This is a genomic window from Lentzea sp. NBRC 105346, from assembly GCF_030269605.1.
GTDB lineage: Bacteria > Actinomycetota > Actinomycetes > Mycobacteriales > Pseudonocardiaceae > Lentzea.
In genome coordinates this window covers 115,343-173,013 of the sequence record NZ_BSTQ01000009.1, presented here as the reverse complement: position 1 = coordinate 173,013, position 57,671 = coordinate 115,343, and the positions used below count along the sequence as shown (strand labels likewise).

Here is a 57,671-nt window from a genome sequence, read left to right as displayed (position 1 = left end):
CCTGCCGGACCACCGCAAGTGGGCCCAGGTCATCGCGCACTTCCTCAAGCCCGGCGGTGTCTTCCACATCGTGGAGATCCACCCGATCCTCGGTGCGCTGCACGAGGTCGACGGGGAGCTGCGCCTCCGGTCGGAGCTGTACAAGAGCGGCCCGCAGGAGAACGAGGTCAACCTGACCTACGGGGACAAGTACGCGGACGCGAAGGAGATCGACGCGTACAAGCAGTACAGCTGGCCGTGGAGCATCTCCACCGTCTTCACCGCGCTGATCGAGGCGGGACTGCGGATCGAGGCGTTCACCGAGGTGCCGATCGACTGCCGGCAGCGCCTCAGCTCCATGGTCCGCGACGAGAACGACGAGGGTTTCTGGCGCCTCCCCGGCGACCCGGTCCCCCTGACCTGGACGTGCTCCGCACGCAAGCCGGAGTGATCCGGGTGGCCGAGGCCGCGCCGGATGTGCGGGCTGTCACCAGCCCACGGCCTCGGCCACCAGCTGTTCGGCCCGCACCCCGTGCAGGATGGCCATTTCCAGCGAGTTGAGCCGTTCGCCGGCGTCGATGCCGAGCTCGTCGACGAGCAGGCGGCGCGCCGCCCGGCAGGCCGACAACGCCTGCCCGGTGCGCTCACAGCAGTACAACGCGAGCACGAGGCGGCGCTGGAAGCCCTCGTGCAGCGGGTTGGCGGCCACGAGCCCGGCCAGTTCGGCCAGTGCGTCGGCGTGGTTGCCCACGGCCAGGTCGAGATCCAGTCGCCGTTCGAAGACCATCTGCCTGCGTTCTTGCAGCCGGGCCGATTCCGACTGGGCGAACACGCCGTCCAGGCCGTCGAGTGGTGTCCCGTGCCAGAGATCGAGCGCGGCACACAGCTTTCGGTGAGCTTCGACGAGATGGCCGGCGGCTAATGCGCGTTCACTGTCGGCGACGGCCTGTTCGAAGCGCTGCAGGTCCACTTCGACGGGCGGAGCGTTCAGCACATATGCGTCGTGCCTGGTCTCCAGACATTTCCCCCCAGCGGTAATCGCAGTCAGCGCTCGGCGCAGGGCGTAAATGTGGACATGAACCTGATTACGCACGGCAACGGGTGCGTCCGTTGGCCACAGAACGCTGACGATGCGCGAGAAGGAAACGGGCCGGTTCGCCCCCAAGGCGAGCAGTGCCAGCAGAAGCCGCTGCTTGCGCCGCACGAGCGGAACTGGTATCCCGTCGGCGACTATTTCCACCTGGCCAAGAATACGGACATAATTGTCTGGAACAATGCCTGTTTCATAGGGCGTCACAACTTGAACGACACTCATATCCAGTCCCCCTTGTGTCCATGAGCCTGGTTTTCACTATACATACAGGCATACAGTTACTTTCATCGGTGATGAATGCATCAGGATAATGTCCGGTTCAACTTCTGTCGGAGAATGCATCGGTCATTTCACCGATTTGACGTTGCGCAACAGCCGGGAGTTTCGACGCGCAGTTAATTGCGCAGGTCGAGCCGCATGCCGAAACGGTCCGCCGCGGCCAGGGGCCCGCCCCGGATCGCCGCGCAGAACTCGGCGAGCCGGTCGCGGTAGTAGAAGTGGCCGCCGGGCAACGTCCGGCGCTCGAAGTCTCCGGCAGTCCAGGGCTCCCACGCCGCGAGATGATCGTCGGTCACCCACGGATCGGCCGCCCCGCCGAGCGCGAGCAGCGGCACCGCGAGCGGGCCGTGCACGGGCCGGTACCGGGCGAGCATCAGGTAGTCGGCTCGCATGACCGGAATCAGCAGGTCGGCGACTTCACTCACGTCGGCGGGCGGTACCAGCGCGCCCGCGGCGATCTCGGCGAGCCAGTCCTCGCGGCCCATCGACAGCACCCGCTCGGGGTCGAGCCGGGTGCGGTCCGGGGCGCGAGCGGCCGAGACGACCACCCACGCCGGCGGCCGGCCCATGGCCGTCAGCAGCGAGGCGAGCTCGTAACACAGAACTCCGCCCATGCTGTGCCCGGCCAGCACCAGCGGGCCGTCGGCGTGCCGGACGATGTCGCGGGCGGCCTCCTCCGCCAGCTCGGCCAGACCGGAGGCGTGCGGCTCGGTGATGCGGGGCCCGCGGCCGGGGTACTGGACCACCAGCGCGGTATCGCCCGGCCGCAGCAGCCGGGGCGGCAGGGTGGCGAGCGAGTACGCGCTGCCGCCGGCGAACGGGGCGAGCACGAACGTCACTCCCCCGGCGTCGGCGGCGTCGCCGAAGCGCCACAACAACGGGGTGAGCCGGCTGCGGCTCACCATCGGCGTTCCACCGCGCGGACCGCGATCGCCCGGCCGTCGCCGTCGCTCCACGTGCGGCCCTGGGCCTCGGCGGCGAACTCGAGTGCCACGTCGTTGCGCCCGGTGGGGTTCAGAACGAGCTCGACGACACCGCAGCCGCGGCGTCCCGCGATCTCCACGATCCGCTGCAGCACGAGCGGCTCGACACCGCGGCCCATCACCGGGCAGGACACCGAGAACACCTCGACTCCGCAGACGCCGGAGGTGAACGTCAACGCTGCCACCGCACCCATGCCGTAGTCGCCGAACCGGTCGCGCACTCCGGCGGTGAGCAGCAGCCGGTCGTCGCGGGCGGCGAAGTCCTCGGGCACCGGGCCGAGGACGAAGTCCTTGGCCCGCGCGAGCAACTCGGTCATCTTCTCCGACACCGCGCCCGGCTCGTCGAACGTGACCGAGACGTCCAGGCCGGCCACGAAGTCCTCCAGCGACAACGTCTGCCCGGACTCCACCGGCGACACGGGCTGGGCCACGCCGTCCGGTGCGGGCCGCCGGGGCAGGGGCCGGTCGAAGACACCGGCCTCCCGCAGCTGCGCGGGCCAGGTCTCGGGCGCCGGACCGAGAAGCACCGGCCGCACCCCGTCGATCGCGCCGGCCGCGTCCGCCAGCCCGGCGTCCGCGGTCAGCAGCAGGCTCGGTCCGAGTCGCGTGCCCACCTCGGGTAACGGCCCGACGCCCAGGCGCGGCGCCAGCGGAGCCCACTCGCCCGTCAGCGCTTCCAGGAACGCGTCCTCGTCGTCCGGCACGGCGACGGCAAGACGCGCTCCGGCCTCGCCGAGCCGGAGCAACGGGTCGCGGAGCACCTCCGCGGACGGCTGCGTCAGGACGTCGCCGCCGAGCACCACAGCGCGGGGAACGCCGCCGAAGCGAACGCCCACGAGCCGGGCCACGCCCAGCCCGAGCCGCCAGAACACCTCCTCGGTGTAGGGGATGCGCGCGAACGCGAAGAGCGCCGGGTGGTGGGCACGCATGGCGCCGACGTCGCGCACCGCCTCCTCCGCATCGGCCACCAGCACGTGAGGACGGCCCGCGAGCCGATCCCGCAGTCGCTGCCTGGCCGCCGTGGCGGCCGCGGTGATCCCGTCGGTGTGCCCGGCGTCGGCCACCCCGGCCTCGTGCTGCGGCAGGGCCGGCAGCACGAACACCAGGCACGTCTCCCACCGATCCGTGGCCCGCAGCGCCGCGTCCGCGAGCCGCAGGAGTTCGCCCTCCTCCTCGCCGTCCGGCATCTCCTCCCAGCGCGGAGCGACCACGAGCACGTCGGGAGCGAGCCGGGCCATCCGCCCGCGGTCGTCGAGGCACTCGGGCAGGATCTGGTTGAACGGCCCGACGACGATCTCGGGGACCAGGCCGGCGTCCACCAGCGCCACGTGCAGGTACGGCTCGATCGGATCGATCGTGTAGGAGGCCAGCAGCCCCACGGTCAAGTCGGCCGGGGCCCCGGACAAGCCCCGGCGGCGGGTCCGCACGGCGGCGGCCGCGTCGGCCAGGGCGTCCCGCTCAGCGGTCGCCGGCATCGGCACCCACCTCCGCACCCCGCACGAACGTTGCGGGCGACTCGAGCGCCACCTTGATCGCCTTGAGGAACTCCACCGCGGTGCTGCCGTTGACGAACCGATGGTCGTAGGCGAGCCCGACGACGGCCACCGATCGCGAGGTGACGGAGCCGTCGTCGGCGAACACCGCCTCCCGGCGGGTGCCGCCCAGCGCCACCGCGCACGTCTGGCCCGGGAACACGATCGGCTGGGCGAACAGGATGTCGTCGTCGTTGTTCAGCGACAGCAGGATGTTGGCACCGTTGAGGTCCTCGGTCTGGAAGGCCTCCCGCATGGCCTTGATGCGGTAGTCCATCAGCAGGCCGGAGATCTCGTCGAGCGGCTGCTCGCCCGCCCGTTTCACCACCGGCGCGAAGAGCCCGCGTCCGACGTCGACGGTGATGGCGACGTGCGCCGCCTCGGGCAGCAACAGCGTGCCTTCGGCGGTGGGAGTGCCGTAGCAGAGTGGGAACCGCTCGTGCAGGCGGCCGAGGACGGCCACGAGCAGCTCGGGGAGCCCGATGAGCGCTCCGGTCCGCTCCGACAGCTCCCTGGCGGTGGCCAGCGCGGAGTCGACGGTGACGACGGCGGCGGTGAAGGCGGCCGGAATCTCCTGGTGGGACTGGGAAACCGCCGCGGCGACCGCGCGCTGTGCCCGGTTCGGGGTGTGCGTTTTCGCCTCGCCACCACTGGATGCCTCGATCTTGGACGCCTCGCTCAGCAGCCGGCGCACGTCGGCCTCGCGGACGACCCGGAGTCCGAGCCGCGCCAGGGCGGCCGGCTCCACGCCGTGCTGTTCGGCGAGGAGCCGCGCGGGTTCGGTGAGTGTGGGCAAGCCGACGGGAATGTCCACTGTAGACGGCTTGGTGCTGCTCTGGTTCGCCAGGAACTCCTGCCGCTCCGTCTCGGACGCGAAGAGGTGGGCGATGACGTCGCCCTGACCGCAGTCGGCCGGCGTCGCGGTGACGAGCCGCTGCAGGACACCACCGTGCTCGCAGCACAGCTCCTCGGCGGCCTTCGACGTCTCGACCACGGCCACCGGATCGCCCTCCTCCAGCCGCTGCCCGTCCTCCGCGAGCCACTCGACGAGCACGTAGGTGGTGTCGTTGTTGTTGAGCTTCGGCACCTCGATGTCGATCACACCGGGCTCCCTTCGCCACGCAGGTCCGCGAGCACGGCCTCGACGATCGTGTCGGCCTGGACCAGAATCTCTCGTTCCAAGTGGACGGCCGTCGGGATGACGCTGTCGGCCGAGTGGACCAGCCGGACGGGCCGGCGCAGCCGCCCCCACAGCCGCTCGTGCAGGACGTGCGCGACCTCCGCGCCCCAGGTCCCGCCCGCCGTGCTCTCCTCGACGACGCAGACGTGCGCGGCGTGCCGTGCCGCGTCCAGCAGCGCATCGGTCTCCACCGGGTACAGCCGGGAGGGGACCACGAGCCGGCAGCTGATCTCGTGGCGCAGCAACAGATCCCGCATGGCGGCCAGGGCGCGTTCCGCCATGCCGCCCGGCGCGATGATCAGGCAGTCCACGTCACCATGGGCCTCGGTGTACACGTGCGCCGGGGCGGTGTCGCCCGCGCCGAGGAAGCCGTAGTCGAACAGGTCGTCCACCTGGCCGTCCCCGGCCATCCGGCGCGTGTAGAGCACCTTGTCCTCGATGAACACGCACGGTTCGCCGAGCCCGAGCATGTGCGCCAGCACCGCCCGGTTGTCGTGGAACGGTGACATCTCGAACAGCGACAGTCCGGGAATCCCGATGAAGTGCTTCAGCAGGGTCTGGCTGTGCGTCGGACCGTAGCCGCGGCTGCCGCCGGACGGGCAGCGCACCACCAGGCGCATGGGGTGCGGCCGCCCGTACATGGACACGGACTTGCTGGCGAAGTTGAGCAGCTGGTCGAACGCGAGGCCGGCGAAGTCGCCGAACATGATCTCGACGATCGCCGCGTCCCCGGCCATGGCCAGCCCGGCGGCCACGCCGACGATGCCGTTCTCGCTGATCGGTGTGGTGATCACCCGGTCCGGGTTGGCCTGCGACAGCCCGCGCGTCGCCTTGAACGCGCCGCCGTACGGGTCGGCGATGTCCTCGCCGAGCACGTACAGCCGGGAGTCGGCCAGCATGCTCTCGTGCAGCGCGTGGTTGAGGTTTTCCACCACCCGCACCGGCCGCCCGTTCACGCTGTGCTCCAAACCGCCGGCTGCCGCGCGGACACCTCGTCCACCAACTGGGCGACCTGGGCCGCTGCGAGAGAGTCGGCCTCCGCGAACCCCGGCGCCTCCCGGTACACCGCGTGCCAGTCGGCCGCGCGCACCCGGCGCAGTTCCGCGTCCGTCCGGGTGTCGTCGCCCTTGCTGTGCGGCCCGAGCCGGTTCGTGACGAACTCCAGCACCAGCGGAGCGCCGTGCCGCACCTTGTCGACGAGCGGCCCCGCCACGGTCCGGATCTCGGCGGGGCTGATGCTCTCGACGCGCATGTGGGCGATGCCGAACGCGGCGGCGCGGGCGCCGATGGTGCCCGCCATGTTCGCGTCGGTGGCCGTCGACTGGGCGATGCCGTTGTGCTCGACGACGACGAGGAGCGGCAGCCGCCACAGCGCCGCCATGTTGAGCGCCTCGTAGACCGCGCCCTCACCCCAGGTGCCGTCGCCGATGTAGGTGAGCGCGAGCGCTCCCGGCTCGTGCCGCTTGAGGTGCAGGGCGACCCCGGCGGCGACCGGGAGGCTCTCCCCCTGCACGCCGGTGGACAGGTAGCGGTCGCGGAAGATGTGCTGGCTACCCCCGACACCGTTGCAGACGGCACCCTCCCGGCCCATGATCTCGGCGAGCAGGCCGGCGGGGTCGCCGAACCTGGCGATGTAGTGGCCGTGGCCGCGGTGGTTGCTGAACACGTAGTCGCGCTCGCCCAGCAGCGGTGCCAGCGCGACCGGTACGTGTTCCTGTCCCAGGCACGTGTGCGTGGTGCCGTGCAGCTCGCCCCGCGCGAACAGGTCGAGCAGGGCGAGCTCGAAGTGGCGGATCAGCAACATCGTCGCCAGGTCGGCGTCCGCCGGTGGCGAACCGCTGCCGGTGCCGTCCGGCACCGTCGCGATGGTCGTCGCCAGGTCGTTGGTCACTTGCTGGTCCTCTCCCGGTGTCTGCGGCGGGCGGGCCGGTCGATTCGGTCAGACGAGCGCGTTCTTGGCTCGCAGCGTGTCCCGGATGGCCGCGACGGAGTTCATGCCGCGGATCTCGGCCTGCGACAACGAGATGCCGAAGGTGTGCTCCAGCGTCGTGACGAGCTGGACGTGCTTGAGGCTCGTCCACATGCCGGACCTGCCCGGCCCGGAGTCGTCGTCGATCAGCGCCGGGTCGGTCTGCAGGACCTCGGCGATGAGCCGGACCAGCGGCGTGGCGTCGGACCCGGCCTCGCGGACGGACCGCGGGCGCATGTCCGTCCACACCTCCTCGATGTAGGCGAGGCACTCCTGCTTGCTCGCGGTCTTCCCGGCGTCGTGCCAGCCGGGCGGGTTCTCCTTGTGGTCCGGCCAGATTGAGTACTGCTCCTCGTCGTTCACGACCACCCGGTAGGCGGGGTCGGCCGTGGCGGCGGTGTCGGTCATGGACGGCTCCTTCAGGTCAGGTGGCGGGCGCGGCGCTGGGTGTCGCCGTGGCGGGCTCGGCTTCGTCGTCGCCGCCGTCCGGCAGCAGGCTTTCCGCGTGCCGGATGGTGGGACTGAGGAAGCCGACGAGGGCGAGGACGGCCGCGGCCGCGCCGGACAGGATGAACAGGACGGCGATCCCGGCGCCCGGTCCGGTGCCGGTGATGGGACCGAAGACCGGGGCGAGCCACCCGCCCGGCCGCATGGCGGGTTCGAGGACCCGGTCGGCGAGCACGCCCGCGGCGAGATAGGCGATGGGGCTCGCGATGTTCTCGATCATCTGGACCGCGGCGAAGATGCGCCCCTGGAGGTGGGGCGGGGTCTTCTCCTGCCAGATGCTCTGGTTGTAGCCGTCGATGAACGGAAGGGCGGCCCAGCCGAAGAACAACGCGATCGACCAGATCCAGATGCCGTCGAAGCCGAAGAGCATCCGGCCCGGAACGGCCAGGACGAGGATCGCGACGAGCATGCGGAAGATCTTGTTGTTCGTGGGCTTGAGCGAGGCCAGCCAGATCGCCGCCAGCGTCCCGCCGATCGCCCCGACGACCTGGACGATGCCCACCGCGCCGGCCGAGTCGCCGGTGCGAGCGAGGACCAGCGGCGGGAACAGCACCCAGCCGAGCGCGGACAGGAAGCTGATCGAGAGCATGATCATCAGCAGCCCGCGCAGCGGTGGCCGCCGCGCGATGTAGCGGAAGGCCGCGCCGAGGTCCCGCCGGAACCCGGCCGCTCCCGCCTTCACGCGCTCGCGGACGGGGTTGGGCGGCAGCGTCACGGCGAAGACCGCGGCGATCGCCAGCAGGAACGAGGCCGAGTCGACCGCGAGCACCGGGGCGATCCCGATCGCCGACAGCAGTGGCGCGGCGATGGCGGGGGCGGCCACGTACGGTGCCGCCCGGAGCATGGTCATCATCGCGTTCGCCCGCGTGTACCCACCCTTCTCGATCATCAGGGTGATGGCGGCGCCGTACGCGGGCGCCTGGAAGGCGAGGAACGCGCCGGTCAGGAAGTTCACCAGGTACAGGTGCCAGAGGTGCGGTTCGCCGAACAGATAGCCGGCGAGCAGCCCCAGGGTCACGATCCCCGAGCCCACGTCCGAGGCGATGATGGTGGTGCGGCGGCTCCATCGGTCGACCAGCGCCCCCGCGATCGGGGAGAAGATGACGGTCGCGCCGAAGGCGATGAACGTCAGCAGGGTCACGTTGAGGGCCGAGTGCGTGTCCTCGTAGACCTGGATGGCGATGGCGAAGTTCGTCATCCGGGTGCCAACCGTCGACAGCATCTGGCCGGACCACATCACGGTGAACCCGGCGAAACCAGAAGCGCGTTTCACAGGCGACTCATGTCCTTCCCTGGTACGAGGGCGGTCTGCTCGGCGATCGTGGGATGCGCGAAGAACTGTCTTGCGGTCATGGGGACACCGGCCTCGTTCGCTCGGTGGGCGGCCTGGATGGCGAGCATCGAATCGCCGCCGAGTGCGAAGAAGTTCTCGTTGACGCCGATCAGGTCGACGTGCAGGTCCAGCAGGTCGGCCCAGATACGCGCCAGCATCCGTTCCCGATCGTCGCGGGGTTTCTCGCCCGCCGGTTCCGCCAGGGTCAGCGGCACCGCGGGCGACCAGCCGGACGTCGCCATCGGCGGGTCCAGCTCCCAGCACCTTTCCACGGCGACCCAGGGGTCGTCACCCTCCGGCAGCAGCACAACACTCTCAGTACCGTCCACTTCGGACAGTGCGGCGGCCATGTCGCCCTCGATCAGGCGGACCCCCTCGAGGTGAGCGGGCGCCTCGGTGCCGGGCGGCACGCACACGACGAGCCGGCGGCCGTGACCGTGCTGCAGCGCGGCCAGCCGGACCAGGTCGACCGGTGACCAGCCGGTCTCCGTGGTGATCACCCATTTCACCGGGCTGACGCGGAACGCCTGGTGCAGCCGCCGCACGGCCGTCTCGCCGGCCGACGCCGGCAACGGGCCGCTCAGGACCTCGATCCCACCCAGCGCGGCGAGCTCGACGTGCAGCCGGGCGTCCAGGCGTGCCTCCAGCCGGGGCTCCAGCACGCCATCGGAGGTCGGAACCAGCACCACCAGCGGGCGGCTCGACCAGGACCGGTACGCCCGGACCGCCGCCACGACGCCGGTCACCGCGTCGTCCAGGCGGCGCACGAGCGCGCCCAGCCGTGCGGGCACCGGAGCACCGATCAGATCGGCCCAGCGCAGCACGACCACGTTGATCCCCTCGGCGGCGAAGGCGCCGGCGGGATCGAGCAACGTGCCGAACACACGGGACGTGACGGCGAGACCGGGCTTGATGTCGAAGCGCGCCAGCAGCCGCTCGGCCTCGTCGCGGATCGGCCCGGCGTCACGCGTTGTGGCGACGGCCAGCCTCGGCACGACCCGCGGCCGGACTCGGACGGGCTCCGGTAGCGGTGGCCCAGGAACGGCGGCGTCGGGCGCGTCGCTCATTCGCACGACGACCGACTCGAACCGGGCGAGCAGGTCGTCCACCACGTCCGCGCCGAGCCTGGTGGTGTCGTACTCGGCGTTCGCGGACAGCACGCCGTCCCGCCAGTGCAGGTGGAAGAACAGCTCGAACCTGGTGTCCCGCTCCGGAACATCGAGCGTCCGCACGGACACGTCCGGCAGGTCGAGGCCGGCCGACGTCTCGCCCACCACGTTGAGCGCGTGCTGGAAGACGGGATGGTGCGACGGGTCGCGCGGCGGCCGGACCACCTCGACGATGCGGCTGAACGGCACGCCCTGATGGCGTTGCGCGCTCAGCACCGTCTCGTGCACGCGGCGCAGCAGCGCCCGCGACGTCGCCGCCCCCGACACGTCCAGGCGCAGCGGCATCAGGTGGGCGAAGCGGCCGATCACGTCCTGCAGCTCCGGGCGGTCCCGGCCCGCGGACGGCACGCCGAGCACGACGTCACCCCGGCCGCTCTCCTCGCCCAGCACCAGCGCGTACGCGGTGAGCAGCACGACGAACGTGCTGACGCCGCACACCCGAGCGAGCTCCTCGACGCGTGCGCCCAGGTCGTCGCCCAGCGGCCGGGTCGCCGCACCGGCGTTGCCCGCCGAGCCCGCACGGGCACGAGCCAGTTCCAGCCGTGGCGGGGCGTCGCGGAGCCTGTCGGCCCAGTAGGCCGAGTCGGTCTCGGCAACCAGCTTGTCTCGTTCCCACACCGCGTAGTCCGCGACTTGGACAGGCAGCGGGGGCAGTGGCTCGTCCTGGCCCAGCCGGGCCCGGTAGGCCGCGGACAGGTCCGACAGGAAGAGGTGCCAGGACCCGTCGTCGCAGACGATGGGGTGGATGCCGATCAGCAGGTGGTGCCGGTCGGGTCCGGCACGCAGGAGCCGTACCCGCAGCAGCGGTCCCGTCGCCAGGTCGTACGGCTGACTCGCGAATGCCTGGATCGCTGCGGCCGGGTCGCCGGTGACGTTGTCGATCCGGACCGTGTCGAGCCGGTCGTGCACGACCAGGACCGGGCGGCCCCGCTCGGTGCCGAACGTCGTGCGCAGGACCTCGTGCCGCTGTACGACGTCGTCCACGGCCCCGCACAGCGCCGCCTCGTCGAGCGGCCCGGTCAGGGTGGCCGCGAACGTGATCGCCGCCGAGTCGAGGCCGAGCTGCGCGAGCGCCCACAGCCGCCGCTGGGTCGCGGGCGGTTCGACGGGCCGGTCGCGGGACACCGGGACGATGGCCGGACCACCGGGCTCCGGGGCGGCATCGTCGCCCGCGGCACGCGCCACGTCGATCGCGTGGGCCATCGCCGTGATCACGGGGTCGGCGTAGAAGTCGTGGAACGGCACGGTGACGCCGAATTCCCGGTGCACCAGGGAAAGCATCCTGGTGGCCAGCAGCGAGTGCCCGCCCAGCGCGAAGAAGCTGCTGCGCGCGCCGACCTCGGCGCCGCCGAGCTGATCCGCCCACAGCGCCGCCAGCCGCTGCTCCGTTTCCGTGCGCGGCGGGACGTGCTCCTGCTCGACGACGGTGGGCTCCGCGGGCCGCCGCGCCGCCTTCATGATCTGCGCGGCGGTGGCGAGTTCGGTCGCGGTGTGGTCCGCGCGTTGCGGCCCCGGCGGCACCACGCGCCACGCGGCGTGCATCCGCCGCACGGCGAGCGTTCCCACTGCGGCGAAGAACTCGTCGGTGAACGGGACGTGCCCGAACGCATCGGCGGCGGCGTCGGCGACCTCCGTGACACCCAGCCCGGCGGCAAACTCCGCGGGCCAGGTCACCTCCACGCCGGGCACACCGGCCAGGCCCATGGCCAGCCTCTCGTCGGCGGCCGCGGCGTCTTCCTCCGACGGGCACACCATGATCAGCAACGGCGCGCTCGTCCGGGAGCGGAAGGCGGCGACGCCCGCGAGCAGGTCGTCGGCCACGCCGTCGAGGAAGTCCGCGGAGGAGTCGCCGGACCTGCGGCGGGACCAGTCGTCCCAGCGCAGGAGGACGATCTGTCCGTCGTTCGCGTCACCGGCGAGGAGCTGCTGGAGGACCTGGCCGTAGGGCGCGAACCGCACGTCACACGGGACGCGGGAGTAGCCGGACCAGAACCGCATCGCCTCGCCCATCGGCTCGGCCGTGAACGACGCCGCCACCCCGACCGTGCGACGGCGGACCAATTCGGCGATCGGCCGGTCCGGGTCGTCCGCGAGTCCGGTCAGCACGGTTGCCAGCCCGTCGGCGACGTGCCGGGCCGTCTCGTCCAGGTAGAGGTCGGTGCTGTACCTGAGGACACCGGTCAGCCCGGCGGCCGTGCGGCGCAGCGTCAGGAACATGTCGAAGTCGGTGGTGCCCGTGTCGACGTGCTCCGGCGTGAACGTGACGCCGCCCGCCTCGCGCGGGTCCTCCGCGCCGATCTCGCTGACGCTGAGCATGATCTGGAACAGCGGGTTGTACGCGAGCCGCCGGGCGGGCGCGAGCTCCTGCACGAGCCGGGCGAACGGCACGTCCTGGTGCGCCGCCGCGGTGGCGGCCGACCGCTGGACCCGGCGCATCAGCTCGGCGCCCGACGGACCACCGGACAGATCGACCCGCGTCACCAGCGTGTCGGCGAAGCAGCCGACGATCGGCTCGAGTTCCGTGCGCCGCCTGCGCGCGACCGGCGTGCCGAACAGCACGTCGTCCTGACCGGTGGCCTGGTGGATCAGTGCCGCGAAGGCCGCGGTGGCGACGTTGTTGAGGGTGACCCCGGCCCGCCGGGCCGTCGCCACCAGGCGGTCGGTCACCTCGGCGGCGAGTGCGAACTCCGTCTGGGCGCCCCGCCCGCTCTGCACGGGTGGGCGGGGCCGGTCCTCCGGGACGGTCGACAGGGCCGGGGCGCCGGCCAACCGCTCGCGCCAGTGGGCGAGCTGCGCCGCGAGCCGTTCGTCGGCGGCCGCCTCCCGTTCCGCCGCGGCGTGATCGGCGAAGCGCAGGCGGAGCTCGGGCAGTTCGGCGTCTCCGCCGGTGCGGCGGGCGTAGCAGGCGACCAGGTCGCCCAGGAAGACCTCGGTGGACCAGCCGTCGATGACGATGTGGTGGGCACAGACCAGCAGCAGGTGTTCTTGCGGGCCGAGCTCGAACAACGTCACGGCCACCGGAGGGGCGGCGGTCAGGTCGAACTCCGGCCGGGCCCGCTCGGCGATCTCCGGTGCCTCCGCGGTGATCACCGGCAGGGGCGGCACGAACTCGTCGAGAACGAGCTGGCGCGGGCCGTCCGGTGTCTCCCGGAACACCGTGCGCAGCGCCGACTGACGAGCGAAGACGTCCCCGATCGCCGCGTGCAGGACGGTCTGGTCCAGTGGGCCGGTCATTCGGACCGCGAACGCGACCGGCACCGATCGGCCCGGCGCGAGCCGGTCGGCCAGCCACAGCCGCTCCTGCGCGGGCGACAGGGGTAACAGCTCGTCCGCTGGTGCCGCGCTCCGCTGGGCCAGCCTGGCCTGGAGCAGCCTGCGCTGCTGCGGAGTGAGCTTGTCCAGCAGCTCGCCGAGATCCCGGCTCATCGGACCGGCCGCCCTTCGAGATCGGTGAGCGACGCCAACACCAGATCGGCCATGCGAGCGGCCCGCCCGTCGCCGGCGAGGTCCGGCCGCACCCGGACCATCAGCTCCCGTTCCTTCGCGAGTGGCCGCCGCGCGACCGTGACGGTCATCGGGAAGTCGTTGCGGTCGGAGTACCAGAACTCCAGCGGCCGGACGTGCCGGAGGCCGGCGAGCGAGTCGTAGGCGTGGAAGTCGGCGTAGTTGAACAGGACGTCGAACGGCGCCGAGCCGAGGGCGCCGCGCAGGGTGGCCACGGGGAACCTGCGCCAGGGCGCGAGCTCGCGTTCCGCGGCCCAGGCCGAGGTGATCACGTCGGGCCAGCCGCCGCTGGTGTCGACGCGCAGCGGCACGCTGTTGACGAACATGCCGATCAGGCGTTCCGCGCCGTCCGTCTCGGGGCGGCCGTTGACGGTCAGGCCGGTCACGACGTCGGCGGAGCCGGTGAGGGTGGCCAGCGCCCGCAGGTGCGCGGCGAGGAAGACGCTCTTGACGGGCACACCCAGCCGCGTGGCCGCGTCCTGCGCACCGCGCCATACCTCCGGCTCGATCAGGCGCCGGACGTCGACATCGGGATCGGCCGGCCCGTCGAAGGCGGACGTCGCCGGCGCCGGACCGCGTCCCCGCAGCATCGTCGTGAAGAACTCGGCGGCACGCGGGTCGGTCGCCGTCCGCTGTTCGAGTGCCACGAAGTCGCGGTAGGAGCCCGCGCTCTCGTGCTCGCCGCGCTCTCCCGCCAACCGGAGGTCGTAGGCGCGCACGACGTCGGTGAGGAAGACCGCGAGGCTCCATCCGTCCAGCACCGCGTGATGCACGGACAGCGCCAGAGTCCACGTGCCGTCGCCGTGGTCCAGCGCGTGACACCTGGCCAGCGGAGGCTCGGTGAGGTCGAACCACTCGTGCCACTGCGCCGTCCACCAGTCCCGGACCGACGCGTGCCCGTCCGGTGCCTCGAGCACCGTGAGCGGGAGCGGTGCCTCCTTGTGGATCCGCAGGACCGGTCCGTCCTCGTGCAGCAGGTCGAACGAGGCGCGCAGCAGGTCGTGCCGGGCCGAGACGGCGTTCAGCGCGTCGTCGAGTGCGACGGGGTCGAGCGGTCCGGAGAGGCGGACGGTGCTCAGGTCGTGGTAGAGGGTCGGGTCGTCGCGGATCTCGTACTCGTAGATGATCCCGGTCTGCAGCGTCGCGGCCGGGTAGGCGTCGGCCAGGCCCTCCGTGCCGTCGGTCAGGCGGTCCAGCGCGTCGCCTGCCGCATCTTCGACGGTGCGAACGGACGCCACCAGCTCGGCGACTGTGGGATGGGCGAAGAGGTCCGCGACCGTCATCGGCAGGGCGGCGGCACGGGCGGCCGCCACGACCTGGACGGCGAGCATGGAGTCGCCGCCCAGCACGAAAAAGTCGTCGTCCTCGGTGACCCGCTCGACGCCGAGCACGTCCGCCCAGATGCCGCACAACGTGGCGGAGGCGGACGCGTCCGGCCTCACCACCGCGGGCCGCCGCACCTCCGGGGCCGGGAGCGCGGCACGGTCGAGCTTGCCGTTCACCGTGAGCGGCAGCTCGTCGAGAACGACCAGCACCGCGGGCACCATGTGCGCGGGCAGCCGCTCGGCGAGCCGTCCGCGCAGTGCGGCGACGTCCGGTTCCGCGCCCGGTGCCGGGACGACGTAGCCGACGAGCCGTTCCACGTTCCCGTCTGCGCGCACCACCACAGCCGCCGAACGGACCTCGGGCTCGGCGAGCAGCGTCGCCTCGATCTCCCCCGGCTCGATCCGGAAGCCGCGCAGCTGCACCTGTTGGTCGGCGCGCCCGCAGAACACGAGCTCGCCGTCCGGGCGCAGGATCGCGAGGTCCCCGGTCCGGTACATCCGGCCGCCGGTGAAGGGGTCGGGCAGGAAGCGCTCCGCGGTGAGACCGGGCCGTCCGAGGTAGCCGCGGGAGACGCCCGCGCCGCTCACGTACAGCTCGCCCCGCACGCCGACCGGGACCGGTTCGAGGTCTGCGTCGAGCAATGCCAGCCCGAGGTCGGCGAGCGGGCCGCCGATGGGGCTACCTGCCGCCTCGGCGTCCGCTGCCACAACGGGCCGCAGTGTCACGTGGACGGTCGTCTCGGTGATCCCGTACATGTTGATCAGCCGCGGGGACTCCTCGCCGTAATGGGCGAACCAGTCGCGCAGCACCGCGGGTTCGAGCGCCTCCCCGCCGAACACGACGAGGCGCAGGTCCGTCGCCGGATGGCCGCGATCGGCGGCGACCGCGGCGAGCTGCCGGAACGCCGACGGCGTCTGGCTGAGCACGGTGACGCGCTCGGTGCGCAGCAGCTCCCAGAACGCCTCGGGATCCCGGCTCACGGGGTAGGAGACGATCACGACCCGGCCGCCGTGCAGCAGCGCTCCCCACAGCTCCCACACGGAGAAGTCGAAGGCGAAGGAGTGGAACAGCGACCAGGTGTCCTCGGGCCCGAACCCGAAGTCCCCGGCGGTGACGGCGAACAGCCGGGTCACGTTCGCGTGCGTCACCACCACGCCCTTCGGGCGCCCGGTCGAGCCGGAGGTGTAGATGACGTAGGCGGTGTGCTCCGGACGCGCGTCGCTGTCCGGCGGCGTGCCGGGCGCGGTGGTGTCGTACGCGTCGGCGATGTCGACGAGCTCGGCCCCCACGGCCAGATCTGCGCGTCCCACGACCATGCGGCAGCCGGAGTCCTCGATGGTCAGCGCGAGCCGGGCCGGCGGGTAGGCGGGGTCGAGCGGCACGTAGCCGGCGCCCGCCTTCAGCACGGCCAGTGCCGCGACGGCCAGGTCCGCCCCGCGGTCGAGGCAGATCCCGACGAGCGTCTCCGGTCGGGCGCCGCGGGCACGCAGCCGGTGCGCCAGCCGGTTGGACGCCAGGTCCAGTTCGCGGTAGGTGAGGCTGGTCCGGTCGTCGCTGACGGCCACCCGGTCCGGGGTGCGGGCGGCCTGGGCGGCGAAGAGCTCGTGCAGGCAACCGCCCGTGCCGGCCTTTTTGGGCGGGATCACGCTGTGTTCGGCCTCGGTGGTGAACCGCAGGACGCCCAGCTGTTCGCCGGGGGCGGCGACGGCCGCGTCCAGGAGCCGCGTGTACCAGTCCAGGAGTCGCCGGACGGTGGCGGGCTCGAAGAGGTCGGCGCTGTACTCCGCGGTGATCCGCGTTCCCTGGGGCAGCTCGTCGAGTTCGAGCGTGAGGTCGAACTTCGCGGTGCCGTTGTCGAGCGCGACCGGCTCGACGGCGAGTCCCGGCAGCGCGGCCCGCGGCCGCAGCGGTCCCTGGTAGGCGAACGCCACCTGCGCGATCGGCTGCCGGGACAGGTCGCGGTCGGGCGCGACCCGTGCCACGACGGCGTCGAGCGGCACGTACTGATGCTCGTGGGCGTCCATCGTGCGGTCCCTGGCCTGTCCGAGCAGCGAGCGGAAGGTCTGCCGGGCGTCCGGGCGCAGGCGGAGCAGCACGGTGTTGGTGAAGAAGCCGATCACGTCCTCGGTGTCCGGGCTCGGCCGCCCGGCCGTCGGCGCGGCCACCACCATGTCGTCCCCCGCGCCGACGCCGCGCAGGAGCGCGCCGAAGGCCGCCAGGTACACCGCGAACGGGGTGGCGTTCTCGGCGGCGGCGAGCGCGGCGACGGCGGCCGTCTGGTCCGCGGTCAGCGTCGTGGCCACCCGGCCGCCCCGGTGGGTCTGGACCGGCGGCCGGGGCCGGTCGGCAGGCAGTTCGATGGCGGTGGGAGCGTCACGGAGCTGCTCGCTCCAGTACGCGAGGCCGGGTTCCAGCGCGCCGGACCGGGCCAGCGCGTCGTGCCAGCGCGCGAAGTCGGCGTAGCGCAGCGCGGGCGGACTCGGGTCCCGCCCCGCCCCGGTCTCCCGCGCGTACAGCAGGGCCAGGTCGCGGTCGAAGACGTTCTGCGACCACCCGTCGGTGACCAGGTGGTGCAGGACGACGACCATCAGGTGATCGTCCGGCGCGAGCTCGTAGAGGGTGGCCCGCATCAGCGGCGCACGAGCGAGGTCGAAGGGCGACGCGGCCTCGGTCGCGGCCTGGGCCAGGACTTCCTCGGCCGGACGCCCGGTCGCGTCGACCACTTTCAGCGGAGCACTGACCTCGGCGGTCTCGGACGCGACCAGGGCGCCGTCGACCAGCTCGAAGGCCGTCCGCAGCGCGTCGTGACGGGCGACGAGTGCGGCGAGCGCCCTCTCGAGTGCGGCCGGGTCCAGTGGTCCACGCAGCCGCAACGCGTTCGGCACGGTGTAGGCCGGACCGGCGGCGGGGTTCAGGTGGGACAGGAACCAGAGCCTGCGCTGTCCCGGCGATGGGACGGTGGGCTCGTTCGACGGCGTGACCTCGGGGATCGACGCTCGTCCGTCGACCCCGGAGCGGATCAGGGCGGCGAGACCGCCCAGTGACTCGCTCTCGAGGAACTCCCGCAGGGTCGGCCGGGCGCCGAGGTCGGCGGCGATCCTGGTGAGCACGCCGGCGGCCTGCAGGGAGCTGCCGCCCAGCCGGGTGAAGCCGTCGGCCCGGCCCACGGGCCGCACGCCGAGCACGTCCTCCCAGATGGCGGCGATGGCGCGTTCGAGGTCGTCCGCCGGGTCCTCGAAGGGCACGCCGTCCGGCCTGGGGTCGAGCTCCAGCGCGCGCAGCACCGCGCGATCGACCTTGCCGCCGTGCGTCTGCATGGGCAGCGCCGCGAGCGGCACGAACAGGCTCGGAACCATCGTCGGCGGCAAGACGGCGGCGGCCTCGCGCCGCAGTCGCGCGGCCGACAGTTCGGTACCGCAGACGAACGCGACCAGCCGGGCGTCAGCGCCCTCGCCGCGGGCGACCACGGCGCACTGGCGCACGCCGGGCAGAGTGGAGATCACCCGCTCCACCTCGGCGGGTTCGATCCGGACGCCGCGGATCTTCACCTGGTCGTCGGTCCGGCCGACGAACTCGAGCTGCCCGTCGGGCAACACGCGCGCGAGGTCGCCCGTCCGGTAGAGCCGCGCACCCGGTTGCTCGGCAAAGGGATGCGGGCCGAAGCGCTCGGCGGTCATCGCCGGCTGGCCGAGGTAGCCGCGGCTCACCGTCGGGCCGCCCAGGTACAGCTCACCCACGGCTCCCGGCGTGACCGGCCAGAGGTCGGCGTCGAGGACGTACGCCTCGACACCGGGGAGCGGATGGCCGATCGGCGGCGGCCGGTCCGGCCACCGCCGATCGCTCGTGGTGACGATCAGCGTCGTCTCGGTGGGGCCGTAGGCGACGTGGAAGGCCCGGTCCCGTTCCCAGCGCTCGACGACGTCCGCGGGGACCACCTCGCCGCCGATCACCAAGGCGCGCAGGTCGGGCAACTCCGCGTCCGGCAGCACCGCGAGCACCGAGGGCGGCAGGAACGCCGTCGTGACGCACTCCCGTTCGAGCAGCCGGGCCAGTCCCGGGCCGATCAGGTCGGCTCCCGCCGGCGGAAGCACCACCGCACCGCCGTTGGTCAACGGCCCGAAGATCTCCCCGACGGTCGCGTCGAACGTGATCCCGGCGAACTGCAGGGTCCGTGTCCCCGGACCGAAGTCGACCCGGCTGCCGATCCCGGCGAGGAAGGCGGTCACGCACCGGTGCTCGACCATGACGCCCTTCGGCCGCCCGGTCGAGCCGGAGGTGTACATGACGTAGGCCAGGTCGCCCGGATGTGCGGTGGCCGGGAGATCGCCGCGCGGGGAGGGCTCGTCCACCAGCACCGCGGGGCAGGCGTCGGCGGGCAGCCGGTCGGCGAGATCGGACCGGGTCACCACGAGGCCGGCGCCGGCGTCGTCGAGCAGGACACCGAGCCGGCGGGGCGGATACGCCGGTTCCAGACCGATGTAGGCGGCACCCGACTTCAGCACCGCGAACAGCGCGACGACGAGCTCGGGCGAGCGGTCGAGCAGCACACCGACGTAACCGCCGCGGCGGGCACCGCGCTCACGCAGCCGCACCGCGAGGCGGGACGCCGCCTCGTCGAGCTCGGCGTAGGTGAGCGCGGTGTCGCCGCGGAGGACCGCGACGGCGTCCGGTGTCGCGGCGGCCTGGCGTTCGAACAGGCCGTGGACGGTGTCCGGGCCGTTCGGGTCGTGGGCGCTGGTCATGGCTGGCTGGTCCACCTCCCCGCGGCCCAGCCGTGGACCGCACGACCCACCTTCGCCTCGGGCTCTGGCGCGCCGCTGACTGCCCGCTGGTCCGCCGTCGAACCCCTCCACTCGGGGTCTGAAAGTCACGCGGGAGCCCCGCGATGCATGTCACGCATCGCGGGGCTCCCGCGTGACCGAAACGGATGCAGGTCGCAGCGAACGTGACGGATGGGGACGTAGTTGTCCCTGAACGCCACGTTCACTCCGCTGCACACCTGAATCCGCGCCCCGGCCGGCGACCACCTGACGCCCCCGGCACGGCCCGTCGCGCCAAGACGATCAACCGCCGAACCCCTCACGCCCCATCGGCCAAACCACCAGCCGGCAACCACCTGACATCCCCCGGCTCGGCCTCCAGCTCGGCCGCGACGAGCCGGACGAGCGTCGGCATCCGGTACGACCCGTCATGCCGCGCCAGCAGCAGATGCACATCGGCCAGCGTGTTGAGAGCGGCGCGCACCCGAGGAATCGTCAGCCCCGTGTGTGCGGCGAGCACGGGCGCAGCCACCCCGGTGGTGTCGACGTGCGGCCACTCCCCGAGCGTCCGGAACATCCTTCGCGCGTCCGGCGACAACAGCCGGTCGTACCCCGCCCGGATGCGGGCCCGCAGGGTCAGCCCGCCGAAGGCGAGCTCCTCCAGGCGCTGCTGCTCGTCGGCGAGCTGATCGGCCACGGCCTTGAGCGGGAGTTCCGGCCGGGCGGCCAGTCGCGCCGCGACGATGCGGATCGCGAGCGGCAGGTTCTCGCACAGGTGGACGACGGTCCGCGCGGCCATGAGCTCCGCGTCGACCCGGTCCGGCCCGGCCGTGCGGCGCAACAGCTCCAGCGCCTCCTCGTCGTCCGGGACGTGCAGGGTGAGGTGCGCGGAGTCGTCGATCATGGTGAGGGCGCGCGTCCCCGTCACCAGCGCGGCGGAGGCGCCGGCTCCCGGCAGGAGCGGGCTGACGTGGCCGATGGCGGCCGCGCCGTCCACGACGACGAGCACTCGCCGGGTCGCGAGCGCGGACCGGAACAGCGCGGCCGCCTCCTCGCCGCAGCGGGGCAGCGTGGTGACGCCCAGCATCGGCAGCCAGCGCCGGAGGATCTCCGCCGGCTCCGGCGTGGTGTCGTCGGCTCCGTGCAGGTTGGCGTACAGCTGGCCGTCGGGAAATCGTGCGGCGAGCCGGTGGGCCGCGTGCACCGCGAGGGTGGTCTTGCCGACCCCAGCCGGACCGTTGATCATTCCGATCCGCCCCGGCCCGTCCGCGGAGAACCAGTCGCAGACCTCCGCCAGCTCGCTCCGGCGACCCACGAACGTCGAGGTGTCCCGGGGCAGCTCGGCGGCCAGCCGGACCGGTCCCCCGCCGGTATGCGGGGGAACGGAAGTCGTTCCCCCGGACCAGAACGCGTCTCCCATCCGGCCCACGGGCCGCCCGGAGAGGATGTCGCGGTGCAGGTGCCGCAGCTGGGGCCCCGGCTCGATGCCCAGGTCCTCCCGCAACCGGGCACGGGCGCGCCCGTACGCCGCCAGCGCGTCGGCCTGGCGCCCGGTGCCGCAGAGCGCCACCATCAGCAGCGCCCACAGCCGTTCGCGGTACGGATGGACGGCGACCAAGGTCTCCAGCCGGGGCACCATCGTCGCCTGCCGCCCCAGCGCGAGCGCCGCCTCGGCGGCGTCCTCCGCGACCCCGATGCGCAGATCCTCCAGGCGCTGGACGTCGCCCTGGAGGGACGCGGCGGTCACGTCGGCGAGGGCGGGCCCACGCCACAGGTCCAGCGCCGCCTGCAGGGCGGCTGATCCCTCCTCCGCCCGCCCGGCCTTGATCGCCGCGCGCCCGCTCGCCGTCAGCTCCTCGAAGCGGTGCAGGTCGAGCGCGCCCTCGGGCAGCATCATCCGGTAGCCACCCGCCTCGGTCACCAGCGCGGTGTCCGAGTCGAACCGCAACACCTTGCGCAGCCGGTAAACGTAGGCCTGCAGGGTGTTCTTGGCCGTCACGGGCGGAACCCCGCCCCAGACCTGGTCCTCCAGTTCGTGCACGGGCACGGTCTGGCCCGCCCGCAGCAGCAGGACGGCCAGCACGGTCCGCTGCTTGTCCGCGTCGATCTCGATCAGCCGGTCGCCGTCCCATACCTGGAGGCAACCGAGGATTCGGAACTCCACCTTGCTCCCCCATGCCCGCTCGATCAGTGGACGCCCGTGTACTCGGTGACGAAGGCGGCGAACCGTTCGATGCCCTCGACGGCCCGCTCCCGCGTCAGGTAGCTCCACGCCAGGCGGATGACGTTCTCGCCGCCGCCGCTGGGGTGGAAGTAGCGCATGGGCGTCCAGATCACCCCGTACTGTTCGGCGGAGACGGCCAGCGCCGCTTCGTCGGCGGCGAACGGCACGTTCACCGCTAGGAAGAACCCGCCCGTGGGCCGGTTCCACGAGACGCCGTGCTCCGCCTGCCCGTCCTCCGGGAACAGCCGGTTCAGCGTGTCCAGCACCGCGATGAGGTTGGCATCGTAGGCCGCCGCCGCCACTTCATTCCGTGCCCGCAGACCGAAGTCCGACTCCAGCAGCAGCCCACCCACCACGGCCTGACTCAGGCTCGGGGTGTTGACGGTGAGCATGCTCTTGAGCTTGGCGATCTCGTCGGCCAGGCGGGTGCGCTCGCCACCGGCGTCCACGACCTCCTGGTCTGCCACCAGATAACCGAGCCGGGCGCCGGGAAAGGCGGACTTGGCGAACGATCCTATGTGGACAACGCAGCGCGCCGGGTCGAGTGCCTTCAACGGCGGAAGCGGCGGGGCGGAGCCGACCATCCGGTACGGGCTGTCCTCCAGGATGAGGACGCCGTCCCGGGCGGCGGCCTCCAGCAACTCGTGCCGTGCCCGCAGAGGCACGGTGCTGCCGGACGGGTTGGAATAGTCGGGCACGAGGTAGAACGCGCGCGGCCGGTTCCCCTTGGCGCGGACCTCCGCCACCGCGTGCTCGAAAGCCGCCGCGGTCAGCCCATCGGGCCCCTCGGGGACCTCGGCCATGGCGATGTCGAGCATGCGGGCCGCGCCGGTTATCCCTACGTAGCAAGGGCTCGCGACCAGCAGCACGTCGCGCGGCGAGGCGAACAACGCCCGCAGCGCGAGGAACATCGCCTCCTGCGCGCCGACCGTGACCACGATGTCGGCGGGATCGGCGGTGACGCCGTCGTCGGCCAGCGTCCGGGACACCAGGTCCCGGATGTGCCCGGCGGTCGCGCCGTACTGGAACAGCGTGGTGCGGATCTGTTCCCCGGACCGGCCGAGGCCCGTCAGATGGTCGATGTAGCCGCGCAGCCATCGGAAGATCTGCTCGGTCTGGAAGAAGTCCTCCAGGGGCCGGCCCGGCGCGAACGAGATCGCGCCGGGATGGCGCGTGGTGATCTCGTTGAGGAAGTTCATCGTGTCCATCACCGGCGCGGACACGCTGGAATGCAGTCCCTGCTTGGCCAGCAGCCCTCCGCCGGGGTCGGCCGGGCCCTCCACCGCCGGGGCGGCGACGGCGGGCGCCGCGCCGCCGAACAGCAGCGAGGCGTCCACATCGGACGGACTCCGCCGGCCCGTCTGCAGCAGCACGTCGGTGAGCTCGTCGGCGAGGATGCCGAGGACGCCCGCGGCGCCCTCCTCCCCGGCGGCGGCCAGCCCGTACAGGACCGGCCGCCCGACCAGCACGGCGTCCGCGCCGCGCGCGAGGGCGGCCGCGACATCACGTCCCCGCCGCACCCCGCCGTCCAGGAGGACCGGACAGCGCCCGCCGAGGGCGTCGGCGACGGCGGGCAGCGCGTCGAGCGTGGCGGGCGCCGCGTCCAGCTGGCGGCCGCCGTGGTTGGACACGATGACGCCGTCGGCACCCACCCCGGCCGCGTGCAGTGCGTCGTCGGGCGTGAGGATTCCCTTGAGCAGCAAGGGCAGTGGGCTGATCGCCCGCAACCAGTCCACAACGGACCAGTCCAGCGCCGGGTCGAGCTCCGAGCGCGCGTGGACGTCGGTCGACGAGTACGCGGCGGAGGCGGGCAGATTCACCGGCCGCACGTGCTCGGGCAGCCGGAAGGCGTTGCGGACGTCGCGGAGCCGCCGGCCCAGCCGCGGAACGTCCACGGTGAGCACCAGCCCGGTGAAGCCCGCGGCGGCGGCGCGCTCGACCAGCTCACGCGTCAGCCCGCGGTCGCGGAAGCAGTACAGCTGCAGCCACAGCGGGCCGGCGGCCGCCGCAGCGAGCTCCTCGAACGTGCGGCCAGCGAAGGTGCTGACCACGACCGGGACTCCGAAGCGCCCGGCCGCCCGGACCGTCGCCACCTCTCCTTCGGGATGGACCATCGTGTGATGAGCCATCGGAGCGACGGCGATCGGCATCGCCCACGACTGGTCGAGCAGGCGGATCGAGAGATCGACCTTGTCCACTCCGGACAGCACCCGCGGTGCGAACCGCACCGCGTCGAAGGCCGCCGTGTTGGCGGCGACCGCCCGCTCGTCGCCCGCGCCTCCGCGGATGAAGTCCCAGATCCCCGGATCGAGCGCGGCGCGGGCCAGTTCCTCGTAGTCGTCCAGATTCAACGGAGGCGTGTCGCCGTGCTCAGACGGCATCGGCACCGTCCTCGCGGCTCTGTTCCCGCTCGACCGCCTCGTAGAGGCCCTTGATGTTGCCGCTGCCGAAGGTGCGCGCGCCGCGCCGCTCGATCAGCTCCAGGAACAGGGTCCTGCGGGCGTACGGGGACCGGGTGAAGATCTGCAGCAGCAGGCCCCACTCGTCGCGGTCGGCGAGGATGCCCCGCGCGCGCAGGTCGTCGAGCTCGGCGCCGAGCTCCCCGACCCGGTCCTCCACCAGGTCGTAGTAGGCGGCGGGCGTCTTGAGGAACTCGACGCCCTGAGCGCCGATGCGCCGCACGCCCTCCCTGATGTCCCCGGTCTCGAAGGCCACGTGCTGAACGCCGGCTCCGCCGTGGGACAGCAGGAAAGTGTCGATCTGGCCGGGCTCGTGCGACGCGTCGGGCTCCAGGATGGTGAGTGTGATGCCACTGGACGGGTGGCGCACCACCTTCGAGGACATGGCCTGCTCGCCCACCTCGATGAACTCCGAGAAGACCTCGTCGAAGCCGAACGCCTCCTGGTACCGGCTCACCGTCTTGTCCAGCTCACCGGTCGGGACGCACACCGCGAAGTGGTCGATGGCCCTGAGCAGCTCACCGTCCGAAGGCGCGCCGAGCGCTCCGTCGATGGGCGAAAGAGTGGGATGTGGCAACGGTGTACCCGCTTCCACGAGCGTGTGCACGACGTCGCCGAAGCCGCGAACCGTTGCGCTCACGACAGTGCAGCCGGTGCCGGTGCGGGCCGACGGCTCCATGATCGGGTCGGCGCCGCGTTCGACCGCGGCGCGAAACGCTTGTGCCACATCGGGTACCGCGATGGCGATGTCGGCGACGCCATCGCCGTGCGCGGCCACGTAGCGGGCGACCGGGTCGGCCGCGTTTGTCGTCGATGTCAGCATGAGGCGGATGTCGCCCTGCGCCAGCAGCACCGTGTAGGGCTGCCGGGCCGCGGGCGACTCCGCGATCGGACGGAAGCCGAAAGCCTTGCGGTAGAAGTAGGCCGCCTGACAGGCGTCCCCGACATAGAGATGGACATGGCTAAGACGCGATCGATCCACGATTGCTCCCCAGTGCACCCCAGGTGGCCCCGTTCGGGCCCCTCGAAGCCATCCAAACACCGGGGTCTTTACGGCACGCTGAACGCTTTGCTGAACAAGGACTTCTCAGGTTTCCTCGCGCAGCCGGTCGTCGACCTCCTCGGGCGACATCTCCGCGATCTCCGCGATGAGCCGTGCCATCAGTTCCGGGTCCTCCAGTTCGTCCGCTGAGGACGGGGAGTCGCGTTCGACGAGCGCGACGAGCTCTCTGGGCGTCGGTGCCGTGTAAAGCGCGTCGCCGGGCAGCTCGACACCGGTCCTGTCGGACACCAAGGCGATGATTCGGGTCGCCAGCAGCGAGTGGCCGCCGAGCTCGAAGAAGTCGTCGTCGAGACCGACGTCTTCGATGCCGAGCAACTCCCGCCAGACGCGCAGCACGGTCTCGGACAGACCGCCGACCGGCTCGCTGCCGGCAGGAGGCTGTACGTCTTGCGCGCCAAGAGTTTCCGCTGCCGGGACCGCGGCGCCGAAACCGGTTCCGGCCACCGGCTCCACCCAGTGCCGCCTACGTGCGAACGGATACGTCGGCAGCGGTACGCGCGACCACTGGCCCCGGCGCCACCGGCTCCAGTCCACGGGCGCACCCGCCTCCCACAGTCGGCCGACCGTGCGGGCCAGGTAGGCACCGTCGGCTTCGCGCTCCGGGCCGGGCAGGCCGCCGAGCACGACGTGATCGTCACCGGCCTTGCCGACGAGCGCCCGAAGGGTGGCCCCCGGACCGACCTCCAGGAGCACGGAGGGCGGGCCGCTCAGCAGCCGCCCCGCCCCGTCGTGGAACCGGACCGGGGAGAGCAGATGGCGGACCCAGTACTCGGGATCGACGGCCTCCTCGGGGCGGATCCAGTCGCCGGTCAGGTTGGAGACGAACGGAATCCTCGGCGGCCGGAGCTCAACCGCGCGCAGCCGCGCCGCGAACGGTGCGGCCACGGCTTCCATCATCGGCGAGTGGAAGGCGTGGGACGTCCGCAGCCGGCGGCACGTGACCCCGGCCGCGCGCAGCCGCTCCTCCAGCGCCTCCACCGCCGGCACGGGGCCGGACACGACGCAGAGGGCGGGACCGTTCACGGCCGCGACCGCGATCTCGCCGTCGAGCAGGGGCCGTACCTCGTCCACCGGAAGGGCGACGGTGAGCATGGCGCCGGACGGCTGGTCCTGCATGAGCAATGCCCGCGCCGCGACCAGATCGAGCGCGGTCGCGAAGTCGAAGCATCCCGCGATGGTCGCCGCCACGTATTCACCGAGGCTGTGCCCGATCATCGCCCTGGGTTCGAGCCCGAGATCCAGCCACAGGCGGGCGAGGGCGTGCTCGACGGCGAAGAGCGCCGGCTGCGTGTATCGGGTGTGCGCCAACGTGTTCGCGTTCTCGGCCGGGTCACCGGCGTACAGCAGGCCGCGCAGGTCGAAGTCCAGGCGCTCGTCCGCTGCGTCGATCCAGGTGCGGAAGATCTCCTCCGTCTCGTACAGGTCCCGCCCCATGCCCACCCGCTGAGCACCCTGTCCGGGGAACATGAAGACCACGCCACGATCGCGTGCGTCCACCGTCGGTGGCCGCACGCCGGCCAGGGCGGTGACCGCCGAGTCGATGTCCGTGCACGTGACCGATGCTCTGCGGCGCTGAGGGGTGCGGCCATGCTGCAACGTGGCGGCGACGTCGGCCAGTTCGGCCTCCGGATGGGTCTCCAGGTGCTCCCGGAGCCGGGCGGCCAGTTCGAGCAGCGGCTCGTCCTCACGGGCGGACAGCGGCAGCACCTCGTGCTCGCGGCCCTTTGCAGAGCGTGGAGCCGGGGGCGGGGGCTCTTCCAGGACCATGTGCGCGTTCGTGCCGCCGATGCCGAAGGAACTGATCGCGGCCCGCCGCCGGCCGTGCTCCGGCCACGGTGTCGCCTCGGCGAGCAGCCGGAACCGGCCGGCGTCCAGGTCGATCTCCGGGTTCGGCTGGGTGAAGTGACGGCTGGGTGGCAGGACGCCGTGTTTGAGCGCGAGCACCGTTTTGATGAGACCCGCCACGCCCGCCGTGGAGGCGAGGTGGCCGATCTGCGCCTTCAGGGTGCCGAGCGTGCACGGGGGACCGTCGGTGCCGAACGCCTCGACGAGCGCTTCGAACTCGATCGGATCGCCCAGCGACGTGCCCGTCCCGTGGGTCTCCACGTAGGTGATGGTGCTGGGATCCACACCCGCGACGCGGTGGGCCGCGCGGAGGGCGGCGACCTGCCCGTCCACTCCCGGAGCGGTGAAGCCCATCCGGCGCGCGCCGTCGTTGTTCACCGCCGACCCCAGGATGACGGCGTGAACCGTGTCGTGGTCGGCGAGTGCGTCCGCCAGGGGCTTGAGCACGACCACCCCGACGCCGTTGCCGAAGACCGTCCCGTCGGCGCCGGCGTCGAACGGCAGGCAGCGCCCGGTGGAGGAGAACACCGAGCCGGCGGTGTACTGGTAGCCCTCCAACTGGGGCACGTGGACCGTCACGCCGCCGGCCAGGGCCACGTCGCACTCGCCCGCGAGCAGCGCCTGGCAGGCCATGTGCACGGCGACCAGCGACGACGAGCACGAGGACTGCACGCTCACACTCGGCCCGCGCAGGTCGAGGTGGTAGGAGACCCTGGCCGCCAGCAGGTCCTTCTCGGTGGCCATCAGCAGCTCCTGCGGGCTCAGGCTCGCCAGCACGCCAGGGGACCGCATCAGGTTGTTGAGCAGGTAGGCGTTCTGGCTGGCACCGGCGTAGACGCCCACGGGCGGGTGTTCGGCGCGAGGTGCGTACCCCGCGTCCTCCATCGCGGCCCAGGCGCATTCCAGGAAGATGCGCTGCTGCGGGTCGAGCATGGCGGCGTCGCGCGGTGTATATCCGAAAAGGACGTTGTCGAAGTACTCGACGCCGTCGAGCACGCCGTGGACGTGCCGGTAGTCGGGGTGCCGGGCCAGGTCCGGCGCCACACCGGCGGCGATGGCGTCCTCCGCGGTGAACGACGCGATCCGCTCGCCGCCGTCGACCACGTTCTCCCAGAACCGCCCGACCGAGTCCGCGCCGGGGAAGCGTCCCGCCATGCCGATGACGGCGATCTCGAGCCCGGTCGGCTCCGCCTGTTGCGCGGTCATCGCTCGTCTCCGCTCATCGCGGCGCGCCGCCGGGCACGGGCGGCCGTGGTCAGCCTGCTCCGCCCCCGGCCGTTGTCCGCCTCCAACGCGGGCGCCTCGGCCGTCTCGAGATGGCGCGCCAGCAGGCGCACGGTCGGGTTGCGGAACAGCGTGACCATTGAGATCTCCCGGTCGAGCAGTTTGATCAGCCGGACCCTGAGCCGCATCAGCAGCAGCGACGTGCCGCCGATGTCGAAGAAGTTGTCGTGCACGCCGACGTGCGCGAGCTTGAGCGTCGAGGCCCAGACCGCGGCGACCTGCTCCTCCAGCCCCGTCTGGGGTGCGACGTGGTGCTCGGTCGGCTCGACGACGGGAGCGGGCAGGGCCGCGCGGTCGATCTTGCCGTTCGAGGTCAACGGCAGGGCGTCGAGCACCACGACGGCCGAAGGCACCATGTGCTCCGGCAGCAGATCCGCCGCGAACGCGCGTACATCCGCCCCGGTGACGCCGGATCCGGTCACATAGCCCGCCAACCGCAGCTCGCCCGCGGCGCCGTACGGCACGACAATCGCCTGCCCCACGCTCGGATGGCGGGCCAGCACGGCCGCGACCTCGCTGGGTTCGACGCGGTATCCCATGACCTTGACCTGGTCGTCGACCCGGCCGGCGAACTCCAGATCCCCGCTCGGCAGCCGCCGCACGAGGTCGCCGGTCGCGTACATGCGTGCCCCGGACGGCCCGGCGGGGCACGGCGGGAAGGCGACCGCGGTCGCGGCGGGGGCGTTGAGGTAACCGCGGGCGAGGTTCCCGCCCGTGATGTGCAGCTCCCCCGTGACGCCGTCTTCGACGGGCTCCTTGTCGGGCCCGAGGACGTGCACGCGAACACCCGCGAACGGGCGGCCGAGTGGGATCGTCGCCGGCACCTCCTGCGGTACCCGGTGGGCGAGCATCGAGACCGTGGTCTCCGTTGGGCCGTAATGGTTTTCGACGGCGAGGTCCGGCCGGGCGGCCCGGACCCGGCGAACGAGGTTCGGCGTCAGCGGCTCGCCCGCACAGATCAGCAGGCGCCGCGGCAGCACTCCCGCGACGTCCTCGCCGGCCAGCGCCGCGAGGTGGCTCGGCACGAGCTTCATCGCGTCGATCCGGTGCAGCGCGAAGTAGTTTGCGAAGGCCTCCGAGTCGATCGCCTGCTCACGAGACAGCACATGCAGCCGGCCGCCGGTGGTCAGCGCGCCGAACACGTTGGTGCTGCCCAGATCCGCGGAGAACGTGGACACCAGCGCCCAGGACCACCCCGGCTCGATCCGCTCGTACAGGCCGTTCAGGTAGTGGATGTACTGCCGGTGCTCGACGGCGACGGCCTTGGGCGCGCCGGTCGAGCCCGAGGTGAAGAGCACGTAGCACAGGGCCGAGCCGGGCGTGGGCCGGCATTTCTCGCCGGGCCCCTCCTCCCCCAGCACGACGACGGGCAGCCCGGCGGTCCCGGCCCGCTCCGCGAGCTCCGGAACCGTCACCACGGCCGCCGCGCCCGCGGCCGACAGCAGGGCGTGGACGCGGGTGTCGGGATGGTCGGGGTCGAGCGGCAGGTAAGCCCCGCCCGCCCGGAGTATCCCGAGCATCCCCACGATCATCGCCGCCGATCGGGGAACCAGCAGTCCCACGGGCCGATCCACTCCCACGCCGAGCGCGGCGAGCCGGTCGGCCACCCGCTCGGCCCGGCTCTCGAGATCGCCGTAGGTGAGGTCGCCGTCGGGTCCGGTGACCGCGATCCTCGACGGGGCCACACGCGTCTGGGCAGCGATCAGTTCGTGCAGCGTGGTTTCCTGAATGGCTCCCATGAAAGGGATGGTCATGTCGCACACTGACTCAGCGCTGAACCGGCGGTGACGCGCCCCTTGTCATCGCCCGCCGTTGGTCAGCGATCTGATACCGACGACCTCGTACGCCGGAGAAGGCGTCTCGTACACCTCGAGCACCACAACCTGCGTACCTGCCGTCAGACCGGCTTCGGGTAGATCCCGGCGAACGAACGCAACGTCGTACTGCTGACGATCCATTGGCGCTGTGGTTGGGGAACCCGGTCGATCCACCTACGCCCTGGCTGACGACTCCGAGGCCCCGAAGTCCGGCACACCGGTGTAGTCGGGCAGTTCGATGCCGTTGAGCGCGCGGTCGACCAGTGCCATGAGCGCGTCCATGTCAGGCTCCGGGCTCGGCCCTGCATCCGGCTCCGGATCCGGCTGGGGGACGGCGCGGCTGTGCGCGTGCAGCCGGCCGATCTCCTGGTTGGCCTCGACGAACGACCGCATCCGCGCCTCGTAGCCGGCGAAACCGGCCTCCGGGTCCCACCCGGCGGCGGCCAGCTCTCCGGCCAGCAGGTAGGCACCGACCAGGGCCAGTCCGGTGCCCGCCCCGGACATCGGCGACGAGCAGAAGGCCGCGTCGCCGATCAGCCCCACCCGTCCGTTCGACCAGCGGTCCATCACCACCTGGGCGACCTGGTCGAGGTAGAAGTCCGGGGTATCGTCCAGGTGCGCGAGGATGCGCGGGGTCGACCAGCCCAGGCCGCCCATCCGCTCCCGCAGCAGGCGCTTCTGCTCCTCGACGTCGCGGTGGTCGACGTCGAAGTCGGCCGCGGGAAAGGCGAACATGGCCATCGCCTGCGTGGCGTCCCGGATGGGCCGCAGACCTGCGGAGCGCGCGGACTCCTTGTCCTGGTACTCGATGAACCAGCGGTCCAGCCCGAACTCGTTGGGCACGCTGTAGAAGGCCAGCACGAGCCCGAGGTGGCGGACGAACCGCTCACGCGGCCCGAACACCATCGCACGCAACGACGAGTGCAGCCCGTCGGCCCCGACCACCAGGTCGAAACGCCGCCGGACGCCGCTCACGAAGGTCACGTCGACGCCGTCCGCGTCCTGGCTGAGCTCGGCGATCCGGTCACCGAAGACGTACTCGACACCGGCACGGGTGTCGTCGTAGAGCACCTGGGACAGGTCCCCGCGCAGGATCTCGATCTCCGCGATGAACCCGTCGCCACCGTGGTCGTCGGCGCGGTAGGTCTCCAGCACGTTCCCGTCCACGTCCACGGTGTACGCGCCGGCGGTGTCGGTGCAGGCCGCGCGCACCGCCGCGTCCAGCCCCATCCGCCGGATGACCTCCTTGGCCACCCCGCGCGCGTCCACCGCCTGACCGCCGGGACGCAACCCAGGAGCCCGCTCCACCACGGTCACCTGGGCACCCCGCCGGCGCAGCCAATGGGCCAGCGCGGGTCCCGCGATGCTCGCCCCTGCCACCAACACGCTGACTTCGCTCACCACGGCCCCCAATTCCCATCCGGATGACGGTCCGGAGTGTACGGAGATCTATGACCTCCCGTAGGTGACCTGGCGATTTCGAACTCGCGGGGTGCACTCGTCTGCTCGTCAGTTCCGGGACGGCGGCCCGGCGAGCTGCGCCGCCGTGTCCACGAGCCGTGCTTGCGGAACGAACGCCGGCGCGACCAGATGTGTTGCCAGTGCGGCAGCCGCGCGCCCGAGCCGGGAGCGCGCCGGACCGTGGCGCGAACTGCCGCGACCGCTCAACGCCAGCGCGCCCTTGTCGTCCCGGGGGATCCGGCCCACGACCGGCACGCCGAGCCCGTTGGACACCTCACGAGCGGAGTATCCGTCGCCGACCAGCACGAGGCCGGGTCGACGCGTCCACCGGTCGATCGCCTGCAACTTCACCGCGACCCGTGCCAGCTCGTCGTCCTGAGGCCGCACGAGAACCAGCAGTGCGTCCACCGTCCGGATGTGCGGCAACGCCGTCAGGTTCGCGTCGATCCGGCCGAAGTCGATCACAACGTTCGTGCCCGGCTTCCGCCACGGCGTGGAGAAAGCCAGAGCCGACAACGCGGCGCGGCACTGGTCACCCTCGACCGGAGCGGGCACAACCCGCAGCCCTCCCGGAAGCACCTGCGAGTGTTGCGTCAAAACGGATGGATCGGTGCTGTGCCGAGCAGCCGCCAGACTCACCAGGCCCGGTGATTCGGGGAGGCGGAAGCGGGCGAGCAGGTCGCCGCCGGCCGGATCCGCCTCCACGACGATCGATGACCCAGGCCAGCGCGCCGCGAGCGCGAGAGCCAGGGTCGTCACTCCGGGCGAGCCCTTCAGGGAACACAACGCGACGAGCATCAGCGGCCTCCTGAATCCACCGTGGCATGTCGCCCCGTGGGTTCAACTCGCCCTTTGCAGGTGATTCAACGAGTCGACGACGCCACCCCGAGCACGGCTTCGAGATCTGCTTCGCGGCCACGGAGCACGCCGCCGGCCGCTACCGCCTGCTCGACGGTCAACATGCCGGAGGCCAGACCCAGCACGATGGCGGGCTCCCCCCGAAAGACCGTGTCGGGCTGATCGCCCCCACAGGGTTCGACCCGCGTGCCGGTCCGGTCCGCATGGACGGCGACCACCGCGTCGGCGGCGGCCAGTCCGATCGTCGTCGGCCTGGTCGTTCTCCGGTCGCGCAACAGCGCGTCGAGGGCGACCACCAGCCAACGACCGTGGAACGTGTCGCCCTGCGGGCCGGAGATCATCAGCGGGGTGCTCCACCGCACCAAGGACGCGACGGTGTCCCGGAGCTCCCTGCCCCACGGCGTGAGGACGTACACGACACCGTTGCTGCCGGTGTCGAGGGTGCGCTGGACCACCCCGGCCTCCTCCAGTTCCCGCAGCCGCGCGGCAAGCAGGTTCGTCGCGATGCCCGGCAGGCCGGCCAGCAGTTCGCCGTAGCGGGCCGGTCCGACCAGCAGCTCCCTGACGATGAGCAGGCTCCACCGCGAGCCGACGACGTCGAGCGCCCGCGCCAGGCCGCAGTACTGGCCGTAGGACCGCATTGCCACCACCACCCGCATGCTTTACTTTCGATAGCGCACTTTAAAAAACTATAGCTCAAAGAGGTGCAGACAGATGTCGCCGCAGCACACCGCAGGCACGCGGCCCTCGTGGGTGGATGCCGATCTGTTCCCCTTCGAGAGCCACTTCATCGAGCTGAACGGGCATGCCGTCCACTACGTCGATGAGGGCGAAGGGCCGGTTCTGCTGATGCTGCACGGCAATCCGACCTGGTCCTTCGTGTACCGCGACGTCATCGCCTCGCTGCGCGACCGGTTCCGGTGCATCGCTGTGGACTATCCGGGGTTCGGGCTGTCCGTCGCCGCACCCGGTTACGGCTATCAGCCCGCCGACCACGCCGGTGTGGTCGTGGAGTTCCTCGACCGCATGGACCTGTCCGAGGTGACACTCGTCGCCCACGACTGGGGCGGGCCGATCGGGCTCTTCGCGGCCGAACAGCGATCCGGCCGGTTCGAGCGGATCGTGCTGGCGAACACCTGGGCATGGCCGACGAACGGCGAACTGCGCGCCGAACTGGCTTCACGCGTGATGGGCGGGCCGATCGGACGTGAGTTGATCAGGCGGTTCAACCTGTTCGTGAACGCGCTGATCCCCGCGGGGCACCGCCGCCGCAAGGTCTCCCAGGCCGAGCTGAACCACTATCGAGACGCACTGGGAACTCCGGAACGCCGCAACGCCTGCGCGATCCTGCCGGGCGCCATCACCGGCAGCCGCGACTTCCTCTCCGGCGTCGAAGACAACCTGCCGCTGCTCGCCGGCCTGCCCGCGCTGATCGTGTGGGCCGACGGCGATGTGGCGTTCGGCGACAACGACCGGAAGCGGCTGGAGGCGAAGTTCCCGGACCACACCACGGTGATCGTCAAGGGAGCGGGACACTTCGTGCAGTCCGACGCGGCGGACGAGGTCAGCCAGGCGATCCGCGGCTGGTAGTCAGCTCGTGGCCGCCTTGGCCGCCCGCTCGACCTCCGCACGCCGGTTCTCCCAGAAATCCGGCCCCCGCCCGGCCGCATCCATCCCGGTGGAGCCGTCCAGCTGCTCGCGCAGGATGTCGGCGTGCCCGGCGTGCCGGTTGGCCTCCGTGAGGATGTGGACCAGGACGTTGAACAGCATCACGTTCGGCCGTGGCCACCAGGGCACGTAGCCGGGCGAGTCGATGGCGAGCGCGGCGATGGTGGCGTCGGAGTGTGCGCAGACGCGCCGGTAGCGGCTGGTGATCTCCTCACGGGTCTCGTGCTCGGTCGCCCACATGTCCTTACCACGCTGTTCGAGGTCGTCCCAGCGGGGGACGTACTCGGGGAACGGCCGATCGAAGACCTCGCCGAAGTACCGGGCCTCCGACACCGACAGGTGCTTGACCAGCCCGAGCAGGTTGGTGCCGGTCGAGGTCAGTGGACGCCGGATGTCGTACTCGGACAACCCGTCGAGCTTCTGGAGCATCACCTCACGGATATCTCGCAGATCGCTGTGCAGGTACTCCTTCGCGAATTCGTCGATCATGAGTACGAGCATGCACCAACAAGAGGGCTTCCCGTCCGCGGACGGGAAGCCCTGAGCCTCAGCCGGTCGCCCGGCTGGCGGCGAGCGAGCGCACGGCCTCGGCGACCGCCGGGGAGTCGTTGCGCAGGATCTTGCTGTGGTTGCTCGCGACCTTGGCGCTCACCTTGACGTTCGGGTTGGCGGCGACCACCTCGTCGAGCACCTTCCGGCCCTCCTCCATCTCGCCCGCCTCACTGCCGAGGCTGTCGCCCGTGGCCAGGACGAACCGGACCTGGCAGGTCAGGCGGTTCAGCACCGGCACGCTGTCGGCGGCGATCTGGTTGAGCTCGATGTTGACGTCGGCGTGCTGGTCCGCGCTCATGCGAGCGCCCATGCCGAACCGGGCGGCGATGGGCAGGATCAACCGATACCGGCGGAACGTCTTGCGGATCCGTTGCCGGCCGGCCTCACCGGTCAGGCCGACGGGGAAGGCGTCCACGGTCACCAGACCGGCTACGCGGTCCGGGTTCCGGTCGGCCCAGTGCCACCCCAGGACGCCGCCGTAGGACCAGCCGACCAGCAGCGGCCGATCCACTCCCCTGGCCTCGAGGACGGTGTCGAGGTCACGCAGGCACGCGTCGAACGAGTAGTCCGCCGAGCGTCCGGACTTGCCGCGGGCGCGCTCGTCGAAGGTGATGTGCCGGTAGTCGTCGCCGAGGCCGGCGATGACGCGTTTCCAGTGGGACTGGTCGGCGTAGGCGCCGTTGAGGTACACGACGGGGCGGCCGGAGCCTCCGGTGTCGCGCACGTACAGCTCGGTGTCGTCGACGGGCAGCATGCCGGTCCAGGCGGTCATGGTTTTACTCCTAAGTAGACGGTGGTTCAGGCCCAGGTGACCGGGAGTTCGTGGACGCCGTAGATGTGCATGTTGGTCCGGAGTTTCACGTCGCCGGCGGGGATGGCGAGCTCCAACCGCGGGAAGCGGCGCAGCAGGCCCTCGAAGCCGGCGCGCATCTCGATGCGTGCCAGTTGCTGGCCGAGACACTGGTGGATGCCGTGTCCGAAAGCGACCTGGCCGCGGACCTTGCGGTGCACGTCCAAAGCATCCGGGTTCTCGAAGCGCAACGGATCGCGGTTCGCCGCCAGCAGCGAGACGACGACGGTCGAGCCTGCGGGAATCAGTTCGCCGCCGAGCTCGATGTCCTCTGTGGCGTAACGGAAGAAGATGTCCGCCACGGACAGGTAGCGCATCAGCTCTTCGACGGCGTCGGGCAGCAATGACGGGTCAGCGCGCAGTTCCGCCAGCTGTGCCGGGTGTTCCAGCAGCGCGAACGTGCCCAGCGCCAGCATGTTCGCGGTGGTCTCGTGCCCGGCCAGCAACAGCAGGAACGCCATGCCGGTCAGGTCCTCGATGCCGAGCTCCTCGTCGCGGGCCAGGTCGGAGAGGATGTCGTCGACCGGATCGGCGCGCTTGGTCGTCACCAGTTCCGCCAGGTAACCGAACATCGCGCCGAACGCGGCCATCTTGTCCTCGAGCGTGATGTCCCGTTCCATGAACTTCGAGGAGTTCGACTGGAAGGTCTCGCGATCCGCGTAGGGCACGCCGAGCAGTTCGCAGATCACCAGTGACGGCACCGGAAGCGCGAACTCCTGGACCAGATCCACCGGTGGCGTCAAGGAAGCCAGGTGGTCCAGCTGCTGTTCGGCGATCGCGATGATGCCGTCTTCGAGCTGCTTCATCCGCTTGACCGTGAACGCGCCGGTGAGCTTGCGGCGCAACCGGGTGTGGTCCGGCGGGTCCATGCTGATGAACAGACCGGGCACCTGGGGCGACGGTTCGGTCGCGGCCGGCATGCCGGGAGTCTCGAACGGCACGTGGAGCACGCCGAGGTCCTGGCGCGAGCTGAACCTGGTGTCGGCCATGACCTGGCGGACCGCCTCGTACCCGGTGATCAGCCAGCCCTGGTGACCGTCGGGGAACACCATTGGGCTGACCGGGCGGGCCGCACGCAACGTGGTGATCGCGCTCGGCGGGTCGAACGGGCCCGCGTCGCGCTCCATCGGCAGGCCCTGCGGGACGGAAACCGTCATCGGATTCCCCTTCGTGGTGGTTGATGCCACGAGGTTCGCCGACCCGCCGGACACCGGGCTGACACGACGCTGACACGGCCCGAACCGGGACTGTCAGGGTGCGAGCGTGACCGCTACCAGCTCGTTCCAGTCCAACTCCGCGCCGGCCGCTTCGTCGAACGCGGCGTCGCCGAGGTGGGCGCGGGCTGCCTGCTCGATCCGGGCCACGTCCGGGTTGGAACGGTCCACCAGGCCGAGCACGCGCGCGCTCGCCCCGAGCAGCCGCGCGGCCTGTTCGTACTGCCCCTCGCGCAACGCCAGGTCCGCGACACCTGCGAGCATCTGCGCGATCACGGGTGCGTGCCCCGTTTCCGCCGCCGCCTGGCACGCCGCCGCACGGTGCTCGCGCGCCAGTTCCCCGTCGTCCGCGAAGTAGGCGCGCAGGTCGTGGGTCATCGCGCGGATGTGCGCCTGCTTGGCCTCGACGCCGAGGAACCCGGTCGCGATGCCGAGCTGGTCGAACGCCTCCTCGGCGTCGTCGTTCCAGCGTGCGAGCTCGGCCTTGGCCAGGGCCAGTGCGGCCAGCGTGCCCGGCCAGGTGACGCCCGTGGCTCGCCGACCGGCCTCGGCCATGGCGGCGGCACCGGCGTCCTTGTCGCCCATGAGCCAGTACAACCGGGCCTGTCGCGCGCGCAGGAGGATGACGTCGTCCACGGCGCCGAGCTCGGTGACGACCGCGATCGCCTGTTCGAAGTGCTCGCACGCCTCGGCGAACTCACCGCGCATGGCGATGCGATCCGCCAGTTCCGTTTGTGCGAAGGAGATCCCGAACCGTTCACCCAGCACCCGGAACTCGACCAGCGACTCCTCGAAGTACGCCTCCGCGTCACCGCCCCGGCCGAGCATGATCCACATCTTGCCGAGTTGCAGCCGGGACAACGCGCGCACCCACGGATCTTCGTTGTCCAGCAACGACTCCCACGCGGGCACGACGGCGTCCGGCTCGCGCAGCATCCGTTCCAGCGGGACGACCAGCCCCAGCGCCGGGTGGTGCCGCTGGTCCCGCCGGCTGATCTCGTACGCCTTGTGGATCCACTCCGCGGCCTCGGGCACGTCGCCCGGCCCGGAGGTGATGAACGTCGTGGTGAGGGCGTAGACCCAGGCCCGGATCCCGTCGGGGACCTCGCCGGGCGTGTCGATGGCCGCTCTGATCAGCTCCATGCCTTCGGCCTTGTGGCCGATGAGCCACCAGTACCAGCCGGCGGCCGCCGCGAGCCGCATCGCCGCGTGCGCGTCACCGGCGGCGAGCGCGCCGCGCATCGCGGAGGTGATGTTGTCGTGCTCCGCCTTGAGGGTGGCGAGCCAGTCCAGTTGTTCGGAACGGCGCAGGTGCGGTTCCGCGGTCTCGGCGAGCTCGGTGAACCAGGCGAGATGCGCCTGGCGGGCCAGGTCCGACTCCCCCGCCTCCGCGAGCCGCTGGGCGGCGTACTCCTTGATCGTGCCGAGCATCCGGTACCGCGGAGCACCCTCTCCGGCCGCGACCAGCAGGGACTTCTCGGTCAACGACGTCAGCAGATCGAGGACCTCGTACTCCTCGACGAGATCACCCGAACAGACCCGCTCGGCCGCTTCCAGGTTCGCACCTCCGGCGAACACCGAGAGCCTGCGCAGCACCACGCGTTCGGCGTCGGACAGCAGCTCCCAGCTCCAGTCGACCATCGCCCGCAAAGTCCGGTGCCGGGGCAACGCCGTGCGGCTGCCGCCGGTCAGCAGCCGGAACCGGTCGTCGAGCCGGGTCGCGAGCTGGTCGATCGACATGGTGCGCAACCGGGCCGCGGCCAGCTCGATCGCGAGCGGCATCCCGTCCAGTGCCCGGCACACGCGTGCCATGGTGGCCAACGTTCCTTCGTCGACCACCAGGTCGGTGCGGACGGCCGCGGCCCGGTCCCGCAACAGCTCGACGGCGGCCGCGTTCTCGAGCGGTGCGACCGGCCACAGCGCCTCGCCGGTGATGCCGAGCGGTTCCCGGCTCGTCGCCAGGATCCGCAACTTGCGGCACTCGCCGAGCAACCGATGGGCGAGCGCGGCCGCCGACTCGATCACGTGCTCGCAGTTGTCCAGGACCAGCACCATGTCCCGGTCGCGGATCGCGGCGATCAACCGGTCCGCGGGCTCCAGGTTCTGCGCTTCGCCGAGCAGCGCGTCCCGCAGTCCGAGCCCGGAAAGCGTTGCCTGGCCGACATCATCACCGGTGCCGATCGCCGCGAGCTCCACCAGCCACGCACCGTCCGGCATCACGCCGACCAGCGTGCGCGCGGTTTCCGTTGCCAGCCTGGTCTTTCCCGATCCGCCAGGGCCGGTCAGGGTGGTGAGCCGGTGGGCGGCGACGAGCCCGCGGACCGCGGCGACATCGACCTCCTTGCCGATGTAGCTGGTCAGCTCGGCCCGCAGGTTGGTGGCGCGGTTCTCCTCCCGCCGCCCGACCTCGCCGCGCAGCAACGCGACGTGCAACTCCGACAGTTCCGGTGACGGGTCGACGCCGAGCTCGTCGGCGAGGGCTTCCCGGACACGCTGGTAGGCGAGCAGTGCCTCGCTGTTGCGGCCGGCGGCGGCCAGAGCGCGCATCAGTGCGGCGACCAGCTTCTCCCGCACGGGATGCGCGGCCACCAGGTCGGTCAGTTCCGCGACCAGCTCCGGGCCGCGGCCGCGCTCGATCTCGGTGTCGAACCGGTCCTCGAGCGCGGCCAGCCGCAACGCCTCCAGCCTGGTGGCCGCCGCGTCGAACGCCTCGCTGTCCTGCAGACCGACGTCCTGCAACGCCGGGCCACGCCACAGATCGAGGGCCTCGGCACCGAGGCGTTCGAACCGCACGGCGTCGACCGCGTCGGACGGGACCGCCAGGCGGTACCCGTCCGTCAGCGCCTCGACGACCACGCCCGGGATTGCCTTGCGCAGCCGGGAAACCAGGCGCTGCAACGCGTTCGCCGCGTCGGCGGGCGGGTGCTCGCCCCAGATCCAGTCGATGAGCGATGCCTTCGACACCACCTGACCGGGGCTGAGTGCGAGGGCGACCACCAGCCCGCGCAGCCGTGCGCCCGGCACGTCCGCGACGGTGCCATCGTCGGCACGCACCTCGAACGGCCCCAGGATCCTGATCTGCACCCATCCGATCCTGCCAGGCGCGGGCTCACACCGTGGCGGGTTGGATGACGATGTCGTCGAGCCGCGTGCGGGCGTAGACCTGGACGGAATCGCCCGCGTTGTCCGGCACGGGAACGGAGCTGCGTACCAGACCCTTCGTGCTCTTCGCGTCGATCACGGCGGCGGTGCCGGCGCTGACGCCGATCTCGATGCCGCCGGAGGCGTTCATCAGCTCCACCTGGCCGCGCGTGACCCGGCCGATCCGGATAGGACAGTTCGCCGCCTTGGCGACGACACCGCCGTCCGCCCGGCCGATGTCGAAGCTGCCGCTCGAACCGCCGAGGTCGACGTCGGCGCGGGCGTGGCCGATCCAGACCTTGCCGGACGTGCCCTCGTACCTGACGGCGCCTTCGGCCTCACCGATCCGCACCCCGGCCGAGCCGCCCTCCAGGTCGACCTTCCCGGCGACGTGACCGACCGCGATCCCGCCCGTCCCGAGGTTGCCCCGCAGCGTGGCCACGCGGTCGAGCCGAACCTGCCCGGACCCGATGTTGACCGCGCACTCGCCGAGCACGCCGTCGGCCTGGACCTCCGTCCACGCGGTGTTCAGGTCCAGCCCGGATCCGGCCGGGAGCTCGATCGTGATGGCGACCGAACCGTTCTGGCCACCGGACTTGGTCGTCTTGACCGTCAGCACACCGCCGGAGAAATCGACCTTGGTCTTCTCGGCGACCTTCACGTCGTGAGAGCTCGCGCTGTTGACGGGCTCTACCCGGACCACCGTATCCGCGCGGTCGCTCGCGGCGATCCGCACGCGGGCGCCCGCGGTGGTCAGCGAAGCGGTGATCGGCTCTGGCGTGGTGAACGTGGACATCTCGTGTCTCCCTTGTCGGTTGTTGCGCCCACATTCGCCACCACGCCGGACACCCGGCTGTCACGGCACTGACACCGGCCGGCGAACCGGTGTCAGTGCAACCCGGTCAGGAATCGAGAAGCACGCCGGGACCTCCCGCTTCTAGCGTTGACCTCGGCAAGCCAACGACCTGGAGGGCGGGAAAGATGAGCGGCAACAAGGGAATCCGCAGGTTCCACCGCTGGACGAGCATGTTCTTCATGGCGACCGTCGTCTTCACGGCCGTCGCGCTGACCCTGAAGAGCTCGGCGGTGTGGGTGTCCTATGTGCCCCTGCTCCCGCTGTTCGTCCTCATGGGCACCGGCGTCTACATGTGGTTCCTGCCCCGCCGCCGGCGCGGCGCCGCCTAGCCGGGCCGCAGACCCGCGAGCGTGGCCGGCCTGAACCCGCGATAGGTCGAACAGTGCTGTTCGACCTATCGCGGGACGGAGTGATCAGCCGTTGTACCGGAACACGTAGAGGCCGAAGTCGCGGTCGCTGGCGAGCACGTACTTCTGCCCGGTCTCGTCACGCCAGACCTCGACGCCCCAGAAGTTGTTGCCTCCCTGGTCGATGAAGGCACCGACTTCCTGGATGCCACCCGTGCCGTACTCGACGACGCGGAAACCGCCCGCGTAGTACGAGATGTAGGCGATCCGGCTGTTGTCCGGGTCCATCGCGACCTCGTGCACCGAAAGGTCGCCGAAGCCGCGCGCGTACGCCGGGTCCTGCGCCTCGGGGATCGAGTAGGTGTCGATCTGCGAGATCGACCCCGCCCCGGTCTTCGGGACGTTCACGCCGAAGAGCCGGACGTAACCCCATCCGTCGAACACGGCCTTGATGGTCGTGGCGTTGCCGGTCGCCCCGGCGGGCGTGGCCGTCGTGCAGGCGTTGGCGTCGGTGACGCCCGCGACGCCGAGCAGCTTCAGCCCGGTGGTGCGGTTGACGAACACGAACGGGATGTTGCCGGCGGCCAGCATGGTGACCTGCCCGAGGCAGTCGCCCCGGACGTTCTGGAACACGATGCCGGACGTGTACCCGGCGGCGACGATGTTGTCGAGTTTGACCTGGAACGCGCACGTGCCGCGTTCCACCAGCGCCGTACCGGTGCCCGCGGGTAGCGCGGCGCAGGCGTCACCGACGTAGGTGGTCGGCCCGCTGATCGTCGTGTTCTCGTCGATCCGCGGGGTGTCGCTGGCCTGGGTCGCGACGTACTCGGTGCCCGCGTACGGCCCGGAGTCGATCTTCGCGGTGACCCGGAACGGGTTGAAGTCCTCGTCGGTGCCCAGCAGGAACTTCTTGTTCGGCGACAGCTCGGACTGGTGCGAGTTGCCCTCGGGCGAGATCTGCTGACCGCGCGCCAGCCGTTCCTCGTCCAGCAGCGCGTAGTCGCTCTCGGCGATCAGCGTGACCTTGCCGGGCCGCGGATCGGTGACGTCGAGCAGGACGTAGCCGCCGTCCCAGTAGTTCATGTTCATCACGTAGCGCTGACCGATCTTCGTGATCATCATGTCGTGGCTGAAGATCGACGTCAGGTTGGCCGGCGCCGGCTGGTCGACGCCGAACAGTTCACTGAGGTCCAGCTCGTCGTTGACCATCACCGGGTGGTACGGGTCGGTGATGTCCATGATGTCGACGTCGGTCAGCTCCTCGTCGTCGACCAGGACCACGTAGGTCTTCTTGTCACCGGTGTTCGTCCACATGCGCATGCTGTGGGTCTGGTTCGGCGCGGCGTCCGTGCCGCCCGCCGGGTTGGTGAAGTCACCGGTGTGCAGCGTGACCGGCTTGGGGTGGCGTGGATCGGTGACGTCCCACAGCGAGATGCCGCCGAGGTTCGGGGGTGCCGGGGTCGCGCCGGGACACGTCTCGTTCTGGTGCGCCAGGAGGTCGCCCGTGAAGAACGCGTTGTCGATGTGCTCGACCTGGATGCCCTCACCGACGTAGGAGCCATCGCTGGTCGGGATGAACGCGCTGGTGACCTCGACCGGTGCCGCCGGGTTGGAGATGTCCATGACGTGCACGCCGGTCTTCTGGCACGTCGGTTCGCGGAACGCGTTCAGGTAGGCGTAGTCGCCGAACGCGGTGACGTCGGCGACGCGGCCGGTGTTGCCGGTCCCGGCGGGGTTGGTCACCTCGCCCTTGCCAACGAGCTGGACATTGCGGTTGACCGGCGGCAGGTGGCCCTCGTCGCCGTTGTGCTGCTTGTAGATGCCGTCGGCGACACCTTCACCAGGAAAGTCCTCGCGGCCGCCTCCGTGTTCGGGATGGGCGTCCGCGATCCCCGCGGTGAGCCCGCCGAGTACCAGCACGCTCACGCCGAGTAGGGACATGCGATGTCTTCGTTGACCCCGCATAACTGCCTCCGGGAGTTGGGTGGTCCCCCAGTCGGCCGCACTTTATGTCCCGATTACACGGTTAGGAAGATGTCATACGTCCTATGACCCGTTCAGTCCAGCCAGGTGCTGGCGGCGCGCGGCGGCGTCCCGGTTGTCCAGCCACCACTGCAGGATGATCAACGGGACGGTCCAGCTCAGGAAGGCCGCCATGCTCGAGATCGTCTGCAGCATGACCTTCTCGTTGCCACCGAAGAGCGAGTCCAGCTGCGGGGTGAACACCAGCAGGAACATGATGGCCCACATCCGGTTGGTGATGGCCGCCGCCGTCAGGACGTAGCTGCGCCACATCCACCGCTGCTGCTCGTCCACCTCACCCCGCCGGCCGAGCCGGTAGCCCTTGATCGTGCAGACGAGCCACAGCGTGGCCACCAGGATGTGGCTGGTCCTGGTGATCGGGCCGAACGAGCTGACCGCGCCGATCGCGAGGGCGGAGATGCCGGAGGGAATGACCCCGGCGAAGACGTAGATTGCTTCGCTGACCCGGAAAGCCGACGGGTAGCGCCGCTTGAACCAGGGCGAGATCCGCAGGCAGGCGCAGATCACCGCGACGGTCGCCGTGAAGATGTGGAAGATGAGGACCGGGTAGTAGAGCGGGATGTCGCCCCGCAGCGGGATCCGTGACCGGCTGGGGTCGAAGGTCACGTACGGGAACAAGGCGAAGAGGATGAACGCCACGACGATCACCGCGACGGCGGTCCACGGGTGGCGCCACCACGGGCGCCTCTTGGTCGTGGCCGTAGTGGGCACGGTTGCCCGGTCAGTCGTGATAGTCATCGGCGGTTCCTGCCGTTTCGCTCGTGGCCGTCGCAGGAGATCACGGCCAGCACCCGGACTAGGGGTCGTCCCAATTGGCGGATATGACGACCGCCACACCCTGGGCGGATTTTCGATCTTCACGCTCTTGGCCTATCGACGGCACGACTGTTTGGCCGCAAAGATCGGGCCATGCGTACCATCGGAAAGGCCGCCCTCCTGGGGGCCGCGGTCACCATGCTCGCCGCTCCCGCAGCCAACGCGGGCGCCTACGCCCCCGGAGACGCATGGGACTCGCCCGGCGTCGTGGCCGGCACCAACATCAAGGCTCCGATCCACGTTCCGGTCAACGTCTGCGGCATCACCGTGAACGTCGTCGGCATCCTGAACCCCGCCTACGGCAACACCTGCATGAACGACTGAGCTCAAGGCCTACTCGACGGCGCGGAGATACCGGCTGCCGAGCACGCGAAGGTGTTCGACGAGAGCGGCCGGCTCGGTGACGCGGAAGTCGAGCCCGAGCATTCCGATGTAGACGGCGATCAGCTCCAGGCTGTCCGCCCCGGTCACGAGCACCGACGTCGTGGCGTCCACCGCCTCGACCACACCGACGGCCGGGTTGATCCGCGCCAGCACGGCCTCCGCGGGTGCGTGCACGGTGATCCGCGCGTGCACCCGCCACCCGGCCACGGCCACGTCCCGCAGCACGAAACCCGTGTAGTCCCCGCCCGGCAGCGGGTTCGGCGTGAACCGGCGACCGGTCGCCATCCGCAGCGAGATCCAGTCGACGCGGTAGGTGTGCCATGCGCCCGTCTCCGGTCCGCGCGCGACGAGGTACCAGTGCCGCTCCCAGCTCACCAGCCGGTAGGGCTCCACGAGCACCGGCCAGTCCCCGAACGGCGCGGAGGCGTCGTTGCGCTGCGGCTCGGAGCGAGCCGGTCCGGTGTAGTCGAACCGGATCAGCTCGCTGTCCCGGACCGCCGCCGCGATCGTCGCGAGCACGGTCGCGTCCACCACCGGGTCCTCGACGTTGCTGCCGGTGTTCGCCGGTCCCTCCGACGTCGCCTGGTGCAACGCGCTCACCTGGCGGCGCAGCCGGTGCGGCAGCACCTGTTCGAGTTTCGTCAACGCCCGCGCGGCGCTGTCCTCGATGCCCGCGACCCCGCGCCCGGCGCGCAGTCCGATCGCGACGGCCACGGCCTCCTCGTCGTCGAGCAGCAACGGCGGCAGCTTCGCGCCCGCACCCAGCTGGTAGTACCCGGCGGGTCCGCGCACGGCCTCCACCGGGTAGCCGAGCTCGCGCAGCCGGTCGATGTCGTTGCGGATCGTCCGCCCGCTGACGTTCAGCCGCTCGGCCAGCTCCGAGCCCGGCCACGCCGGCCGGGACTGCATCAGGGCCAGCAGCGCGAGCAGCCGAGAAGAAGTTTCGAGCACCTTGGAAGTATAGGAACCAAGTGTTCCTATAAGGCTTCTAACGTCTGTGTCATGACGAACAACGAGATCCGCCCCTTCCGCATCGACGTCCCGCAGGCCGACCTGAACGACCTGGACGAGCGCCTCGCCCGCACCCGCCTGCCGCGGCCCGCGCCCACCGACGACTGGGAGTACGGCACCCCGAACAGCTACCTCGGCGAGACCGTCGACCACTGGCGGACCAAGTTCGACTGGCGCGCCCAGGAAGCGCGGATGAACCGGTTCCCGCACTACCTCACCGAGATCGACGGCCAGACCGTCCACTTCATCCACGTGCCGTCGAAGGAAAAGAACGCGACGCCGTTGCTGCTCCTGCACAGCTACCCCGGCTCGTTCGCCGACTTCCTCGACATGATCGGCCCGCTCACCGACCCGGTCGCCCACGGCGGCGACGCGGCGGACGCGTTCTCCGTTGTCGTGCCTTCGATTCCCGGCTTCGGGTACAGCACACCGCTGGTCGGCCGCGGCTGGACGATGCGGCGGGTCGCGGAGACGTTCGACCAGCTGATGCGGCGGCTCGGGTACGACTCCTATGGCGCGCACGGCAGTGACGCCGGCGCGATGATCTCCCGCGAGCTCGGGATCCTGCAGCCGGAGGGTTTCCTCGGCCTGCACGTGCTGCAGCTGTTCTCGTTCCCGTCCGGCGACCCCGCCGAGTTCGAGCACCTCGAGCCCAAGGACTACGCCGCACTCGAGCACCTGCAGTGGTTCCAGTCCGTCGGCGGCTACAACCAGATGAACGGGACGCGCCCGCAGACCGTCGCCGCCGGCATCGCCGACTCACCGGTCGGGCAGCTGGCGTACAGCGAGCTGTTCAACAACTTCGGCAACGGCACGAGTCTGATGACGACCGAGCAGATCCTCACCCAGGTGTCGCTGTACTGGTTCACCAACACCCAGGCGACCGCCGGGCGCTACCACTTCGAGGAGACGAAGGCGGCGCGCGAGCCGGAGGTCAACCCGTCACGCACCGGGGTCGCCGTCTTCGCCGACGACTTCAAGACGATCCGGGCGTTCGCGGCCCGGGACAACTCGAACATCGTGCACTGGTCGGAGTTTCCCGACGGCGGGCACTTCGCGGCGATGGAGCGCCCGGACGTCCTCGTCGGCGACCTGCGCACCTTCTTCCGCTCCTGACGCGGGTCCCCGCCGCCCTACCCGGCGTATCGCCACCACCAGGCGATGTCCGGGTAGGGCGGCGGCGTGCTGGGCTACGTCGAGGTGAACTTCGAGGTGCCCCGGTTCGGCGTGCGGGGCGGCACTTCTCGATGCCGACGCCCATCGACCCGACCCACCTCGAGTACCGCCGCGCGTCCTCTCGCGTCTGCTGAACCGCCTGGCCGCGCCGGCGGCGGCCGACCTCCTGCGCGACCTGCCGATCGGTGGGCGACGCGGTTCTACTCCACGCAATGCGCCTAGTGGGAGACCATGAGCCTGCGGAACACGACAGGGCTCAGCAGAGTGGCGGGTCCGGCGACCATGTTCACCACGCGGATGAACCGGCGGAACATGTCGGCGTCACGGGTGATCGCGATCTGCCACTTCTTCATGTACCAGGCGAACACGCGGGAAGCCGGACCCGGCCGGGCGTCACCGACCCAGCCCCGGTCGGCGCCGCTCGACAACAGCCACGACGACCGCGTGGTCCTGGCGATCCTGCGTTGAAAGGAAACGCACCCCGCGGCACTGAAGTCTTGGTGCCGCCGGAACAGCAGCGCCTCCATCGCGGCCACGGTCATCCCCTGCCCGTACACCGGGTTGAACGAACAGACGGCGTCGCCGATCGCGACCAGGCCGCCGGGCCACGAGCGGGTGTCCTCGAACGCGTTGCGGCGGCTGGCGGTCCGGGCGAACAGGTACACGGGCGACAGGGGTTCGGCCGGTCGCAACATCTCGGCGACCGGCAGCCGCAACGACTCCAGGAACTCCTGGTACCCCGAGGGATCGCGCGGCGGGTGGTCGCCACCGGCGCCCTGCGCGGTCACCATCAGCCGGTCGCCCTCGACCCGCATCACGGCGCAGCCGCGCGGGGTGCTCGGCGCGGACAACGACTCGGCGAGCACCGCCGGAAAGTCCGGTGGCGCGGTGTAGAGGCGGGTCGCGTAGCCGGTGCGTGAGTCGACCACGGATGGTTGCGGCACAACGACTCCGGCCGCCGCGAGCCACGTCGCCAGCTTCGACGAACGGCCGGAGGCGTCGACCACGAGGTCGGCGTCGATCCGGCCGTCACCGGTCAGCACACCATCCACAGTGGATCCGCTGAACGACAGGCCGGTCACGTGCACACCGTCGAGCACCTTGGCGGTGACGCGGCGGCGGATGTGCGTCTCCAGCAGTGGACGGGTGACCGTGAGCAGCGGCAGTCCGGTCCGGCCTCCGGCGGCCCAGCCGTGTGTGTTGAGCAACCGCGCGTCGCCCGCGTCGGTCAGGTACGCCCCGGCCGCCACCAGCTCCTGACGCAGACCGGGAAGCAGGTCCTCCATGATCTCCGCACCGCGCACGAGCAACCCGTGCACGTGCCTGCCCTGCGGCACCCCGGCGCGATAACGGGGTTCGTCGGACAGCTTGTCGCGTTCCAGCACCACGACGTCGCCGCCGATCACGTGCGCCACCAGCAGGCCGGCGATTCCGGCCCCGATCACCACGACCTTCACAACGTGCCCCCCGACTCGGCCCAAGCCCTTGCCCCCGAACGTTCCACGAGTGTGGCCGGGTGCCGGGCCTGGGCGGCGTCCAGCACGACACCCTTCGCGTAGAGCTCCGCGAGCTCGGGCTCCGTTTCAACTATCGAACAGGTTCGCCGAACCACTCGCGCAACCGGCCGGAAAGATCTTCCTGATCCTCACCGGCCCACACCACGTGACCGTCGGGCCGCAGCAACACGGCGGGCACGTCCAGTTCCTCGCTGACGTCCACGACGTGGTCGACCCGATCCTCCCAGCCCGCGACCGAAAGCCGGCCGGTCTGGTCGAGCAGCAGTCCGCGGCCGCTGTGCGTCAGCTCGTAGAGCCGGCCCCGCTTCAGAGCGACGTCCCGCAGCCGCCGGCCGACCAGCTCGTGCCCGGAACCGAAGTCGTACCGGATTCCGATCCCGGTGATCCGCTCGGTCAGGAACCGGTTCACCTCGTCGAAGTCCATCAGTTCGGAGAACAGCTTGCGGACAGCCTGCGGTCCCGGCTCGGTGGACATCAGCTCCATCATGGCGCGGGTGGTGGTGAGCACCTGCGCGGCCACCGGATGCCGTTCGGCCTCGTAGGTGTCCAGCAACCCCTCCGGCGCCCAGCCGCCGACCGCGGCGGCCAGCTTCCAGCCGAGGTTGAACGAGTCCTGGACGCCGAGGTTGAGCCCCTGCCCGCCGACCGGCGGGTGGATGTGCGCGGCGTCCCCGGCCAGCAGCACCCTGCCGACGCGGTAGCGCTCCGCCTGGCGCGTGGCGTCGCCGAACCGCGACAGCCAGCGCGGTGAGTGCACGCCGAAGTCGGTGCCCGCGTACACGTACAGCTGTCGTTTGATGTCCTCGAGGGTCGGTGGCGTGCGCCCCTCGGTCACGCCCTCCGCGGGCACGACGACGCGGAACAGCCCGTCGTCGCCGATCGGCCCGATGCCGAACCGCTTCTGGGTCTTGCGGACCTCGGTCATGGTGGCGGCCACCGTCTCCGCCGGTACGCCGACCTCCATCTCACCCAGCAGCGTCTCGACCTTGGTGGGCTCACCGGGGAAGCCGACCCCGATCAGCTTGCGCACCGTGCTGCGCCCGCCGTCGCAGCCGACGAGGTACCGCGTGCGCAGCCGCGTGCCGTCGGCCAGCTCCACGGTCACCCCGTCGTCGTCCTGGCTCAGCCCCACCAGTTCGGTGCCGCGCCGGACCTCGGTGTCCAACTCGGCGGCACGTTCCGCCAGCAGGCGATCGATGATCGGCTGCGGCATGCCCAGGACATGGGGATGCGTGGTGTCCAGCCGTTCGGGCACGGGCTTTTCGATACCGGCGAAGAATCCGTGCACCGGATACAGCTTGCCGTTCGCCAGAAACCGGTCCCACAGACCCCGCTGGTCCATTATCTCGATGCTGCGCACGTGCAGACCCATCGCGCGGACCACCTTGGTCGGCTCCGCGTCCCGCTCCAGCACCAGCACGTTCACGTCGTGCAACCGCAACTCGCTCGCCAGCATCAGCCCGGTCGGCCCGCCACCAGCGATGATCACGTCGAACATGAATCCCCCGTTTCAGCTTCGGCCGGCGAATTCTGCGGCATCACCGGGGTCTTGCGGCAAGCCCCCCGATGCGTTATACGTTGATAGTGGCAGGGAGTGCGGCTCCCTGCCTTTGTTGTATCCGTCCACAACGGACAACGTCATCGGCCGTTCTGCGGGCAGGGCCCTCCCGGCGTGAGATAGCAGCTCGCCCCGGTGCTGGGTGTCGTGGTCGTCACCGTGCTCGTCGGCAGCCGCGTAGCCGGCTCTACAGGAGCACGGTCGGCCAGCGCGAACACGCTCAGCACGATCGCGCCGCACACCGCGGCCGAACTGCCCACCACCGCGAGGGTCTTGCGACGCCGCCGCGTGCGCCGCCCGCGCTCGGAGATGCGGCCGATGTCGATGCCCAGCGGCGGCTGCTCGGACGTGATCAGGTCGAACAACGGCTTGACGTCGTCATCACGCATCAACAGCACCTCCCTTCAGGGTGAAATGCGGTCCCAGCCGTTGCCGCAGCGTGGCGAGGCCGCGCGCGCACTGGCTCTTGACCGTGCCGACCGAACAGCCGAGCGCCTCGGCGGTGTCCTCGACGCTCAGGTCGTTCCAGTAGCGCAGCACGAGCGCCGCCCGCTGTTTGGGCGGCACGGCGGCGAGCGCACGCCGCACGATGATCCGTTCCTCGAGCTCCACATCGGACGGTGCGACCGGCTCCGGCGGCAGGTCCGTGAGCCGTTCCCGCTTGCGCCAGATCAACCGTCGTTCGGCGAGATACGTGCGCACGATGATGCGGCGCGCGTAGGCGTCCAGTCCCCCGTGGTGCTCAAGGCGCGGCCACATCAGATAGAGCTTGAGCAACGCGGTCTGCGTGAGGTCCTCGGCGTGATGCCAGTCGCCGCACAGCAGAAACGCGGTAGACCGCAGGCCGTGCGCACGGCCTGCGGCGTACCGGTGGAACTCCTCGTCGTGACTCAGTGGTCGCACTCCCGCAGGTGGTCCTCACCCTTGAGCCAGTACACGCACTTGCCCTCAAACGGGTCGCCGGCGAACTTCGGCTGGGTGTCGGGCGCCTGCCGCACCTGGGGCGTGAGCTCGGCACGGGGCGGCTCCTCGGCGGCACCGGCGAGGGCGGGAACGGCGATGCCCACGGCCGAAGCGACGATCGCCGCCACGCCGAGGGCGATTCGAAAACGCGACATGACTCTCCCAGTGTTGCTGGTCAGGACAGTGACGCGTTACCAATGCGCGCGGCGTGGCGCGAGGTTGCATCGAATTTTCACCACTGCGGGTAGTGCGTGTTCCGGATCACGCGGGGAGCGCGTGTTCCGAGCACCATGACCTCCAGGCCCTCGTTGACCGTGTCACCGATGTCGAGCATCTCGACGTCGTCGTACGACGCCACCTTGCCGTGCTCACCCACGAACACGCAGCTCGCGGAGATCCACTCCGCGAGCGGGTAGAACCGCTGGCCGAACAGCCCTTCCAGCTCCTCGGCGATGTCGATCGCACCCGCGCCCGCCGCCTCCGGCTCGAAGTACAGCGAGGACCGGTACTCGCCTTCGAACACCGGCTGCACGCGCAGGTCACCGAGGCTCTCCAGCAGTTCCCGCGCCACATCGGACAGGTGGTACCCCTCGACGCTGAGCACCGCGTCCCACTGTTCGATGTCGACCCGGCGGTCCCGCGTCCAGCCACTCGCCTCGAGAGCGGCCACGAGCTCCGGCGAGAAGCCGTCGACGACCGTCATTCGGTGCCGCCTTTCACCACGTGATTCCGAGCGCCCGCAAGAGGGGTTGGCAGAAAGTGTCGCAGGGCGCGAGGGATGTTCCGTGCATGGTGGTGGGGCTGTTGACCGGCTTCACCCGGACGGCACGCACGGAACCGTTCTGCATCGCCTCCACGCCCTCCGCTGCGACCGCCTTGGAGATCGCGTTGACCTCGGCACACGAACCGTGCCTGCCGCCGACCGGCGCGATCTTCTCCATCTCCGCTTTCAGGTGGTCCGGCAGCGGCACCCCCTCACTGCTGTGCGCGTAGTACTTCTTGCCGGACGGCGACGTGTACTCGGCGGCGACACGTGGTGTGGCGGCCTGGTTCTCGCCGCGCAACGTGTCGGCGTACTGGCCCAGCGGGCACTTCTCCAGTCCGAGCGGGTCCATCCACGCCGTCGGGTTCGGCACGTACGCGCTCGGGTTCGGGCCGCCCTCCAGCCCCAGCGGGTCGTTGCTCTGGTAGCGGCCGGTCTCCGGGTCGTAGTACCGGTGGTAGTTGTAGTTGAGCCGGCTCTCCGGATCGTGGTACTGGCCCGGGAAGCGCAGCGGGCAACCGACTCCGGAATCGGCGCGCACACCCCACAACGACTCCTGACCGCGCCACGCCACCTCGCCCGCCGCGTCCACCAGTTCGGTGGCGGTGCCGACCAGGTCCGTGACGATGGCGTAGAACCGGGCGTCCACGCCGTCACGGTCGAGCTGGCTCACCGGGCGGAAGGTGCCGGGTTCGTACTCCCACGTCGTCGCCCCGCCGCCGTGAGACTGCTCGACGAGGTTCTTGTCGTCCCAGTGGAAGATCGTCTCCTCGGCCACGGTCACGCCGTCCGCGGCGAGCCGCTGCTTGGCGAACCGGCGGCCGAGCGCGTCGTACCGGTACCGCCAGCGCGTTCCGTCCGGGGTGGTGACCGCGAGCAGCCGGTCGTCGGAGCTCCAGGTGTAGTGCCAGACGTCCGCCTTGCGGGACAAGCGGGTCTGCCTGCGCAGCACCACGCGGCCCTGCCGGTCGTGCTGGTAGTGCACGGAACCGGCGCGCCGCAGAAGTGTGCCCTCGTACACGCGGGGACCCGCGGCCGACTCCACAGCGGCCGTGGGCCACGCCGCATGGACGACGTTGCCGGCCGGATCGTATTGGTACTGCTGGGATTCCGGCCCACCGCGCACACCCGTCACCCGGCCGCGGGCGTCGAGGTCGTAGTCGCGCGGCCCGGTGAGCTGGTCGACGACACCCTCCAGGTAGCCGTCCGACCGATAACGGTAGGAGCGGCGCAGCAGCAGACCACCCTGGCCGTGACCGGACACCGCCTGGGTGCGCAGCCGGTGGTTGCCGTCCCACGTCTGGACGAGCGTGGCCGCGCCGAGATCGCGCTCCACCTCACGGCCGGCGACGTCGTGCCGGAATCGCACCGTGCGCCCGGCGGTGTGCACCGCGACGGGCCGGTTAGCCGGGTCGTACTCCCACACACTGTCCACTCCGGACGGTGTGGTGCGGCCGACCCGCCTGCCGATCACGTCGTAGCGGGACGCGACCGTCATCCCGTTCGTCGTCTCCTCGACGACCCGGCCCAGAACGTCGCGGACGAAGACGGTGTCCGCGTCGGGGTTGGTGGCGCGCAGCACGCGGCCGAGCGGGTCGTAGGCGAACGTGGTGCGGACGCCGTCCGTGATCTCCTCGATCACGTTGCCCATCGGGTCGTACCGGTACCGGGCGGTCTCGCCGGCGCCGTTCGTGCGGGCGACGAGCTGGCCGGCGGCGTCGCGTTCGTAGTTCTGCACGCGGCCGTCGAAGTCGGTCTCGCGCACCAGCCGGCCGCACGCGTCGTACTCGTAGCGCCACACCAGGCCCTGCGGGTTGGTGACCGACGTGGGCCGCAGTTCGGTGTTGTAGCCGAACTCCGTGCGCGAACCGTCCGCCGCGATCTCGACGAGCGGGAGGTCGAAGCAGCCGAACTCGGTCATGCTGTCGCGGCCCAGCGCGTCGGTGCGGCGGACCGCGTTGCCCTCGCCGTCGTAGTGCCAGCGCTCGGTCGAGCCGTCCGGCAGCGTGCGGGACAACGGTTTGCCCTCGACGGTCCACGCCAGGCGCGTGACGCCACCCGCCGGGTCGGTGACGACCGAGACGCGGCCCAGCACATCGCGTTCGTAGGTGGTGGTCGCGCCCGCGGGATCTGTCGACGCCTGCAGCAGACCCGCCGCGTCGTGCCGCAGCGTGCTGGTCTGGCCGAGCGCGTCGGTGATCGTCGCGAGGTTGCCGCGGTCGTCGAACGTGTAACCGGTGCGCGCTCCGGTCGGGTCGGTGACCGACGTGCGGTTGCCGCGCTCGTCGTACTCCTGCGTCCAGACCGCGCCGTCCGGTTCCACGACGGTCGTGGGCAGGCCGAGCTCGTTGTACTCGGTGCGCAGCACTTCGCCGTCCGCACGGGTGAACACGGCCAGGTTGCCGTCCGCGTCGTACTCGCAGCGCACGGTGCGGCCGAGGGCGTCGGTGCGCGAGCGCAACCGGTGGTGGGAGTCCCATTCGGACGTCACGGCGTTGCCGAGCGGGTCGACCTCGCGGACCACCTGCAGCCGTTCGTTGAGGTGGTAGGTCGTGGTGTAGCCGAGCGAGTTCGTCGACTTGGTGACGAGGTTCGCGTATTCGAAGGTATAGCTGAGGAATCCGTCCTTGCCGTCTCCCTTGACGCACCGGCCTTCGCGGTCGTACGTGAAGCGGTACCAGACGCCGTTGCGGTCCTCCCAGCGGACGATCCGGCCGTCCGCGTCGTACTCGTACCGCATCTGCGAACCCGAGGAGTTGGCGACCTCGGCCAGGTTGCGGTCGTGGTAGTGATAACCGATCAACGGCACGTCGGGGCCGTCCGCCCGGCGCAGTGCGATCCCGGTGATCAACCCGTCGTTCGTGTCGACGCGGAGGTGGTAACCGCCGGAATGGCGGATCCCGGTGATCGTGCCCGCCGCGTCGTAGTCGACGTCGATCCGGTTGCCGTTGCGGTCGGTGATCGCGGTGATCGGCAGCCGGGACTCGGTGCCGGCGAAGTGGAAAGTCCTGCCCTGCTTGCGATCCGTGACGGTGTAGCCGTCCGCGGTGCGGGCCAGCCGCAGCGGCGCCCCCTCGACCGGCAGCACGAACCCGGAGTCGGCGGGCACCGGGAACTTCAGCAGCATCCCGTCCGCGGCGGCGAAGTGCACCGCGTCCGCCTCGACCTCGACCTTCTGATCCAATGTGGATGCCCAGGACCGGCCGAACCAGCGGCCCAGCCGGTGCGTCGACCGGTGCGTGCGGGCGATCACGAGCGGCAGTGCGCCCGGCAGGTCCACGTCGGTGGCCGTCGTCAGCATCACGCCGGTGGACACATCGACGGGGTCACCGACCGCCGGGGTGCCCTCGTTCGGCTTGGAGTTCGCGCTGGGGTTTTCGTTGTGGGAGCTGATGGAGTCGTCGGCGCCGGACGACCGGGTGCCGCCGCTCTCGCCGGTCGTGCCGTGCGGCTCGCCGCCGTGTGGCGCGGAGCCGTCTCCGGAGGTGTGGGTCGTGCCGCCCTCGTGCGGAGTGCTCGTGCCGTGCGTCTCGGGTGCTTTGGAGACGTGCGTTTCGCCGCCCACGCTGGACACGTGCGTCTCGCCGCCAGCGACATGTCCCGTGTGCGGCTCGGCCGAGGAGACGTGCATGCCGCCGCCGGTCTCGCCGTGCGGGACGTGCGGTTCCCCGCCGCCGCCGTGCAGCTCGGACATGACCTTCTGGACGCCGTGCCAGATCTCCTCGAGCTTGCTCATGATCGGGCGCAGCTTCTCGACCGAGTTGATCAGCTTCTTGATCGTCGCGCCGATCTTCTCGGTCCACGCCGCGACCTGCTCGACGACCTGGGCGACCACGAGCGGCGTGCCGAGCCCGAGGGTGAAGATCTCTTCGAGCGCGTCCTGGATGAAGTCGCCGACCGCCTGGGTGACCATGTCGCGGACCAGGCCGCGCACCACGCCGGTGATCATGCCGACGACCTTGACGACCGTGCTGATGGCGTTCGCGCACGTCACCGCGGTGGACAGGCCGTTGACCTTGCCCTCGACGTGCTGCCGGTAGGTGTCCGCGGCCGCGCCCGCCCAGTTCGCCGTGTCCCGGGACGCCGCGTCGGTCAGGTTCTTGGCGGCCTCACCCACCGCCTTGCCGATGTTCGCCCACGTCTGCGAGTAGGCGGTGATCTGGTCGACGTCACCGGCGAGCAGGTCCAGTGCGTCCTTCAACGGCTTGACGTGCTCGATCAGGAAGTTGAGGCCGTAGGAGATCAGCGTGCCGACCGGGTTCATCGCGATGGTCAGCAGGTCCATGCCGGTGCCGAGCGCGGCGATGCCGCCCTCGATCCAGCTGCCCGACTCCACCGCGTCGTACACCCCGGCGGCGTCGTCGATCAGGTTGATGCCGGTGTGCCAGGTCGTCGAGTCCTTCTTCTCCGCCAGAAGGGGATTGGTCACGACAATCTCTCCTCGATGCCCGCGAACGCTCTGGCGGTGGCCTGGTCGATCGTGTCGTAGTGCTCGGCGGTCGCCTTGACCTCGTCGGCCAGCTTGCCGATCGACTCCTGGGCGATCTTCAACGTGATCAGGCCGGGAGCGCTGACCGCCATCACGATCGGCACGAACAGCGGGCCGCAGATCATCCCGTACGCCTGCACGCCCATCGTGACCGACTGGGCCGCGTCCATCGCCTGCCCCAGCGTGTCCGCCACCCGTCGCACCGCCGCCACATGGTTGTGCAGCTCGGTGGTCACCACCTGGTATCCCTCGGCCACCGCGATCACTCCTCGTTCATGACGGACTCGCCGCCGAAGTCGTCATCGTCATTGGCAGGGCGCGGCGCCGGCCGGCCAGGCGGTTGTGGTTCGTCGGACGGCGGTTCGGGGAACTTCGCGCGGTAGTTGCCGACGATCGTGTCGACGGTCTGGGCGTCGTCGCCGATCGTCGCGGCCATCACCTCGGCCAGCTTCTCCGGCAGCTTCGCCTGCGCCCGCCGCATCGTCATGAGCACGGCGGCCGCGACCTCGGCGCCGGAGAGCTCCCGCACCTGGTCGGTGATCCGCATGTCGGTGACGTTGCCGCTCGAGTCGATCGACACGGTGACGAGCCCGTCCCGGGACGTCTCGGTCACCGAGATCTGCCCGGCCTGCGCCTTCATCTCCTGGTACCGCTCGGCTTTCGCCCTCGCGCGGGCGACCCACTGGTCCACTCCCGCGGTCGAGCTGAGGTTGCCATTCGCTGTCGGGCCACTCATCGCCGATCCCTTCCGCGGGCGCGTGAACGCACAGTCCGACGAAGGCTCTCAGCCCGAGGTTCCGCACATGGGAGAAACGTTCCACCGCCATCCGAACGGCCGAGGACAAACAGCTCAAACCGCCTCAGAGCACGCGGCGAACCCCGGGAATCCGGCGAATCAGGCCCGCGAGCAGGAAACAGACCGGAAGCACCACAAGCGACGCGAGGGCGAATTTCACGTGCGTGGACAGGTCCACCACCGCGAGGGCGTGCCCCGCCGCCGTCACCACGAACGCGTGCAGCACATAGACGGCGAACGCGCGATCCGCCAAGCGCCACTGGGTGTTGAGCTTGGCCCGGAACAAGGCGAGCAGCGCCAGCACGAGGCCGACCGCGAAGGTGGAGTCCCACAACGCGTAGAACAGCGAGCTCAGGGTGCCGTGCCCGAGCCACGCGTCGCCCCCACCGGCCAGCGCGAGCGGGAGGAACACGAGCGTGGCGCCGACCGCGAGGCCGAGCCCGGCCCAGCCCATTCGCGCGGTGACGGCGTGGAACCAGCCCCGCCGGTAGGCGAGCGTTCCCAGCACGAAGAGGCCGGCGTACTGCGGAAGGTAGGCGCTGGTCGGAAAGTCGACGACCGGAACGGTGAAGCCGATCGGGATCACGGTCCGCAGAGCGAAGGTGACCAGTGCCAGCACCGGCACGAACCCGATCACCGCGCGGAACGTGAGCGGCCGCGGGTCTCGTTGCCGCACCTGCGGTTTGGCGAGCCGGAAGGCGGCGTAGGCGCCGTCGAACACGAGGAGCGCGAGCACGAACCACAACGGCCCGCTGCCGATGGTGTCCAGGTAGCCGCCGTGGCCGGTGCCGAGATACAGGATCGGGTTGAGCACGAAGTAGAACACCACCAGCGGGATGCCCAGGCGGATCAACCGGTCACACAGGAAGGCACGCGGTCCCTTGCGGTCGTACGACCCCGGC

At 70.9% G+C, this 57,671-nt stretch carries 41 protein-coding genes (2 of these 41 running past the window's edge); 5 read left to right on the top strand and 36 right to left on the bottom strand.

What is annotated here, in order from left to right:
• Positions 1-430, top strand: the 3' portion of a protein-coding gene (locus QSK35_RS20640; protein WP_285748574.1) for a class I SAM-dependent methyltransferase. 401 nt of this gene lie to the left of the window's left edge; only the last 430 of its 831 coding nucleotides appear in the window; the start codon falls outside the window, past its left edge; its stop codon occupies positions 428-430.
• 36 nt (positions 431-466) lie between these two features.
• Here the strand turns inward: QSK35_RS20640 and QSK35_RS20635 are convergent, their stop codons facing one another.
• From QSK35_RS20635 to QSK35_RS20550, 18 genes are all read right to left on the bottom strand, one after another.
• Positions 467-1,294: an AfsR/SARP family transcriptional regulator gene (locus tag QSK35_RS20635; protein WP_285748572.1), complete on the bottom strand. Its 828-nt coding sequence runs from the start codon at positions 1,292-1,294 to the stop codon at positions 467-469.
• Positions 1,295-1,467: 173 nt separating this feature from the next.
• Positions 1,468-2,256 carry a thioesterase II family protein gene (locus QSK35_RS20630; protein ID WP_285748570.1) on the bottom strand — a complete coding sequence of 263 codons (789 nt, stop codon included), beginning with the start codon at positions 2,254-2,256 and terminating at the stop codon, positions 1,468-1,470.
• Positions 2,250-3,809 carry a hypothetical protein gene (locus QSK35_RS20625; protein WP_285748568.1) on the bottom strand — a complete coding sequence of 520 codons (1,560 nt, stop codon included), beginning with the start codon at positions 3,807-3,809 and terminating at the stop codon, positions 2,250-2,252. Before QSK35_RS20625 ends, QSK35_RS20630 begins: the two co-directional genes overlap by 7 nt.
• On the bottom strand, positions 3,793-4,968 hold the full coding sequence (locus QSK35_RS20620) for a 2-oxo acid dehydrogenase subunit E2 (RefSeq protein WP_285748566.1): 1,176 nt from the start codon (positions 4,966-4,968) through the stop codon (positions 3,793-3,795). Before QSK35_RS20620 ends, QSK35_RS20625 begins: the two co-directional genes overlap by 17 nt.
• Entirely contained in the window at positions 4,965-6,002 is a 1,038-nt protein-coding gene (locus tag QSK35_RS20615; RefSeq protein ID WP_285748564.1) for an alpha-ketoacid dehydrogenase subunit beta, read from the bottom strand. The genes QSK35_RS20620 and QSK35_RS20615 overlap by 4 nt, the downstream gene beginning before the upstream one ends.
• Entirely contained in the window at positions 5,999-6,937 is a 939-nt protein-coding gene (locus QSK35_RS20610; RefSeq protein WP_285748562.1) for a thiamine pyrophosphate-dependent dehydrogenase E1 component subunit alpha, read from the bottom strand. The genes QSK35_RS20615 and QSK35_RS20610 overlap by 4 nt, the downstream gene beginning before the upstream one ends.
• 48 nt (positions 6,938-6,985) lie before the next feature.
• Positions 6,986-7,423 carry an MbtH family NRPS accessory protein gene (locus QSK35_RS42875; protein WP_502881689.1) on the bottom strand — a complete coding sequence of 146 codons (438 nt, stop codon included), beginning with the start codon at positions 7,421-7,423 and terminating at the stop codon, positions 6,986-6,988.
• Between the two features lie 16 nt (positions 7,424-7,439).
• Positions 7,440-8,795 (bottom strand): MFS transporter, encoded by a 1,356-nt coding sequence (locus QSK35_RS20600; RefSeq protein WP_285748560.1) that lies wholly within the window; start codon positions 8,793-8,795, stop codon positions 7,440-7,442.
• Positions 8,792-13,450: a condensation domain-containing protein gene (locus tag QSK35_RS20595; RefSeq protein ID WP_285748558.1), complete on the bottom strand. Its 4,659-nt coding sequence runs from the start codon at positions 13,448-13,450 to the stop codon at positions 8,792-8,794. Before QSK35_RS20595 ends, QSK35_RS20600 begins: the two co-directional genes overlap by 4 nt.
• Entirely contained in the window at positions 13,447-19,596 is a 6,150-nt protein-coding gene (locus QSK35_RS20590; RefSeq protein ID WP_285748556.1) for a non-ribosomal peptide synthetase, read from the bottom strand. The genes QSK35_RS20595 and QSK35_RS20590 overlap by 4 nt, the downstream gene beginning before the upstream one ends.
• A 337-nt stretch (positions 19,597-19,933) precedes the next feature.
• Positions 19,934-21,778 (bottom strand): AfsR/SARP family transcriptional regulator, encoded by a 1,845-nt coding sequence (locus QSK35_RS20585; protein WP_285748554.1) that lies wholly within the window; start codon positions 21,776-21,778, stop codon positions 19,934-19,936.
• 23 nt (positions 21,779-21,801) lie between these two features.
• Entirely contained in the window at positions 21,802-24,219 is a 2,418-nt protein-coding gene (locus tag QSK35_RS20580; RefSeq protein ID WP_285748552.1) for an aminotransferase class I/II-fold pyridoxal phosphate-dependent enzyme, read from the bottom strand.
• Positions 24,209-25,279, bottom strand: coding sequence for a 4-hydroxyphenylpyruvate dioxygenase (gene hppD / locus QSK35_RS20575; protein WP_285748550.1), 1,071 nt, complete (start codon positions 25,277-25,279; stop codon positions 24,209-24,211). Before hppD ends, QSK35_RS20580 begins: the two co-directional genes overlap by 11 nt.
• Positions 25,280-25,384: 105 nt before the next feature.
• Positions 25,385-28,411, bottom strand: a complete 3,027-nt coding sequence (locus tag QSK35_RS20570; RefSeq protein ID WP_285748548.1) for a type I polyketide synthase — start codon at positions 28,409-28,411, stop codon at positions 25,385-25,387.
• Positions 28,408-30,228: a non-ribosomal peptide synthetase gene (locus tag QSK35_RS20565; protein ID WP_285748546.1), complete on the bottom strand. Its 1,821-nt coding sequence runs from the start codon at positions 30,226-30,228 to the stop codon at positions 28,408-28,410. The genes QSK35_RS20570 and QSK35_RS20565 overlap by 4 nt, the downstream gene beginning before the upstream one ends.
• 252 nt (positions 30,229-30,480) lie before the next feature.
• Positions 30,481-31,707, bottom strand: a complete 1,227-nt coding sequence (locus QSK35_RS20560; RefSeq protein ID WP_285748544.1) for an FAD-dependent monooxygenase — start codon at positions 31,705-31,707, stop codon at positions 30,481-30,483.
• Between the two features lie 108 nt (positions 31,708-31,815).
• The gene (locus QSK35_RS20555; RefSeq protein ID WP_285748542.1) at positions 31,816-32,565 is read right to left on the bottom strand and encodes a CpaE/TadZ family protein; all 750 of its coding nucleotides are present in this window, start codon (positions 32,563-32,565) and stop codon (positions 31,816-31,818) included.
• 65 nt (positions 32,566-32,630) lie between these two features.
• Positions 32,631-33,284: a winged helix-turn-helix transcriptional regulator gene (locus QSK35_RS20550; RefSeq protein WP_285748540.1), complete on the bottom strand. Its 654-nt coding sequence runs from the start codon at positions 33,282-33,284 to the stop codon at positions 32,631-32,633.
• A gap of 55 nt (positions 33,285-33,339) precedes the next feature.
• On the opposite strand from QSK35_RS20550, the gene QSK35_RS20545 reads away from it, so the two are divergent.
• Positions 33,340-34,215 (top strand): alpha/beta fold hydrolase, encoded by an 876-nt coding sequence (locus tag QSK35_RS20545; protein WP_285748538.1) that lies wholly within the window; start codon positions 33,340-33,342, stop codon positions 34,213-34,215.
• Here the strand turns inward: QSK35_RS20545 and QSK35_RS20540 are convergent, their stop codons facing one another.
• From QSK35_RS20540 to QSK35_RS20520, 5 genes are all read right to left on the bottom strand, one after another.
• Positions 34,216-34,782, bottom strand: a complete 567-nt coding sequence (locus tag QSK35_RS20540) for a DinB family protein (protein WP_285748536.1) — start codon at positions 34,780-34,782, stop codon at positions 34,216-34,218.
• 58 nt (positions 34,783-34,840) lie between these two features.
• Positions 34,841-35,617, bottom strand: coding sequence for an alpha/beta fold hydrolase (locus QSK35_RS20535; RefSeq protein WP_285748534.1), 777 nt, complete (start codon positions 35,615-35,617; stop codon positions 34,841-34,843).
• 26 nt (positions 35,618-35,643) lie between these two features.
• Positions 35,644-36,852 carry a cytochrome P450 gene (locus QSK35_RS20530; protein ID WP_285748532.1) on the bottom strand — a complete coding sequence of 403 codons (1,209 nt, stop codon included), beginning with the start codon at positions 36,850-36,852 and terminating at the stop codon, positions 35,644-35,646.
• A 93-nt stretch (positions 36,853-36,945) separates the two neighbouring features.
• Positions 36,946-39,993 (bottom strand): ATP-binding protein, encoded by a 3,048-nt coding sequence (locus QSK35_RS20525; protein WP_285748530.1) that lies wholly within the window; start codon positions 39,991-39,993, stop codon positions 36,946-36,948.
• A 25-nt stretch (positions 39,994-40,018) separates the two neighbouring features.
• Positions 40,019-40,846, bottom strand: a complete 828-nt coding sequence (locus QSK35_RS20520) for a DUF4097 family beta strand repeat-containing protein (protein ID WP_285748528.1) — start codon at positions 40,844-40,846, stop codon at positions 40,019-40,021.
• Between the two features lie 185 nt (positions 40,847-41,031).
• On the opposite strand from QSK35_RS20520, the gene QSK35_RS20515 reads away from it, so the two are divergent.
• The gene (locus QSK35_RS20515) at positions 41,032-41,235 is read left to right on the top strand and encodes a hypothetical protein (protein ID WP_285748526.1); all 204 of its coding nucleotides are present in this window, start codon (positions 41,032-41,034) and stop codon (positions 41,233-41,235) included.
• Between the two features lie 84 nt (positions 41,236-41,319).
• Here QSK35_RS20515 and QSK35_RS20510 read toward each other — a convergent pair whose 3' ends face one another.
• Positions 41,320-43,194, bottom strand: a complete 1,875-nt coding sequence (locus QSK35_RS20510) for a PA domain-containing protein (RefSeq protein WP_285748524.1) — start codon at positions 43,192-43,194, stop codon at positions 41,320-41,322.
• Positions 43,195-43,299: 105 nt separating this feature from the next.
• The gene (locus tag QSK35_RS20505; RefSeq protein ID WP_285748522.1) at positions 43,300-44,034 is read right to left on the bottom strand and encodes a DUF2306 domain-containing protein; all 735 of its coding nucleotides are present in this window, start codon (positions 44,032-44,034) and stop codon (positions 43,300-43,302) included.
• 171 nt (positions 44,035-44,205) lie between these two features.
• On the opposite strand from QSK35_RS20505, the gene QSK35_RS20500 reads away from it, so the two are divergent.
• Entirely contained in the window at positions 44,206-44,436 is a 231-nt protein-coding gene (locus tag QSK35_RS20500; RefSeq protein WP_285748520.1) for a chaplin, read from the top strand.
• A gap of 9 nt (positions 44,437-44,445) precedes the next feature.
• On the opposite strand, the gene QSK35_RS20495 is transcribed toward QSK35_RS20500, so the two are convergent.
• On the bottom strand, positions 44,446-45,447 hold the full coding sequence (locus QSK35_RS20495; RefSeq protein ID WP_285748517.1) for a helix-turn-helix transcriptional regulator: 1,002 nt from the start codon (positions 45,445-45,447) through the stop codon (positions 44,446-44,448).
• A gap of 51 nt (positions 45,448-45,498) precedes the next feature.
• Between QSK35_RS20495 and QSK35_RS20490 the strand changes: the two genes are divergently transcribed.
• On the top strand, positions 45,499-46,623 hold the full coding sequence (locus tag QSK35_RS20490) for an epoxide hydrolase family protein (RefSeq protein ID WP_285748516.1): 1,125 nt from the start codon (positions 45,499-45,501) through the stop codon (positions 46,621-46,623).
• A gap of 278 nt (positions 46,624-46,901) precedes the next feature.
• Here QSK35_RS20490 and QSK35_RS20485 read toward each other — a convergent pair whose 3' ends face one another.
• The 10 genes from QSK35_RS20485 to QSK35_RS20440 all read right to left on the bottom strand — a co-directional run.
• A complete protein-coding gene (locus QSK35_RS20485; protein ID WP_285748514.1) occupies positions 46,902-48,140 on the bottom strand; it encodes an FAD-dependent oxidoreductase in 1,239 nt (412 codons plus the stop codon).
• Between the two features lie 130 nt (positions 48,141-48,270).
• A complete protein-coding gene (gene rox / locus QSK35_RS20480; RefSeq protein WP_285748512.1) occupies positions 48,271-49,698 on the bottom strand; it encodes a rifampin monooxygenase in 1,428 nt (475 codons plus the stop codon).
• A 140-nt stretch (positions 49,699-49,838) separates the two neighbouring features.
• Positions 49,839-50,147 carry a hypothetical protein gene (locus QSK35_RS20475; RefSeq protein ID WP_285748510.1) on the bottom strand — a complete coding sequence of 103 codons (309 nt, stop codon included), beginning with the start codon at positions 50,145-50,147 and terminating at the stop codon, positions 49,839-49,841.
• Positions 50,140-50,661, bottom strand: coding sequence for a SigE family RNA polymerase sigma factor (locus QSK35_RS20470; protein WP_285748508.1), 522 nt, complete (start codon positions 50,659-50,661; stop codon positions 50,140-50,142). The genes QSK35_RS20475 and QSK35_RS20470 overlap by 8 nt, the downstream gene beginning before the upstream one ends.
• On the bottom strand, positions 50,649-50,876 hold the full coding sequence (locus tag QSK35_RS20465) for a hypothetical protein (protein ID WP_285748506.1): 228 nt from the start codon (positions 50,874-50,876) through the stop codon (positions 50,649-50,651). Before QSK35_RS20465 ends, QSK35_RS20470 begins: the two co-directional genes overlap by 13 nt.
• A gap of 77 nt (positions 50,877-50,953) precedes the next feature.
• Positions 50,954-51,424 (bottom strand): SUKH-3 domain-containing protein, encoded by a 471-nt coding sequence (locus QSK35_RS20460; RefSeq protein WP_285748504.1) that lies wholly within the window; start codon positions 51,422-51,424, stop codon positions 50,954-50,956.
• 13 nt (positions 51,425-51,437) lie between these two features.
• Complete coding sequence (locus QSK35_RS20455) at positions 51,438-55,913, bottom strand: RHS repeat-associated core domain-containing protein (protein ID WP_285748502.1); 4,476 nt, start codon at positions 55,911-55,913, stop codon at positions 51,438-51,440.
• On the bottom strand, positions 55,910-56,230 hold the full coding sequence (locus QSK35_RS20450; RefSeq protein WP_285748500.1) for a type VII secretion target: 321 nt from the start codon (positions 56,228-56,230) through the stop codon (positions 55,910-55,912). Before QSK35_RS20450 ends, QSK35_RS20455 begins: the two co-directional genes overlap by 4 nt.
• A gap of 5 nt (positions 56,231-56,235) precedes the next feature.
• Positions 56,236-56,709, bottom strand: coding sequence for a YbaB/EbfC family nucleoid-associated protein (locus tag QSK35_RS20445; protein ID WP_285748498.1), 474 nt, complete (start codon positions 56,707-56,709; stop codon positions 56,236-56,238).
• A gap of 124 nt (positions 56,710-56,833) precedes the next feature.
• Positions 56,834-57,671, bottom strand: the 3' portion of a protein-coding gene (locus QSK35_RS20440; protein WP_285748496.1) for an acyltransferase family protein. 212 nt of this gene lie beyond the right edge of the window; 838 of the gene's 1,050 nt are visible here — the last part of the coding sequence; its start codon lies beyond the right edge, outside the window; the stop codon is at positions 56,834-56,836.

What these genes read in the sequence shown, in the direction of transcription:
- QSK35_RS20635 (WP_285748572.1), bottom strand. Translation starts at nt 1,294, where the DNA reads ATGAGTGTCGTTCAAGTTGTGACGCCCTATGAAACAGGCATTGTTCCA.
- QSK35_RS20630 (WP_285748570.1), bottom strand. Translation starts at nt 2,256, where the DNA reads ATGGTGAGCCGCAGCCGGCTCACCCCGTTGTTGTGGCGCTTCGGCGAC.
- QSK35_RS20625 (WP_285748568.1), bottom strand. Translation starts at nt 3,809, where the DNA reads ATGCCGGCGACCGCTGAGCGGGACGCCCTGGCCGACGCGGCCGCCGCC.
- QSK35_RS42875 (WP_502881689.1), bottom strand. Translation starts at nt 7,423, where the DNA reads ATGACCGACACCGCCGCCACGGCCGACCCCGCCTACCGGGTGGTCGTG.
- QSK35_RS20595 (WP_285748558.1), bottom strand. Translation starts at nt 13,450, where the DNA reads ATGAGCCGGGATCTCGGCGAGCTGCTGGACAAGCTCACTCCGCAGCAG.
- QSK35_RS20590 (WP_285748556.1), bottom strand. Translation starts at nt 19,596, where the DNA reads ATGACCAGCGCCCACGACCCGAACGGCCCGGACACCGTCCACGGCCTG.
- QSK35_RS20580 (WP_285748552.1), bottom strand. Translation starts at nt 24,219, where the DNA reads ATGCCGTCTGAGCACGGCGACACGCCTCCGTTGAATCTGGACGACTAC.
- QSK35_RS20570 (WP_285748548.1), bottom strand. Translation starts at nt 28,411, where the DNA reads ATGACCGCGCAACAGGCGGAGCCGACCGGGCTCGAGATCGCCGTCATC.
- QSK35_RS20565 (WP_285748546.1), bottom strand. Translation starts at nt 30,228, where the DNA reads ATGGGAGCCATTCAGGAAACCACGCTGCACGAACTGATCGCTGCCCAG.
- QSK35_RS20555 (WP_285748542.1), bottom strand. Translation starts at nt 32,565, where the DNA reads ATGCTCGTCGCGTTGTGTTCCCTGAAGGGCTCGCCCGGAGTGACGACC.
- QSK35_RS20550 (WP_285748540.1), bottom strand. Translation starts at nt 33,284, where the DNA reads ATGCGGGTGGTGGTGGCAATGCGGTCCTACGGCCAGTACTGCGGCCTG.
- QSK35_RS20545 (WP_285748538.1), top strand. Translation starts at nt 33,340, where the DNA reads ATGTCGCCGCAGCACACCGCAGGCACGCGGCCCTCGTGGGTGGATGCC.
- QSK35_RS20540 (WP_285748536.1), bottom strand. Translation starts at nt 34,782, where the DNA reads ATGATCGACGAATTCGCGAAGGAGTACCTGCACAGCGATCTGCGAGAT.
- QSK35_RS20535 (WP_285748534.1), bottom strand. Translation starts at nt 35,617, where the DNA reads ATGACCGCCTGGACCGGCATGCTGCCCGTCGACGACACCGAGCTGTAC.
- QSK35_RS20530 (WP_285748532.1), bottom strand. Translation starts at nt 36,852, where the DNA reads ATGACGGTTTCCGTCCCGCAGGGCCTGCCGATGGAGCGCGACGCGGGC.
- QSK35_RS20520 (WP_285748528.1), bottom strand. Translation starts at nt 40,846, where the DNA reads ATGTCCACGTTCACCACGCCAGAGCCGATCACCGCTTCGCTGACCACC.
- QSK35_RS20515 (WP_285748526.1), top strand. Translation starts at nt 41,032, where the DNA reads ATGAGCGGCAACAAGGGAATCCGCAGGTTCCACCGCTGGACGAGCATG.
- QSK35_RS20510 (WP_285748524.1), bottom strand. Translation starts at nt 43,194, where the DNA reads ATGTCCCTACTCGGCGTGAGCGTGCTGGTACTCGGCGGGCTCACCGCG.
- QSK35_RS20505 (WP_285748522.1), bottom strand. Translation starts at nt 44,034, where the DNA reads ATGACTATCACGACTGACCGGGCAACCGTGCCCACTACGGCCACGACC.
- QSK35_RS20500 (WP_285748520.1), top strand. Translation starts at nt 44,206, where the DNA reads ATGCGTACCATCGGAAAGGCCGCCCTCCTGGGGGCCGCGGTCACCATG.
- QSK35_RS20490 (WP_285748516.1), top strand. Translation starts at nt 45,499, where the DNA reads ATGACGAACAACGAGATCCGCCCCTTCCGCATCGACGTCCCGCAGGCC.
- rox (WP_285748512.1), bottom strand. Translation starts at nt 49,698, where the DNA reads ATGTTCGACGTGATCATCGCTGGTGGCGGGCCGACCGGGCTGATGCTG.
- QSK35_RS20475 (WP_285748510.1), bottom strand. Translation starts at nt 50,147, where the DNA reads ATGCGTGATGACGACGTCAAGCCGTTGTTCGACCTGATCACGTCCGAG.
- QSK35_RS20465 (WP_285748506.1), bottom strand. Translation starts at nt 50,876, where the DNA reads ATGTCGCGTTTTCGAATCGCCCTCGGCGTGGCGGCGATCGTCGCTTCG.
- QSK35_RS20460 (WP_285748504.1), bottom strand. Translation starts at nt 51,424, where the DNA reads ATGACGGTCGTCGACGGCTTCTCGCCGGAGCTCGTGGCCGCTCTCGAG.
- QSK35_RS20445 (WP_285748498.1), bottom strand. Translation starts at nt 56,709, where the DNA reads ATGAGTGGCCCGACAGCGAATGGCAACCTCAGCTCGACCGCGGGAGTG.